At 69.7% G+C, this 56343-nt stretch carries 47 protein-coding genes (1 of these 47 cut by a window edge); 23 read left to right on the top strand and 24 right to left on the bottom strand.

What is annotated here, in order from left to right:
- Positions 1-396: 396 nt before the first annotated feature.
- Complete coding sequence (locus HUA78_RS23965; RefSeq protein ID WP_174459408.1) at positions 397-1434, bottom strand: medium chain dehydrogenase/reductase family protein; 1038 nt, start codon at positions 1432-1434, stop codon at positions 397-399.
- 152 nt (positions 1435-1586) lie between these two features.
- On the opposite strand from HUA78_RS23965, the gene HUA78_RS23960 reads away from it, so the two are divergent.
- Entirely contained in the window at positions 1587-2609 is a 1023-nt protein-coding gene (locus tag HUA78_RS23960) for a lipase (RefSeq protein WP_174477238.1), read from the top strand.
- Between the two features lie 377 nt (positions 2610-2986).
- Here HUA78_RS23960 and HUA78_RS23955 read toward each other — a convergent pair whose 3' ends face one another.
- From HUA78_RS23955 to HUA78_RS23930, 6 genes are all read right to left on the bottom strand, one after another.
- Entirely contained in the window at positions 2987-4168 is a 1182-nt protein-coding gene (locus HUA78_RS23955; RefSeq protein ID WP_174466948.1) for an alpha/beta fold hydrolase, read from the bottom strand.
- Between the two features lie 2 nt (positions 4169-4170).
- A complete protein-coding gene (locus HUA78_RS23950) occupies positions 4171-5829 on the bottom strand; it encodes a hypothetical protein (protein ID WP_174477237.1) in 1659 nt (552 codons plus the stop codon).
- 176 nt (positions 5830-6005) lie between these two features.
- Entirely contained in the window at positions 6006-6605 is a 600-nt protein-coding gene (locus tag HUA78_RS23945; protein WP_174466946.1) for a hypothetical protein, read from the bottom strand.
- Between the two features lie 121 nt (positions 6606-6726).
- Positions 6727-8280 (bottom strand): long-chain fatty acid--CoA ligase, encoded by a 1554-nt coding sequence (locus tag HUA78_RS23940; protein ID WP_174477236.1) that lies wholly within the window; start codon positions 8278-8280, stop codon positions 6727-6729.
- A 15-nt stretch (positions 8281-8295) separates the two neighbouring features.
- Positions 8296-9291: a 3-oxoacyl-ACP synthase III family protein gene (locus tag HUA78_RS23935; RefSeq protein WP_141646403.1), complete on the bottom strand. Its 996-nt coding sequence runs from the start codon at positions 9289-9291 to the stop codon at positions 8296-8298.
- An 11-nt stretch (positions 9292-9302) separates the two neighbouring features.
- Positions 9303-10040, bottom strand: coding sequence for a TetR/AcrR family transcriptional regulator (locus tag HUA78_RS23930; protein WP_174459401.1), 738 nt, complete (start codon positions 10038-10040; stop codon positions 9303-9305).
- A gap of 628 nt (positions 10041-10668) precedes the next feature.
- Between HUA78_RS23930 and HUA78_RS46595 the strand changes: the two genes are divergently transcribed.
- The 7 genes from HUA78_RS46595 to HUA78_RS23895 all read left to right on the top strand — a co-directional run bounded on the left by HUA78_RS46595 (position 10669) and on the right by HUA78_RS23895 (position 15799).
- A complete protein-coding gene (locus HUA78_RS46595) occupies positions 10669-10920 on the top strand; it encodes a hypothetical protein (protein WP_254623864.1) in 252 nt (83 codons plus the stop codon).
- 44 nt (positions 10921-10964) lie between these two features.
- On the top strand, positions 10965-11375 hold the full coding sequence (locus HUA78_RS23920) for a hypothetical protein (RefSeq protein WP_174477235.1): 411 nt from the start codon (positions 10965-10967) through the stop codon (positions 11373-11375).
- 76 nt (positions 11376-11451) lie between these two features.
- On the top strand, positions 11452-12390 hold the full coding sequence (locus HUA78_RS23915) for a TraB/GumN family protein (RefSeq protein WP_174477234.1): 939 nt from the start codon (positions 11452-11454) through the stop codon (positions 12388-12390).
- A gap of 185 nt (positions 12391-12575) precedes the next feature.
- A complete protein-coding gene (locus HUA78_RS23910; RefSeq protein ID WP_174459397.1) occupies positions 12576-12845 on the top strand; it encodes a hypothetical protein in 270 nt (89 codons plus the stop codon).
- Positions 12846-13142: 297 nt separating this feature from the next.
- Positions 13143-13625 (top strand): Lrp/AsnC family transcriptional regulator, encoded by a 483-nt coding sequence (locus HUA78_RS23905; RefSeq protein ID WP_141646410.1) that lies wholly within the window; start codon positions 13143-13145, stop codon positions 13623-13625.
- Entirely contained in the window at positions 13622-14839 is a 1218-nt protein-coding gene (locus HUA78_RS23900) for a PLP-dependent aminotransferase family protein (protein WP_141646411.1), read from the top strand. Before HUA78_RS23905 ends, HUA78_RS23900 begins: the two co-directional genes overlap by 4 nt.
- Positions 14840-15052: 213 nt before the next feature.
- Positions 15053-15799, top strand: coding sequence for an SDR family oxidoreductase (locus HUA78_RS23895; RefSeq protein WP_141646412.1), 747 nt, complete (start codon positions 15053-15055; stop codon positions 15797-15799).
- A 63-nt stretch (positions 15800-15862) separates the two neighbouring features.
- On the opposite strand, the gene HUA78_RS23890 is transcribed toward HUA78_RS23895, so the two are convergent.
- The 4 genes from HUA78_RS23890 to HUA78_RS23875 all read right to left on the bottom strand — a co-directional run bounded on the left by HUA78_RS23890 (position 15863) and on the right by HUA78_RS23875 (position 21185).
- Positions 15863-18217 (bottom strand): transglycosylase SLT domain-containing protein, encoded by a 2355-nt coding sequence (locus HUA78_RS23890; RefSeq protein ID WP_174477233.1) that lies wholly within the window; start codon positions 18215-18217, stop codon positions 15863-15865.
- Between the two features lie 287 nt (positions 18218-18504).
- Positions 18505-18963 carry an SRPBCC domain-containing protein gene (locus HUA78_RS23885; protein WP_174477232.1) on the bottom strand — a complete coding sequence of 153 codons (459 nt, stop codon included), beginning with the start codon at positions 18961-18963 and terminating at the stop codon, positions 18505-18507.
- Positions 18964-19280: 317 nt separating this feature from the next.
- A complete protein-coding gene (locus HUA78_RS23880) occupies positions 19281-19694 on the bottom strand; it encodes a hypothetical protein (RefSeq protein ID WP_174455903.1) in 414 nt (137 codons plus the stop codon).
- Between the two features lie 63 nt (positions 19695-19757).
- Positions 19758-21185, bottom strand: a complete 1428-nt coding sequence (locus tag HUA78_RS23875; protein WP_141646416.1) for a S8 family serine peptidase — start codon at positions 21183-21185, stop codon at positions 19758-19760.
- Between the two features lie 634 nt (positions 21186-21819).
- Here HUA78_RS23875 and HUA78_RS23870 point away from each other — a divergent pair.
- Positions 21820-22614 carry a prolipoprotein diacylglyceryl transferase family protein gene (locus HUA78_RS23870; protein WP_174455904.1) on the top strand — a complete coding sequence of 265 codons (795 nt, stop codon included), beginning with the start codon at positions 21820-21822 and terminating at the stop codon, positions 22612-22614.
- 96 nt (positions 22615-22710) lie between these two features.
- Here the strand turns inward: HUA78_RS23870 and HUA78_RS23865 are convergent, their stop codons facing one another.
- Positions 22711-23670, bottom strand: coding sequence for a sigma-70 family RNA polymerase sigma factor (locus HUA78_RS23865; RefSeq protein ID WP_141646418.1), 960 nt, complete (start codon positions 23668-23670; stop codon positions 22711-22713).
- Positions 23671-23673: 3 nt separating this feature from the next.
- On the bottom strand, positions 23674-24975 hold the full coding sequence (locus tag HUA78_RS23860; RefSeq protein ID WP_174477231.1) for an NAD(P)/FAD-dependent oxidoreductase: 1302 nt from the start codon (positions 24973-24975) through the stop codon (positions 23674-23676).
- Between the two features lie 266 nt (positions 24976-25241).
- Here HUA78_RS23860 and HUA78_RS23855 point away from each other — a divergent pair, with 266 nt between their 5' ends.
- From HUA78_RS23855 to HUA78_RS23845, 3 genes are all read left to right on the top strand, one after another.
- The gene (locus HUA78_RS23855; protein WP_174455907.1) at positions 25242-25487 is read left to right on the top strand and encodes a hypothetical protein; all 246 of its coding nucleotides are present in this window, start codon (positions 25242-25244) and stop codon (positions 25485-25487) included.
- A 76-nt stretch (positions 25488-25563) separates the two neighbouring features.
- Complete coding sequence (locus HUA78_RS23850; protein ID WP_174477230.1) at positions 25564-26043, top strand: peroxiredoxin; 480 nt, start codon at positions 25564-25566, stop codon at positions 26041-26043.
- A 201-nt stretch (positions 26044-26244) separates the two neighbouring features.
- Positions 26245-27180, top strand: a complete 936-nt coding sequence (locus tag HUA78_RS23845) for an alpha/beta fold hydrolase (RefSeq protein WP_174467561.1) — start codon at positions 26245-26247, stop codon at positions 27178-27180.
- 13 nt (positions 27181-27193) lie between these two features.
- On the opposite strand, the gene HUA78_RS23840 is transcribed toward HUA78_RS23845, so the two are convergent.
- The 3 genes from HUA78_RS23840 to HUA78_RS23830 all read right to left on the bottom strand — a co-directional run bounded on the left by HUA78_RS23840 (position 27194) and on the right by HUA78_RS23830 (position 30049).
- Positions 27194-28102, bottom strand: coding sequence for a DMT family transporter (locus tag HUA78_RS23840; RefSeq protein WP_174467562.1), 909 nt, complete (start codon positions 28100-28102; stop codon positions 27194-27196).
- A gap of 81 nt (positions 28103-28183) precedes the next feature.
- Positions 28184-28465, bottom strand: coding sequence for a rhodanese-like domain-containing protein (locus HUA78_RS23835; protein WP_174456228.1), 282 nt, complete (start codon positions 28463-28465; stop codon positions 28184-28186).
- Between the two features lie 81 nt (positions 28466-28546).
- Positions 28547-30049 carry a hypothetical protein gene (locus HUA78_RS23830; protein WP_174477229.1) on the bottom strand — a complete coding sequence of 501 codons (1503 nt, stop codon included), beginning with the start codon at positions 30047-30049 and terminating at the stop codon, positions 28547-28549.
- A gap of 191 nt (positions 30050-30240) precedes the next feature.
- Here HUA78_RS23830 and HUA78_RS23825 point away from each other — a divergent pair, with 191 nt between their 5' ends.
- Positions 30241-30756 (top strand): GreA/GreB family elongation factor, encoded by a 516-nt coding sequence (locus HUA78_RS23825; protein WP_141641679.1) that lies wholly within the window; start codon positions 30241-30243, stop codon positions 30754-30756.
- Positions 30757-30856: 100 nt separating this feature from the next.
- Positions 30857-33379: a sensor histidine kinase gene (locus HUA78_RS23820; RefSeq protein WP_254623863.1), complete on the top strand. Its 2523-nt coding sequence runs from the start codon at positions 30857-30859 to the stop codon at positions 33377-33379.
- An 18-nt stretch (positions 33380-33397) separates the two neighbouring features.
- Here the strand turns inward: HUA78_RS23820 and HUA78_RS23815 are convergent, their stop codons facing one another.
- Positions 33398-35143, bottom strand: a complete 1746-nt coding sequence (locus HUA78_RS23815) for a HAMP domain-containing sensor histidine kinase (RefSeq protein WP_174455912.1) — start codon at positions 35141-35143, stop codon at positions 33398-33400.
- Between the two features lie 226 nt (positions 35144-35369).
- On the opposite strand from HUA78_RS23815, the gene HUA78_RS23810 reads away from it, so the two are divergent.
- Together HUA78_RS23810 and HUA78_RS23805 are read left to right on the top strand one after the other, a co-directional pair.
- Complete coding sequence (locus tag HUA78_RS23810) at positions 35370-38231, top strand: PAS domain S-box protein (protein WP_174455913.1); 2862 nt, start codon at positions 35370-35372, stop codon at positions 38229-38231.
- A 7-nt stretch (positions 38232-38238) separates the two neighbouring features.
- Complete coding sequence (locus tag HUA78_RS23805) at positions 38239-38895, top strand: hypothetical protein (protein WP_174477228.1); 657 nt, start codon at positions 38239-38241, stop codon at positions 38893-38895.
- A 7-nt stretch (positions 38896-38902) separates the two neighbouring features.
- On the opposite strand, the gene HUA78_RS23800 is transcribed toward HUA78_RS23805, so the two are convergent.
- From HUA78_RS23800 to HUA78_RS23790, 3 genes are all read right to left on the bottom strand, one after another.
- Positions 38903-39547: a hypothetical protein gene (locus HUA78_RS23800; protein ID WP_174477227.1), complete on the bottom strand. Its 645-nt coding sequence runs from the start codon at positions 39545-39547 to the stop codon at positions 38903-38905.
- 12 nt (positions 39548-39559) lie between these two features.
- A complete protein-coding gene (locus HUA78_RS23795; RefSeq protein ID WP_174460222.1) occupies positions 39560-41074 on the bottom strand; it encodes a M91 family zinc metallopeptidase in 1515 nt (504 codons plus the stop codon).
- 434 nt (positions 41075-41508) lie between these two features.
- Positions 41509-43020, bottom strand: coding sequence for a M91 family zinc metallopeptidase (locus HUA78_RS23790; protein WP_174467555.1), 1512 nt, complete (start codon positions 43018-43020; stop codon positions 41509-41511).
- Positions 43021-43362: 342 nt separating this feature from the next.
- On the opposite strand from HUA78_RS23790, the gene HUA78_RS23785 reads away from it, so the two are divergent.
- Both HUA78_RS23785 and HUA78_RS23780 read left to right on the top strand, forming a co-directional pair.
- On the top strand, positions 43363-44790 hold the full coding sequence (locus HUA78_RS23785; protein ID WP_174455918.1) for a VWA domain-containing protein: 1428 nt from the start codon (positions 43363-43365) through the stop codon (positions 44788-44790).
- A 19-nt stretch (positions 44791-44809) separates the two neighbouring features.
- Positions 44810-45952, top strand: a complete 1143-nt coding sequence (locus HUA78_RS23780) for a hypothetical protein (RefSeq protein ID WP_174455919.1) — start codon at positions 44810-44812, stop codon at positions 45950-45952.
- A gap of 10 nt (positions 45953-45962) precedes the next feature.
- On the opposite strand, the gene HUA78_RS23775 is transcribed toward HUA78_RS23780, so the two are convergent.
- The gene (locus HUA78_RS23775) at positions 45963-46295 is read right to left on the bottom strand and encodes a hypothetical protein (protein ID WP_246137061.1); all 333 of its coding nucleotides are present in this window, start codon (positions 46293-46295) and stop codon (positions 45963-45965) included.
- A 254-nt stretch (positions 46296-46549) separates the two neighbouring features.
- On the opposite strand from HUA78_RS23775, the gene HUA78_RS23770 reads away from it, so the two are divergent.
- On the top strand, positions 46550-47374 hold the full coding sequence (locus HUA78_RS23770) for a sterol desaturase family protein (RefSeq protein ID WP_141641687.1): 825 nt from the start codon (positions 46550-46552) through the stop codon (positions 47372-47374).
- Positions 47375-47436: 62 nt separating this feature from the next.
- On the opposite strand, the gene HUA78_RS23765 is transcribed toward HUA78_RS23770, so the two are convergent.
- Together HUA78_RS23765 and HUA78_RS23760 are read right to left on the bottom strand one after the other, a co-directional pair.
- Entirely contained in the window at positions 47437-48084 is a 648-nt protein-coding gene (locus HUA78_RS23765; RefSeq protein WP_174460224.1) for a hypothetical protein, read from the bottom strand.
- Positions 48085-48146: 62 nt separating this feature from the next.
- Positions 48147-49070 (bottom strand): hypothetical protein, encoded by a 924-nt coding sequence (locus tag HUA78_RS23760; protein ID WP_174477226.1) that lies wholly within the window; start codon positions 49068-49070, stop codon positions 48147-48149.
- A 402-nt stretch (positions 49071-49472) separates the two neighbouring features.
- Here HUA78_RS23760 and HUA78_RS23755 point away from each other — a divergent pair, with 402 nt between their 5' ends.
- From HUA78_RS23755 to HUA78_RS23740, 4 genes are all read left to right on the top strand, one after another.
- A complete protein-coding gene (locus HUA78_RS23755; RefSeq protein WP_141641690.1) occupies positions 49473-49871 on the top strand; it encodes a BlaI/MecI/CopY family transcriptional regulator in 399 nt (132 codons plus the stop codon).
- Entirely contained in the window at positions 49868-51931 is a 2064-nt protein-coding gene (locus HUA78_RS23750; RefSeq protein WP_174477225.1) for a M56 family metallopeptidase, read from the top strand. Before HUA78_RS23755 ends, HUA78_RS23750 begins: the two co-directional genes overlap by 4 nt.
- A gap of 159 nt (positions 51932-52090) precedes the next feature.
- Positions 52091-53260: a 4-hydroxy-3-methylbut-2-enyl diphosphate reductase gene (locus HUA78_RS23745; protein ID WP_254623862.1), complete on the top strand. Its 1170-nt coding sequence runs from the start codon at positions 52091-52093 to the stop codon at positions 53258-53260.
- 93 nt (positions 53261-53353) lie between these two features.
- Positions 53354-55930, top strand: coding sequence for a DUF5916 domain-containing protein (locus HUA78_RS23740; RefSeq protein ID WP_174477224.1), 2577 nt, complete (start codon positions 53354-53356; stop codon positions 55928-55930).
- A 12-nt stretch (positions 55931-55942) separates the two neighbouring features.
- Here the strand turns inward: HUA78_RS23740 and HUA78_RS23735 are convergent, their stop codons facing one another.
- Positions 55943-56343: the 3' portion of a hypothetical protein gene (locus tag HUA78_RS23735; protein WP_174477223.1), read on the bottom strand. It continues 28 nt past the right edge of the window; the window shows 401 of its 429 coding nt (coding positions 29-429); its start codon lies beyond the right edge, outside the window; its stop codon occupies positions 55943-55945.

The following is a 56343-nucleotide window of genomic DNA, read 5'->3' as shown; positions in this document are numbered from 1 at the left end:
ACTCAGAGCACATACAGCGCGACGACTTCTCGTGCTCGCCACTTTGGGCGTCTGGCTCGAATTCAGAGTTGAAGGTGACGGCCAGGGCGCCCGCCGGCATGAGGACAGGCCACTGCGACCGCTCTTCGGGCCCCCGCACACAATGCGCTTCACGTTCCACCGGGACCTCAGTGGAACCAGATGTTTCTCCCCTCCGAGCCTGATCCACCTTTCCTCGCGGAGCACATCCCACGGGCATCATGGCCAGACAGAAGATGACGACCCGCCACATCCCACTCGCGGAGGTGCCACTGCGAACCGAGGGCGAAGACATGGCGGCACTCTGAGGAGCACCGCTCCAACAATCCTCACGGAAGGCTCACGATTCTCGCACGACACCGTGAGCCCCACCCGCGCTCAGGGCACCAGCACCAGCTTGCCCACCGTCGTCCCGGACTCCAGCGCCTTGTGCGCCTCCGCGACGGAGTCCAACGGGAACTTCGTCACCTGCGGCGACACCAACTTCCCCTCCTCCACCCACGCCAGCAGCTTCGCCATGCTGTCCTCCAGCACGAAGCGCTGCTCGAACAGATACGACAGGTTGAACGCCAGCACGCTCGTGTTGTCATTCGTCAAGGTCAGCGGGTCGAAGCGCGGTGTCCGCATCCAATCCCACGCCAGCTTCGCGTAGTTCGGTCGCCCACCCGTGCGCGGCAACATTGAATGAAACCCGTAGATGACCAGCTTCCCCGGTGACGCCAGATGGCGGTAGCTGTCGCGCAGCGTGGAGGGCCCGTTCGCATCCAGCACCACCTCGTACCCCTTCGGCGACGCCGCCTCCGCCGCCTTCCACAAGTCCTCGCGGCTCTTGTCGATGACCACGTCCGCGCCCAACGCACGCGCCGCCTCCACCTTGTGCGTCCCACCCACCACGCCCACCATCCGGCACCCCGCGATGCGCCCCAACTGCAACAGCGCGCTGCCCACCCCGCCCGCCGCCGAGTGCACCAGCACGTTCGTCCCCGGCCTCGGATGCGCCAGCTCGAACAGCGCGTAGTACGCCGTCAGGAACACCGCCGGAAATCCCGCCGCCTGCTCCATCGTCAGCTTCGACGGCAGCGCGAACACCTGATGCCGAGGCACCGCGACGTGCGTCGCATACCCGCCGAACCGCGTCACCCCGAACACCCGCGCCCCGGGCGCCAGGTCCTCCACACCGGAACCCACCGACTGCACCGTGCCCGCGAATTCGAAGCCGGGGGTAATCGGCCACCCCACATACTCCTTCGCGGAGGCGTACAGGCCCATGCGAATGACGCAGTCCGCATAGTTCACCCCGATGGCCTCCGTGGCCACCACCACCTCCCCCGGCCCAGGTGAAAGCTGATTCAGGTTTTCAAGTCGGAGCTGCCCATATCCACCGGCTTTCGGAATGACGACCTTGCGTGCGCTCATGTCCCCGTGAGTATCACGCGACGCAGCGCGACAACGTGAATGCACGTTCACGTGGCGGGCGACGCGCGCACGAGATGTCTCTACACTGTGTCTCGCGCCCGATGACTTTCATTGGTCCGGGCGCGCATCCCCCACAACAGAAGGAGTCCTCCATGCGATTGCGGCATTCGCTGTTCCTCATGGCCCCGCTGCTCGTCGGCGCCCTCACTGGCTGCGGACCCGAGCACGAGGAATCACTCGCTCCCGAAGCCCCCGCCGCCGAGCAGCTCGGCACCACCGAGTCCGCCGCTGTCTCCACCGAGGGCCTCACCACGCACTTCCGTCAGTGGCTCTCCGCCAACGGCTACGACAGCTACGACTTCCCCCGCGCCGACCTCGTCGGCGGCAGCTTCGGCGGCAAGGCGAGCGGCACCGACACCGTGGTGAACACGCCCGTCATCTTCATCCACGGCAACTCCGACAAGGCCGTGGGCACCGGCACCGCCGGCCAGTCGGGCTGGAACGCCTCCATCGAGTACTTCCTCGCCAACGGCTACAAGCCGAGCGAGCTGTACGCGACGACGTGGGGCCCCGCGGAAATCATGCAGACCGCGGTCCAGTACCACTCGAAGACGAACGTCATGAAGGTGCGCAAGTTCATCGAGGCGGTGAAGGCGTACACCGGCGCGACGAAGGTGGACATCGTCACCCACTCCATGGGCGTGACGCTCGCGCGCAAGGCCATCCTTGGCGGCTCGGCGAATGACTCGGCCAACGGCGGCGCGTACAACGTCGGCGCGGCGCTCACCGGCTCGGTGGACACCTTCGTCGGAATCGCCGGCGCGAACCTGGGCCTCACGTCCTGCTACCAGACGGGCCCGTCGACTCCGACGTGTGGCTCCACCAACGGCCTGTATCCGGGCTATCTCTACTTCGGCCTGGTGATGGGGCGCTCCGCGTACCTGGACAACCTGCGCTCCACGAGCGGCTACGAGGGTGCCTACCGCTACAGCATCTATTCCACGGCCGATGAAATCATCAACTACGGAGGCATCGTCTACGGCGAGTACACCTCCCGCATCCCCGGTCAGAATGGGGAGAAGGTCTACTCGGCCTATCCCTACGGGCACTTCAACTCGAAGGACCTGACCGCGGCGGTGCAGTACAGCATGGTGCGCAACCACACCATTCCGTAAGGCACGCGCCACGGGCTCCCGGCACGCCGACGTCCAGGCGCCGCCGGGAGTCACGGGCCGGTTCGGCATCACACCAGGAAGGACGGAAGCGCCTCGTCCTTCGACAGCACCGTGACAGCGAGCTCCGGCACCTTCGTCACCGAGGGCGCCGGTCGACGGCCCATCCACGCCGTGGGGGAGTGGATGCGGCCGTCCTCGCGTCACGGGCCGGGGCGACGCGCCTCATCCACACCGAGGATGAGGCCGTCCCCATGTCGCGAGCACCGGACGACGACCTCGCATCCACGCCAACACCGTCACGCATCCAGCACGACGCGTCTCCTCGCGAGCACCACCCGCCGCCACATCCCACCGAGGATGCGGCGGCACCGACGCACTCACGGCCTCGGGCCATCCGACGGAGCTGGCGCGTCGTTCTGCGCGGGCGTGGGCGAGGGCTGGTTCCCTGGTGCCCCCGGCACTGGCGCGGGCTCACCCGGCTTCGGTGCCTTGTCCTTCGGCTCCTCCTTCGGGACGAAGGGCTTCGCCGCCTCCGGGTCCTTCAGGAACGCGAGCACCGTCTCGTTGAACGGCGCCGGGCAGTCGAGCTGCACCGTGTGGCCACAGCCCTTCATCGGCGCCAGCGCGGCACCAGGGATTCGGGACGCGCCGTACTCCATGATGTCGCGCGCGTCGCCGCCGTGGAGGAACGGGTTGGGAATCAGCCGGTCATCCGTGCCGTAGACGATGAGCGTGGGCACCGTGACGTGCTGGAGGCCCTCACGCACGAAGTCGTTGTGCGCCAGCCCCCGCACCGTGCGGACGTTGGCGTAGGCGTACGAGTCGAACTCGGGCGACTTCGCCAGCCGCACGCGCTCCTCAACCAGCCAGTCAAGCTGTGGCCCCCAGTGCATGAAGTTGCCCTGGCGCACGCTGCCCCAGATGTTCGCCTCGGGCGCGTACTTGATGAAGTCCGCGCTCATCACCCGCGCGAACCACGCCTTCTCCTTCCAGCTGAACTTCTCGAACCCGGCCGGCGACACCAGCACCAGCGCGCTGAGCGACTCCGGATAGCGGATGGCGTACGACAGCGACGTCTGCCCACCCATCGAGTGTCCCGCGAGGATGGGCTTGTCCACGCCCAGTCCTCGCGTCAGCTCGTGCACCACGTCGGCCATCGCCTCCATGGTGTACGGGAAGGTCGCCGGCTTGTCGGACTTGCCGAAGCCCGGCAGGTCCACCGCGATGACGCGATAGCCCTGCGCCTGGAACACATCCAACTGCGCCCGCCAGAACTTCAGATAGGAGCCAAGGCCGTGCACGAAGACCACCGTCTTCGCGTCCGGCGACGAGGCCGGCAGGTCCACGTAGGCGACGTGCAGCTCGGTGGCCAGCTTGTAGCGGGCCGTGACGTCCGGCAGCGCGGCGCGGTGCACGGGCCAGGGCTGCTTCGTGCCCTCGGTGGAGTAGTCGAGGTCCTGGAAGGACAGCGCGGACTCGCCAGCATACGAGCGCACGCAACCGGCGGAGGACAGCCCCGCCGCGAGGAGCAACGCGGTGAAAGCGCGGGAGGAGCTCATGGTCAGAACGCGTACCAGGTGAAGGTGGTGAAGGCCGCCCACGGGTCGCTCCGCACGGTGGTCGCACCGTCGTAGAAGCTGCCGCGGAAGAGGTAGCCGCCGTGGAGACCCACGGTCATCAGGTAGCGGAGGTGGTAGCGAAGCTCCGCGTTGACCTCCGCGCCGATGAACCGGCCGCGCCGCACATCAGCCACCCAGCGCGCCGGGTCCGCCCCCGCGTTGGCCAGGCCCGTGGCCACCTTGAGGTTGAGCTTGTTGGGGATGATGTCCCACGCCGCCGAGGCGATGCCCGCGCGCAGGCCGTAACCCTGGTTGGAGATGTCCGTCACCGCGCCCGTGTAGTTGTTCACCGTGCTGGTGAAGGGGAACAGGATGAGCATCTTGTGGTTGAACCACACCGCGCCCGGCAGGCCGTACTGGTTGAGCGTGAAGGCGCCCGTGTACTTCTCATCCTCCAGATTGGAGTCACCCGAGGAGAACATGCCCTCCACGGTGATGACGTCGCCGGGGCCACGGCCCCACTGGTACATGACCTCCAGGTTGGCGGACACGCCGGAGATGTCCAGCTCGTCGAGCACCGAGTTTTCCGGGTCGTCGCTCTCGTACTTGCCGCCGTTGTACATGACGAAGCCAGAGGCCCCGAGCCGGCCGTTGCGGAAGTCGATGTTGTGATTGAAGTGCGCACCCGCCCAGAAGACGCTGCCGGTGGGCCGGTTGATGTTGAAGCGCGCGGTGCCGGTGAAGCCGGGCAGGCCCGAGGACGACGGGCCGCTCTTCACCAGACCCTCGAAGGCGTACGCGTCACCCTTGGTGTCGTCGTTCAGGTACCAGAACGACGCGCCCACGTTGGTGTTGGGGCGCACCGGGTAGACGTAGTCCGCCATCGCCAGCCAGATGTACTTCAGGCGCGGGTCGTTCTTCGTGGCGCGGTCCGCCTGCGCGGTGCCCAGCGGCATCAGGCTGACGCGCGCGTTGCCCTTGATTCCGCTGAAGATGGAGAGGCCCGTCGCGTCGCTGCCGAGGAAGGCCAGCTTGTAGCCGGTGCGCGTGAGGTCCGACAGCGGCGTGCGCGTCGGGTCATGGGCGTTGTCGTAGACGGGCTGCGTGCCGACGAGCAGCGTGAGCTGGCTGGGATTGCGCGTCGGGTAGATGGCGACGTTGACGTTCTTCGTCTGGATGTTCACCTGGTCGGCGTTGAAGCCGCCGCCCTCGTTCTGGCCAATGGTGTTGGCCGAGCGACCCCAGAGGAAGTCCACCTCGAACTGCGCGCGGAAGGACGCCAGCCCGTCGACGAAGAAGGGGCTGTACTCGATGACGGGAATCCAGCGCTGCTCGATGAAGTACGCGGAGCGGCCTGACTCGGTGCTCACCGCGCTGCCCACCGGCGAGCCGATGGGCCCCAGCGACACGCCGCGCAGGCCCGCCGGGTCACCGACCTGGTTCGTCATGGAGACGCGGGTGAAGAAGTAGTTGATGAGGGTGAGCTCACGAGGCTCGGCGTCCTCCTCGCGGTCCTTCGCCTCCAGCCACTCGGCGTACAACCCTGGCACCGGAGTGCTCTGCGCGGCGGCCGGCGTCGCCAGTCCCACGAGCCCCAGCGCCGCGAGCACCCTCGCGCCTCGGCGCAGCGTCTCGCGTGCTTCAAACCCACTTCCCGTCATATCCACCTCGGCCCCGCGCGCGGGGCACTCCCGGTGCACCGGGCTCGGATGTCACCACTGTCGCTGGCGCTGCGTACGGCCGTGCTCCTGGGACGGGGCGGCGAGCGCCCGCGTCCAGTCCTTCGTCCAGAGAGAGGGCGGGAGCGCACCCTCCCTCCGGCACGAGGTGCGGCGGCCTACCGGACGGCGTACGTCTGCACGGCGTTGCCCGTGAAGGCGGAGCCGTTGAGCGTCACGGTACCGGCCGCGCCCACCGCGCCGTTGGCGCAGCGGCTGCCCGTCGACTGGTTCTTGAAGAAGATCTCCAGCTTGAGCGTCTTCTGGTCCGCGGTGAAGCCGCCACGGCCTTCCTGAACCAGGCCACCCGGGAAGGTGAACGTCACGTCGAAGCAGCTTCCGTCGGACGCCACGTTCTCGATGAGGACGGTGTTGGAGGTGAAGGAGAGCGGGTTCTTCGGCGCGTCATGGTTGCAGGCGCCATCGGTGATGGTGCCCGGGATGCTGTCGACCTTGAAGTTGCCACCCGCCACCGACATGGTGACGCTCTGGTAACACTGGGACGACGCGCCAAAGTCGACATCTTCGCTGAAGCCATTGGGGTGGCTGGGGATGTTGGCCCCCGTCATCAGCAACGTCTTGCCCTCGAGGAACGCGAGGATGTTGGCGGAGCTGTTCAGCTTGGGCGCCTCGACGGGCGGGTCCTTGTCGTCATCATCTCCGCAGCCTACGAGGCCCAGCGCGCAAACCATGACCGCGGACAGCAGCTTCTTCTTCATGTGAGTGCTCCTCTTCCCTCCGGCGTCACCGCCGGGATGTGACGACAGTCGTCAATGCGAAGGGCCTGACTCCAGGGCCCTCCGTGAATGGCTCAGCGCGGCGCGTCGGACACGGAGGGTGTCATTGGCCCTCCGCATCGGCGGCGATGGCCGCCTCGCGCAGCTCGCGCTTGAGAATCTTTCCCGCCGCGGAGATGGGCAGGCGCTCCACCAATTCCACCCGCTTGGGCACCTTGAAGCGCGCGAGCCTCCCGCGCAGGTGCTCCATCAACACCTCCGTGGAGCAGGCCTCTCCGGGCTTGAGCACCACGAAGGCCCGACCGACCTCGCCCCACTTCGCATCGGGCATGCCGATGACCGAGCACTGCTGCACGGCGGGGTGCTCGTAGAGGACCGACTCCAGCTCCAGCGGGTACACGTTCTCTCCGCCGGAGATGAACATGTCCTTCTTGCGACCCGCGATGGTGAAGAAGCCGTCCGCGTCCTTGCGAGCCAGGTCGCCGGTGTGGAACCAGCCATCCGGGTCGATGGCCTCGCGCGTGGCGGCCTCGTCCTCGAAGTAGCCCGAGCACATGGAGGGGCCCTTGAGGAGGAGCTCACCCACGTCGCCCGTGGGCACCTCGCGGCCGTCGTCGTCCACCAGCTTCGCGGCGATGAAGTAGTTGGGGCGGCCGATGGAGCCCGCCTTCGACACCGCGAACTCGGGCCCCATGCTGAAGATTCCCGGGCCGAACTCCGTCATCCCGAAGCCCTGCTTGAAGGGCACCGCGTGCACGGCCTGCCACGCTTGAATCAGCGGCACGGGCAGCGCCGCGCCGCCGCTGGTCATGAAGCGCACGGAGGAGAAGTCCGTCGTGGCGAAGCGCGGCGAGTCGAGCAGTTGCTGGTACTGCGTGGGCACCGCGAAGAAGAGCGACACCTTCTCGCGCGGGATGAGCGTGAGCAGCTCCTCCGGGTCCCACCTGCGCATGATGACGATGGTGCCGCCCGCGGTGAGCAACGGCACCGAGTACACGAGCAGCCCGCCCGTGTGGAACATGGGCGTGTGCGTCACCGTGACGTCGCCGGGGCGCAGCTCATGCACCAGCGTGTTGAGCGTATTCCACGCCACCATGCGGTAGCTGATGCACGCACCCTTCGAGCGGCCCGTGGTGCCGCCGGTGAAGAGCAGACACAGGGTGTCCTCCTCGGACACCGCGTCGTTCTTCACGGGCTCGGCGGAGCGGTGCGCGAGGACGTCCGTGTACGCGGCGGCGCCCGGCAGCCCTTGCGACTCCAGGGACACGAGGCTGAGCGAGTCGCCGATGCTCTCGCGCACCTGGGCCACGGCGTCGCGGAAGTCGTCGCCGAAGAGGAGCACGCGCGGGCGGATGGCGCGGACCAGGTCCGTCAGCTCGGTGGCGTGCAGGCGCCAGTTGTAGGGGACGAAGATGGCGCCCAGCTTGCCGCAGGCGTAGAGCGCATCCAGGTACTCGACGCCGTTGTGGGCGACGATGCCCACGCGGTCGCCGCGCTTCACGCCGGCCACGTCGCGCAGCCAGCCGCCGAGCGCCTCGGCGCGCGTGTTCAGGGCACGGTAGGTGAAGCGGCCGGCGTCACCCTTGGCCGTGTCCACCACCGCGACGTGCTCGGGCCAGTACAGGGCGCCCCGCCCCATCCAGTCGCCGATGAACATGCGCGCCTCCAAGACTCAGGCCGTCCAGCGGTAGAGAGCGGAGGCCATGGCGAGACCACCGCCGCTGGCACAGAAGGCCACCAGGTCGCCCCGTCGCACCTTGCCCTGGACGACGGCGTCATCGAGCGTCATCGGGATGCAGGCCGAGCCGGTGTAACCCCACTTGTCCATCGTGTAGTGCGCCTTGGCCATGGGCTGGCCGAGCACCTTCATCGTGGCCTCGATGGTGCGCAGGTTGAGCTGGGTGAAGACGAAGAGCTTCACGTCGTCCAGCGTCTGCGACTGCTTCTTGAGGAGCTGGTCCAACAGCATGGGCCAGCGCTCGGTGTTGAACGTGGCGGGGAACTTTCGGACGAACTGGACGGCGGGCTTGCCACCGGTGAGGGGCAGCGTCTCCGCGGTGGCGGGACGGTGGGTGCCGCCGGTGTAGATGCCGAGCGCGTCGTGGTACTCGCCATTGGCCAGGAGCCGCGCGCCCATGAAGCCGGGCTTGTCTCCCGCGCCGAGCACCACCGCGCCCGCGCCGTCCGCGAACAGGGTGCAGGTCTTCTTGTCCTTCCAGTTCACGTAGCGCGTCATGCCGTACGCGCCGACCACGAGGATGCGGTGGTAGCCGTCATCCGCGGCGAGGGTCTTCGAGCCCACGTCCAGCGCCGTCACCCACCCGGCGCACGCGCAGTTGAGGTCGTAGGTGCCGGCGTTGGCGGCGCCCAGCTTGGCCTGCACCACGGAGGAGGTGGCGGGGCTCAGGTAGTCGGGCGTGTCGGTGGCGACGATGATGAGGTCCAGCTCCTCGGGCTTCGTCCCGGAGCGCTCCAGGGCCTGACGGGCGGCGGCGACACAGAGGTCACTGGTGGCCTCCGTGTCAGCCATGACGTGGCGTTCCTTGATGCCCACGTTCTGCTGGAGCCACTCGTCCACTGGCTCGCCGAGGATCTTCTCGACGTCCGCGTTGGTGAGGACCTTCTCGGGGACGTAACGGCCAGTGGCGAGGATCTGCGCGTATCGCATGTGCGGTCTTCTCAGCTCCGGGCGCTCCGCGCCGGGCGGCGCGCGGGACGCAGGGTGTTCTTCTTCTTGGCGGGGGCGGCCTTCGTGGGGCTCGCCTTGGAGGGTGTGGACTTGACGCTGTTGCGCGCGGGAGCGGCCGAGCGGGCATCCAACCCGTGGCGGATGAGGCCCATGGCGGTGTCGAGCACGCGCTCCAGGCCCGGGTCTTCTTCCCAGAGAACCCAGCGCATGCCGAGGAAGTCGGCGATGCCCATCAGGCAGTAGGCGAGCGCCTCCGGGTCCATGCGGCGCACTTCGCCCGCGTCCATGGCGATGGACAGGCCGTTGACGTAGCCCTTGGCGAAGCGGTCGTAGTAGCGGCGGTAGCAGTCGGCGTCGACGAACTCGGCCTGGCGCACGACGCGGTAGAGGTTGGGGTGCTGGCGGACGAACTGGAAGAAGGTGCGCAGGCCCTCGCGCTCCACGTCCATGCGGCTGTCGCACGCGGCGGTGGACTCACCGATGAGGCGGCGCAGGCGGGTGCCCAGGTCGTCGACGACCTCGACGAAGATGGACTGCTTGTCCGGGAAGTAGACGTAGAACGTGCCGAGCGCCACGCCGCCCTTGCGGGTGATGTCCGCGATGGAGGCGCGCTCGTAGCCCTTCTCTCCGAAGACCGACTCGGCGGCCTTCAGCAGCTTCGCACGCGTCCGCTGTCCTCGCGGCGTGACGGGTCCGGAGCGGTCTGGAGAAGTTGAAGGCCGATTCATGTTTCACCTAGCGGTAGCACCCGCTCGACGGGGTTGTCAAAGCGCGGAGAATGGCTCCGCGCGTCATGGACTGTGGGCGACGCAGGGCGTCACCTGGAGACCTCATGTCTCCACTCAGCGGAGCGTACCCCGAATGGCGCGGGGGTCAGCGGGGTGGTCTTCAGCCTGGAACAACACCCGCTCTCCGGCGGCGGCCAGCGAGGTAGCGCGACGCGCAACGTCCTTCCCCAAGGCATAGCCGGGCTTGTAAGCATGGGCGGTCCTTCGCCCCTTCACTACGGAGCAGGTAGAAGCAATGGCCCCATCCCCCGTTTGGCTCGTGCTGCTCGTGAGCGCCCTGAGTGGCGGCTGCGGTGGAAGTGGCGCCTCCAGGTTCTGGCGTGACGCTACGGGACACATTGTCGTCGCGGGCCCCATGCTTGGCCCCCACGACAGCCTGACGGCATTGGCACCCAGGCTCTGCGAAGCGGTCCGGCAGCTCCCCGGAGCCACGGCCGGAAACCGGAGAGAGGGACAGGAGTACTGTGGCCTCATCTATCAGCGCGACGCGGACCCAGCCTTCTTCGCCAGCCAGCCGTCTTCCATCAGCTCGCCCCGACAACTTCCAGGTGGGCGGAAGTCATGCTCCGTGCCGGCCACTGTCAGCGACCCCGAAGCGCGGAGCATCCGCATCTTCGCGGACTACCACAGCCACCCCGCCATCACGACCTTCTCCAATGAAGATCTCCAGGCGGCTCGTCAACGCTTCTACTTCCGCGTCATGTTCAATCCAATCTGCGAAGTCTATCTCTACGACTTTCAGGAGCGACCCGTCTATGAACTCCAGGATGGGGAGTTCAAGGCCACCCGGAAGATCACGGACGACCGGCGCGGCGAATGACAGTTCTCTGCCGGCCCCTCTCTCTCTCGCACGAGGCCCATAAGATGAAGCGTCTCAGTCTCTGCGTGCTCACGCTCACGCTCGGCGGCTGTCACCTCTTTCGCTCACGGCCCCAAGCGCCGCTCGCGCCCCCTGAGGTCGCAAACAGCATCCAGTTCCCATCCTGGAGCAAGGACGGCTCCACCACCGTAGAAGGACACCAGCTCAAGGCGCTCCAAATCGCACTGGAGGACTTCCTTCCTCCGGGAACGTCCCCGCCCAAGGATGCCGATGCCATGACGCGATGCCTTTACACGCTCGACACCTATGACGCCTGGTTGGTGCGCGGAGAGCGGACGACCTTCGTCCACTTCACGCCCAACGAAGCAGAGCGCTGCGGCCTCAAGCCCGAGGTCATGGACCCCGGCGCGAGCTACGCCATCAGTGACGACGGCGTCATCTTGAAGCGGGACTGACCCGAGGCATCACACCTCGACGCGGCAGGTGCCCGAATGGTTCGATGCGTGGACCATCCCGGGGGAAGCCCACACCATGAAGCGCCCGTCGTCCCTGCCGCTGTCGCTGCTCCTCGTCGCCCTGCTCGGCGCGGGCTGTGCCTCCACGCCCGCCGCGAAGAAGTACACCCCGGTCGACACGGGCAACGCCTTCCTGTGGGAAGTGAAGGACCCGCGCGGCGGCACCGCGTACCTCGTCGGCTCCATCCACATGGGCAAGGCCGGCGCCCTCACCCTGCCCTCCTCCATGGAGTCCGCCTTCACCAAGGCCCACGTCCTCGCTGTCGAGGTGGACACCACTCGGACGGACGAGGCCGCCATGCAGAAGCTCGTGCGCGAGCTGGGCACCTTCCCCGAAGGACAGAGCCTCTCCCAACGCCTGGACCCCAGCACCCGCGACCTCTTGAGCCGCGCCGCCACGCGCCTGGGCGTACAACCCCAGGGACTGGAGCGCCTGCGCCCCTGGCTCGCCGGCATCGTCCTCAACAACCTGGAGTTCAAGGCCGCAGGCTACGAGCAGGGCCACGGCGTGGACCGAGCCTTCCTCGACCGCGCCCACGCCGCCCACAAGCAGGTGCTGGAGCTGGAGACCGCCGAAGCTCAGTTCCGCATGCTCTCCGGCACCCCCGACAACCTCCAGGACCTCATGCTCAGAGACCAGCTCCGCCGCGAACAGGGCCCCGGTGAAATCGTCGAGGCGCTCACCTCCGCATGGAAGGCCGGCGACGCGGACGGCATGGCGGGCCTCCTCCTCGAAGGCGCCAAGGACACCACCTACCGCCCTGTCTACGAGCGCGTCTTCTTCGAGCGCAACGTGCAGATGGCCTCACGCCTGGAAGCCCTGCTCACCGAGCCTCGCGTGCACCTGGTCGTCGTGGGCGCCGGCCACGTCGTCGGCCCCGAGGGCATCGTCGCCCTCCTCCAGAAGAAGGGCCACACCGTGCGCCAGCTCCCCCGCGAAACACCCATCGACTGACTTCGTGAAGAGCATCTCAAGTGATTCGGTCATTCGTTTCGAATGACTCTCTTCGGGCCAGTGCACCGCGTCGCTCGGCCCTCCCCGTCCGCGCGGCGCCCCAGCGCCCCTCTGCCCAGTCCTGTCCCCTCCAGATAAGCTAACCCTGCGTTTCGAACATTCCGCGCGAAACCATGGAGGTAGTCATGCGAGCAATCTGGATGGTGGTCCTGGCCTTCAGTCTGTCGGCGTGCGGTGGAATGGAGGCAGGTGACGAGGCGCTCTCGGAAGGCGCCGAGAACAGCGTGCAGACGGAGCAGGTGTCCTCCGAGCTCGCTGGCGTCTGCGAGTCCCTCGTCGGCACCTTCTGTCGCCCTGGCGCGGTCACCCACTGCACCTGGTCCGATGGCGCGGAAGGCGAGTGCGAGTGTCAGCGCACGCCGTTCAACAAGTGGCTCTGCAGCTACAACGGCTGACCGCGGTCCAGGGGCTCCTCCTCAAGGGAAGGGGCCTCGCCGCACGTGTGACGCCCGCCTCCGGGTCCGCCCGTCGAGGCCGCGCTCCACGCATCACCCGCGAGGCGCATGCCCGCACCAGACCCCGCGTGCAGACAACCCCCTGCGCCCCTGACTCCCCGTGAGCAATCTGCCCTCCGAGCGACCTCCCACGTCATTCGGACTTGCGATTTCGCCCCACTTGCTTATTTTGCATGCCAAATTTAATTTAGCTGTCGAAACCTCAAGGCACTTATAAAAATAAGGTCCATCCCGCCCATGCCCTTGGATGAGCTCGACTTCCGCCTGGTGGACCTGCTGCAGCGCGACGGCCGCGCGACGCAGTTGGAGCTCTCCCGAGCGGTGGGGCTGTCCCAGCCAGCGGTGGCCGAGCGCATCCGCAAGCTGGAGGAGCGGGGCGTCATCACCGGCTACGCGGCGCGCGTCGACGCGACGAAGCTGGGCAAGGACATCACCGCCTTCATCGGGGTGAGCATCGAGCATCCGAAGTACTTCGAGGGCTTCGCCAAGAAGGTCCTCGCGCTGCCGGACGTGTTGGAGTGCCACCGCGTCGCCGGGCAGGACTCGTACCTCGTGAAGGTCAAGACGGCGAACACGCGGACGCTCGACTCGCTCCTCGTGGAGACGCTGCGCACCATCGCGGGCGTCACCCGTACCCAGACCACCATCGTCCTGTCTTCCATCAAGGAGGACACGCATGTCCGCGTGCCTCCCGAGCTCGCCAAGGAGAGTGAAAGATGAGCGCCGACGCCATGAGCGCACCCCTTCCCCCGCCACCGGTCTGGCGACTCGCGCAACGCATGTCGCGCATCAAGACGTCCGCGGTGCGCGAAATCCTCAAGGTGGCCGAGCGCCCGGACATCCTCTCCTTCGCCGGCGGTCTGCCCGCCCCGGAGCTCTTCCCCCTGGAGGCCATCGCCGAGGCGCACGCCCAGGTCATGGCCCAGGAAGGCCGCGCCGCGCTCCAGTACAGCACCACGGAGGGCTACGCCCCGCTGCGCGAGTGGATCTGCACGCACCTGGCTCGCGCGGGCCGCGTGTGCGACGCGGACCAGATTCTCATCACCAACGGCTCGCAGCAGGGCATCGACCTGGTGGCCAAGGTGCTCCTGGACCCGGGTGACCTGGTCATCGTGGAGAACCCCAGCTACCTCGCGGCGCTGCAGACGTTCGGCGGCTACGAGGCGAAGTTCGCCACCGTCGAGAGCGACGACGACGGCATGCGCATCGACGACCTGGAGCGCGTGCTGGCCACGCACAAGCCCAAGATGCTGTACGTCGTCGCCAACTTCCAGAACCCCAAGGGCACCACGCTGGCGCTGGAGCGCCGCAAGGCCCTGGTGCGGCTGGCGCAGCAGCACCGCTTCCTCATCCTCGAGGACGACCCGTACGGCGAGCTGCGCTTCCGGGGCGAGCACCTGCCGTCGCTGGCCGCCTTCGACGACCAGGGCGTCGTCGTGTCGCTGGGCACCTTCTCCAAGACGCTGGCCCCGGGCCTGCGCATCGGCTGGGTGGCCGGCCCGCGCGACTTCGTGCGCAGCCTCACCATCGCCAAGCAGTCCACGGACCTGCACACCGCCACCGTCGCCCAGCGCGCCGTGGTGAAGCTGTTGCAGAACTTCGACTACTACAAGCACCTGGACTCGCTGCGCCCGGTCTACGGCGAGCGCGCCAACACCATGCTGGACGCGCTCAAGGCCCACATGCCCGAGGGCATGAGCTGGACGCACCCCGACGGCGGCATGTTCCTGTGGGCGAAGCTGCCCCCCGGCATCAGCGGCGACACCCTGCTGCCCCGAGCCGTCGAACAGAAGGTCGCCTTCGTTCCGGGCAGCCCCTTCTTCGCCATGAACCCGCGCTCGGAGTTCATCCGCCTCAACTACTCCAACCGGCCGCCCGACCTGATTGTCGAGGGCATGCGCCGGCTGGGCGCCGTCATCTCCGGCGCCCTGTAGCCCCGCGCTGACACACCAAGGCCGTGCCGCGCCGCGTCGGAGCTCCCGACGCGGCGTTTTCATTTCCGCCCAAGTTGAATGCCGATTCAGGTTTCAACTCCTTCGACACTGGCCAGGGAGGGCCGGGTTGCGTAGCCTGCGCGGCGGGTTTCAACGGCGGCACGGCGCCCACGGGTTCCCCAGCCGCTCCCAACACACCGGAGAGACAGACACATGCAGCTCAAGGACCTGAAGGTGGTGGTGACGGGCGGTGCCCAGGGCATGGGCGCGCACTTCGCGCAGCGGCTGGTGGAGGCGGGCGCGCAGGTGGCCGTGGGCGACGTCAACGAGGAGAAGCTGGCGGCGCTGCCCGCGGGCATCCACCGCCGCAAGCTGGATGTGTCCTCGGAGGACGACATCGTCTCCTTCGTGAGCTGGGCGCACGGCGCGATGGGCGGGCTCAACGGCCTCATCAACAACGCGGGCATCCTGCGCGACGCGCTGCTGGTGAAGAAGGACCGGACCACGGGCCAGGTGAAGAAGCTGTCCACCGCCGACTGGAACACCGTCATCGGCGTCAACCTCACGGGCGCCACGCTGATGGTGCGCGAGGTGGTGGCGAAGATGGTGGAGACGGACCAGGGCAACGGCGTCGTCGTCAACATGTCGTCCATCGCCCGGCACGGCAACCGCGGTCAGTCCAACTACGTGTCCGCCAAGGCGGCGCTCGCGGCGAACACGGTGACGTGGTCGCGCGAGTTCGGCCCCTTCGGCATCCGCGTGGGCGCGGTGGCACCGGGCATGATTGAGACGCCGATGACGCAGGGCATGAACCAGAAGGCCCGCGACGCGCTGGTCGCCTCGATTCCCGTGGGCCGCATCGGCCTGCCCGAGGACATCTGGCTGGCCGTGAAGTTCATCCTTGAGTGCGACTACTTCAACGGCCGCACCATCGACGTGGACGGCGGCCTCAACTTCTAGGCCGCTCCGGGCCGTGTCCCCACCGAGCGTGGGGATGCGGCTCTCACGGGTCGCCCTCGGCCGCTACCTTCGGCTGACGTCGCCCACGCGAGTCTGGTGCAGCAGCACGGGCTCGCCCTTGTAGAGCAACTTGTAGGCGCCGTAGCTGCCGAGCACGTGCTTCACGTACTCGCGCGTCTCGTCGAAGGCGATGTGCTCCACCCATTCGTCCAGCTCGGCTTGTGGCAGCGCATGACGCCAGCGGTCCACCGCGCCGGGCCCCGCGTTGTAGGCGGCCACCGCGTACGCCATGTTCCCGCCGAAGCGGTTGAGCAACTGCCCCAGATAGGCCGAGCCCAGCCGGACGTTCTGCGAGGGCTGGAGCAGCGCCGCCTCTCCCACCTCGCCCAGCTTCAGCGAGCTGGCCACCTGTCGCGCCGTCGCGGGCATGAGCTGCGCGAGACCCAGCGCCCCCGTGGCCGAGCGTGCCTGCGGACGGAAGCGGCTCTCCTCGCGGATGAGGCCCTGCATCAGGTCCGGGTCCACCTTGGAGGCGCGCGCATAGCGCTGGATGACATTCCGGAACGCCAGCGGCCACGTCGCCTCCCACACGGGACGCGACGCCGCGCTCAAGGGGCCCTGCACCTCCTGACGCAGTGACTCGCGCGCCACCTGCCGCGCGGCCCGCTTGCGTCCCGTGCGCAGCACCGTCTGGTAGAGCAGGCGCGCGGGAGCCTCGGCCAGCCCCCGCGAGTTCACCGCGAGCAACTCCTCCGCCGCCCCTGGCTGCCCCAGACGAATCAGCTCCACGCCCGCCGCGAAGCGCGCGTCATGGCGCAGCGGCCCGGGCGGCAACGGCCACACCTCGTCCGGCGGCGGCACGTCACCACCGGCCCCGGGAGGCGGAGCCAGGCGTGTCAGTCGCTCCGGCGCCAGCAACGCCAGCCGCGAGCGCGCCAGCATCCCGTACCAGGTCGCGGGTCGCTCGGTGGCCAGTTGCTCGTATTCGTCGAGTGCCGTCGCGTTCGTCAGGGGCACGGGCTCCCGCACACGCGCGCGCCAGTAGCGGGAGCGCCACAGCGCCTCGTCCGTGCGCGACGCCGCGGGCAGCTTCTCGACGGCCTCCAGGGCGGCCAGCGCCTCGGCGGGAGCCTCGCGCCGGGAGTGCAGCCAGAAGGCCCGGAAGAGCGCCTCCGACGCGAAGTTGCCTCCCGGGTAGCGCTGCGCCGTCTCCTCGTAACGCGCCAAGGCGTTGTCGAGCTGGCCCGTACGTTGGAGGAGCCACGCCTCGAAGAACAGGGCGTCATCGGCATAGCCGTGCTCGGGATAGTCACGCGCGAGCGTCGCATAGGTGTTGATGGCGGCCTTGGGGTCCACCACCGACTGCGAGTAGCCCAGCACGTAGAGTGCCTGGGGCCGCTGCTCGGCGGACATGCACTTCTCCGCCACGGGCGAGAGGAGCTGGATGGCGCGGCGGTGCTGCCGGTCCTTGCGCAACGCGCGCCCGTAGGCGAGGTGCGCGCGACAGGACAGCTCGTCGGGCAGGTCCACCGAGGACATCACGCCCCACAGCATGTCCATCGCGGCGGCGTGGCGGTGCAGCTCCACCAGCGCCTCACCCCGGCGCACCTTCCACTTGGTGGGCAACGGCAGGCCCTGCAGCCGCTGCCGGGCACGCTGCGCCTCGCGCGACAGGGGATTGGTGGCCCACACCTCCAGGAGCGCGCGGTGCTCGACGTTGTAGAGGCCCTGGACACGCGCCAAATCGCAGATGGCCAGCAGCGCCTTCATCCGCAGCGCATCCGGCCCACGCGCCTGCCGGCTGTCGATGAGTTCTTGAAGCGCCTGCAGCGCGCCGGGGATGTCCTTCCGACGCTGCAGGACGCGCGACAGACTGAAGCGCGCCTCCGCGTAGAGCGGCGAGCCCGAGCTCACCTCGCGGTACTGCGACGCCGCCAGCTCCAGCCGACGCAGCTTCTCATTCGCCTGCGCCGCCCACAGCAGGCAGTGGTCCTTCAGTGGGACGTAGTCGACGGCCAGCGCGGCGAACTCATCCGCGGCGGTGGCGTAGTCCCGAGCGAACATCGAGCTCTGCGCGCGCAGGAAGCGGACCGGCAGCGTGGGCTCTTCGTCCTCGAGCAGCGCACGCGCGCGCGCATGACGACCCCGGCGCAGCTCGGCCCGCGCCTTGGCGAGCACGCCTTCCGCGAAGTAGGGCGCGAGCTGCTCGGGCCCGAAGGACACCACCGACAGCTCCGCGCCCGACGGCTGCTCCGCCGGCGTGTCGAGCAACTGCTCCAACTGCTCCTCCGACAGCACCTCACCCGGCCCGTCATCCTCGGGCGACTGCGCCCGAGCGGAACCCGCGCCGCCCACCAGGCCCGCGCAGGCCACGCACATCGCCATGGCACCTACGCGCAGCCGACGTCGTCCATCCATGCATGCCCTCTTCCGCGAATCGGGCCACTGAGGATTTGCACGCCGGGCGGACTTGGGACCGGGTGACACGCGCGTCGAGCGCGCACGCGTCGTCCAGGCGATACACGCGCGCGCTGTGTCCACGCGTCACTGCACGAAACACGACGGAGCACGGCGCCACGCGTGGGCGTGGCCGCGCGGGAGTGGGGCGAAAGACCACCCGCGGAGCCTCGCGCACCGGCGGACCCACCGGAGCCGCTCACGTCACCTCTTGATGAGCGCGCCGCCTGGGACGCGGATGAACGCGCTCAGGCCGACGTGGACACGGCAGGGTTCGCCAGCTCCGCCTTCACCCGCTCCGCCAGCGCGCGGTTCAGCGCCTCATAGGATGACTGGAGCGTCTTCAGCATGCGCCCCGCCACCCACGTCACCACGCCGCTGAAGTCCTCACCGTGGACCAGCCGCGTCCCCGTGCCCTCGGCGGACAACAGGAAGAAGTGTCGCCCATGCATCACGCCCGGAATGCCGCCCGTCCATTCGAGCGCCCCGGGCCGCTCCACGCGCGTCATCGTCGCCGTGAAGCCATACACCTGCCCCAGTCCCCCAGGCGGGCGGACCTTCATCTTCACGTGCGCCCCGCGCTCCACCCGCCCTCGCGCCTCCACCATCAACGGGTTCCACGTGGGATAGCGGGCGAAGTCTCCCAGCACCGCCCACACCGCCTCGGGCGGCGCATCGATGAAGGCCTCGGTCCTCAGTCGAAACATCTTTCTCCCCGCTCCCCTCGCCACTGGCGACTGGAAGCCACCCCCAGCCCGTCCGGTGTCCTCTTTCGACCGCCCCACGACGCCCACATGCCCCGCGGGGCGATTGCGGGATGACATGAGAATCGCGACTTTCTACGTTAATCAGGAAGAAGCGGAGAGCCCGTGCGTTTCCCGGAAAGGAGACGGCGTCCCCTCCCCTTCTCCCACGCGAGCAGCCCACGGGCATCGCGCATGGTGGGACAAGCCACCGCGGGCCGCCCTCCGCAGCATCGGATGGGGAGCCCAGACCAGGGGTGCACGGCGAGGGGCACCCACCGCTAGTAGAGGTCGACGGGCATCATCGCGCCCGCCTCGAACTCCGGAGCACGCCGCAGCTGGTCCAGCACGCGCGGCGCGCAGCGCAGGTGGAGCATGGGCAACGAGCCCGGCTCGCTCACCGAACGCACGGAGCCCAGGAGGTGGTGCGCCTCGAGCCAGCGCATGAAGCTCTCGTGGAAGCGAGCGCTCTCCGCCAGCCCGGCCCGTTGGACCTCCGCCCGTGACAAGGGCGGAGGACGGACAGGGGCGTGCCCTCGAGGCGCCTTGGGCTCCTCGCGAGGCATCACCGTGATGTCTATCCACTCCGGCTGCGTCCTCGCCCCGGCCAGGCCGGGCAGCGGACGGACCGCCGAGGACACGCGGGGCATGCCCGCAGCGAAGCCGTCCCCCGGCTCGCCAATCTTTCTGCTCATGGCCTCATCCTCCCCCGGGCCCGGCGCTCCACTGGCGCCGACCCCGGCTTCAACCCACCGCCGTCACCTGAATACAGCCAGGCCCTTGCCTGTCCGGTGTCCGCTTGAGCGAGGAAGTTTGACCGCATTGGCCAAAATCAAATCCCGCACCTCGAGCGCCGTCAAGTCAGGGGCACGACACCGATAGAGCGCCGCGATACCCGCTACATAAGGCGCCGCCATGCTCGTGCCACTCATTCGCTCGTAGAACGCCTGATTGTTGCAGCGCCTTTCAGTGCTGGAATACACGTTCACTCCGTAACCCATGATGTCGGGCACGACGCGGCGCTCCACGACACCGCTGGCGGAGAAATGAGCCACGTTGCGCTCGAAGTCGACTGCACCAACGGCCAGGGACTCGTCAAAGGCGGCTGGATAACCAACCGTGTCGGGTCCACTGTTGCCTGCCGCGACAACAGGCAGGACGTTGCTGTCGAGCAGTCGACGAATCATCGTCTGGAGCGCGCGCTGGTTGAGCTTGTAGTCCGCCTCGGAGATGCCCGGCGGCGGCTTGAGCGGGAAGCCCAGCGAGAGATTGACGACGGCGGGACGGGTGACGTTCTGCGGGCTGCTGAACTGGTGCAGCAGCCACTCCATGCCGGCGGCCACGCGGCCCAGGCTGGTGCGGATGGTCTCCGATTCGATGACGGACGCGACGTAGAGGTCGACCTCCGGAGCAACGCCGTGGTGCGTGCCCGCGGCGATGCCGCACACGTGCGTGCCGTGGCCATCCGGGTCGAAGCCGCGGATGTCGCGTGCCGGATTGTGCGGCGAGTTGGGGAACAGCGACACGTAGCGGAACTGGATGACCTTGGCGGCGTGCTCGGGGTGGTCGGCGTCCACGCCGGTGTCGAGCACGCCGAGCAACACTCCGGCGCCGCGGATGCCCTGGGCGTGGGCCAGGGGCACACCGCTCTCCTCGGGCCACTCGCGTTCGGCCAGCGAGCTCATGCCCCGGTTGCGCGGACCGGACTGTCCCGCCGACACGGGGCCGGGGAAGGACAGGGGCACGACGTCGGGGATGAACTCGAAGTCCGCGGACAGCTCGCCGCGCGCTTCGGCCTCCGTGGCCTCCGAGTAGAAGTGGGCCATGGTGGCGCCGATGAGCGGCATGAAGCGGAAGCTGCCCGCCTCGCTGCCGGTCTGCTCCGTCACGGGCGAGCCCGGCAGCGGCGTCGTCGAGGCGTCGGCGCCGCGCGTGGTGGGGCGCTTGATTTTGGACCCCTTCGCCACGCGCTTGCGCTCTTCCTGGCCGCTGACGGCCGGACGCGGGCCGGGCAGCGTGGCCGAGCGCAGGCCCAGCGACGACAGGGTGTCCGGTGCGCGGTTGGCGACCGCGAAGCGAAGTGCCGTGGTGCGCGGCAGCACGCGCTCGCCTTGCTGCGTACCGCGAGGCCCGACGCGGGCCTGCGTTTCGATGGACTCCTTGGGAACCAACAGGTAGGACTTCATGGGTTGTCTACTCCTTGAACGACCGTGCAACGCTGGCGGCGTGAGGCAAGGGCCACCGGCACCCAAGCTGCGTCCGCCGCGCCCGGAGCCTCGCGAGCCCGGCGGATGTGGATGGCGCGCGCTGAGCGGCGCCGAACAGCCGGGTCCTCCACCCCGGCGCATGAGACCTCCTCGCTGCGTGGGGCAGCCCTCCGGCCCCCGACTCCCCAGGACTTCAAGGACGCCACCGCGTCCTCGCGTGCGAGCCCGCGCACACCCCGGCCCGTCGCCGTCACTGGCGCCCGACCTGCGGTGGCTGTGGTTCGCCCTTCCATGGCTTCGCGCTCTCCTCCAGGAATCCCTGAACCCATTGTGAGATTGGACAGGACGGGCCTGACAATTAAACCAGGGATTCCATGCTGTAGACGCACGAGCCCCCCTGAATCGGTCCTAACGGGACTTTCCGGAGCGTCGGGAAGTATGAAGGAGGCCCCCCTGACTGCTCGGAGCGTCACACGAGCGGTGTCCGCCAGCCGACCTGGGGTGTCGGAGGAGGCGGGGAGGGAGGGGGAAGTTCGCGCCCCCACAATTGTTCGCCTACGTCCCCCACGACGGATTAAGTGGGTGGGACGGTACGCCCCCTGGAGCCATCGACGTGATTCCCTACTGGCATGCCCCTTCGCTGAAGCTGGGGCCCCTCACCATCGAGCCCTTCGGCATCTTCGTCGCCGTGGGCATCCTGCTGGCCGCGCGGTTGCTCGGTCGCCAGGCGCAGCGCCAAGGGTTGGACCCGACGCCGCTCGCCGACTACGCCCCCTGGGGCGTGGGCGTGGGCGTGCTGGTGGGCCACTGGGTGCACCTGTTCTTCTACCACCCGGAGGAGCTGGCCAAGGGGCCGCTCCAGATTCTGAAGGTGTGGGACGGGCTGTCGTCCTTTGGCGGCCTGGTGGGCGGCATCATCGCGGCCATCTTCTTCTTCCGGCACCGGAAGCTGCGCTTCAACGACTACGCGGACGCGTTCGCCCTGGGCGTGGCGCCGGGCTGGGCGGTGGCGCGGCTGGGCTGCTTCGCGGTGCATGACCACCCGGGCGTGCGCACCGACTTCTTCCTCGCGGTGGCGTTCCCCAACGGGGCCCGGCACGACCTGGGCATGTATGACGCCATTGCCCTCTTCCTCATCTCCGGCCTGCTGTACGCGCTGCGCGACGTGGAGAAGATGAAGGGGCGGCTGCTGCCGCTGCTCTCGCTGCTGTACGCCGCGTGCCGGTTCAGCTTCGACTTCCTGCGCGCCACGGACATGAACTACGTGGACGCGCGCTACTTCGGCCTGACGCCCGCGCAGTATGGCTGCTTCGCGCTGGTGGCCTATGGCGTGTGGGGGCTGTTGCGCCGCCGCGAGTCGCGCGCGCCTTCAGCGCCACCCGGGAACACGCTGGGCGCGGCGCGGTAGGCAGGCCGTCGTTCCCCGAGGCCCTCGCGGTGATTCGCGAGGGCCTTCTGCTGTCCGGGCCGCGTGACGTCGCCGCGCCCGGGTGCTCCGCTCGACTCACGCGGGCGTGGGCATGCGCACGCCGGAGAGCTTGCGCTGGGTGAGCACCGAGTGGATGTGCGCGATGCGGCCGTCCGCGCCCAGCTCCACTCGCACCACCGCGCGCGTGGCGAGCAGCGGGTCCTTTCCGGGCGGGTACACCAGCACCAGCGCGGGCAGGCCATTGAGCCACTGGAGCTCCACCGCGAGAGGAGTTCCGCGCTGCTCCATCAGCCGCGTCAGGAACGTCAGCACGCGCTTGGGGCCCACCAGGGGCACGTGGGCCGCGCGCACCTCGCCCCGCCCATCCGTCAGGGTCAGCACGTCGTGGGCGAGCAGGGCCTCGGCCGCCGCCACGTCTCCGGCCAATAGCGCGCCGAGGAAGCCCTCGAGCGCCGCGCGGGTGCGTTGTTGGAGGTCCTTCGTCGGCAGGCAGCGCGCGCCGTCGTAGGCCGCCATGGCCGCTCGGGCGCGGTGATGCACGACCTTCACGTTGGCTTCGGTCATGCCCAGCGCCTCGGCCACCTCGTGCACGGTGGAGTCGAACACGTCGCGCAGGAGCAGCACGGCGCGCTGCTTGGGGGTCAGGGCCTCCAGCGACAGCAGGAACGCGAAGGAGACACTCTCCAGCAGTTCGTAGCGGCCCTCCGTCGAGCCGCCGCCCGGCAGCCGCGCCTCCACCGCGGGCGGCACCTCTTCGTCACCAGTCTCCAGCGGCGAGGGCAGCCAGGGGCCGATGTAGCCCTCGCGTCGGCGGCGGCGCAGGGCGTCTCGCGAGAGGTTCACCGCCACGCGCGTCAGCCAGGGGCGCAGCTCCTCGTGACGCTCCGGAGGGGAGGTCAGCGCGCGGGCGAAGGTCTCCTGCACCAGTTCGTCCGCGTCCGCGGCCACGCCGGTCATGCGGTAGCACAGCCCCCAGAGGTAGCGCTCGTGCTCCCGTGCCGCCCGCGCCAACGCGCCGTGCTCCTGGTCCGCCATGTCTCAGGCTCCCACCGCGAGGCGCGGCTCCTCGTGGCGATGGCGCAGCAGGGCTCGCTCCACCGACTCCGCGCTGGCGAAGGACGCGTCCACCAGCATGCCCTCGTCGCCCACCCAGTCTCCCACGCGGTAGAGGCCGCGCACGTGAGGCACCTCCGACGGCGGGCGGCCCGCGAGTCCTCCCGACTTCGCCGTGGGAATCCGGTGGCTCACCACCAGCGAGGGTCGGAAGCGCCGGGCGACGAGGTGCGCGCGCCAGCCGGGTTGCAGCACGTCCATCACCGCCTCCAGCTCGGCTTCAGTCGCCTCGGTGTCGGGCGTCGCGAGGTACTTCATGACGTGCACCATGGCGCCTCCCTCCGGCCCCAGCTTCGCGACGGCCGAGTGCACGGAGACGTACCATGGACCATCGATGCCGAGCGCGAACAGCGCCTCCGGCCTGGGCAGGCGCGACAGGCCGAGCTCCAGCGTGGCGGCCTTCACCGGCGTCGACTCGGCGGCCTCTCGCGCGAGCACCGTGTCCTCGGGCAGGAGCCTGGACACGTCGCCCGGGCTGCCGGCCAGCACCACCGCGTCCGCGGCGCGCACCGTGCCGTCGCCCATTCGCAGGCCCTGGACCTGGCCCGACTCGATGACGACACCGTCGACTCGCGCGGAGAGTTCCAGCGTGACTCCGGCGTCGCGGGCGACGGCCTCCACCGACGACACGAGCGCGGCCCAGCCGTCGTCGAGGTAGAGCACGTTCGCCTCGAGCGCGAGCTGGAGCTGCGTCACAGCGACCTGTGCGCTCATCGCGTCCAGGTCTCCGCAGTAGGTGGCCACGCGAGCCAGCGTGGCGATGACGGCGCGCACGTCATCGCGAGACAGGCGCGTGTTCAACCACTCGCGCAGGGACACATGCGCCAGGGTGTCCGGGTCGATTCGGGGGAGGCTCGCGAGGAGCCGGGCCATCTCCAGCTTGCCGGGCAGGCTCAGCACGTCCGTGGTCATCAGCGACACGGGGCCACGCGGCAGGGTGTGCAGCCGGCCCGCGCGCAGGGCGTAGGCCGCGCCCGACTGGCCAGGGATTCCGCCCTGGGGCTTCACCCCGAGGCGCCCGAGCACCCGCATGGCGGCTCCCGCGCGGTAGAGGGCGTGCGGCCCCAGGTTGAAGCGGAAGCCCTCCACGTCCGACGTCTGCGCGCGTCCTCCCAGGTGCTTGGAGCGTTCGTACAGCGTCACCGCGCAGCCGCCGCGCGCCAGCAGGGCCGCCGCCGCCAGCCCACCCAGCCCGCCGCCCACCACCGCCACCTTCTTCGCTTCCATGTCCGCCCTCCGTCGAGTCATGCCCGGGAAAATCCCGAGCACTCGACGACTCCACGAAAATGGGGGGCGAAAGGTTACAGGAGGCTCACCACCAGGACGCGGCGCGTCGTGCCGGGCAACGCACCGTACGGGCAGCCTGGATGCGCAAATTCCGCGAGCCAGGTGTCATCCCCTCGCGAGCCCTTTTTCCCCGCGAATTCATCGCGAGTCGCCTGCACGGAAATCCCGGTTATGGTGCGGGCACTCAGGGCCGGTTGGAGTCACGCATGCGCCACGTCACCATCGCCGTCGTCGCGGGTCTGCTTCTCACGGGCTGCAGCAACTATTGGTGGGTTGCCCCACTGCTCCCCATCGACCGCTTCGACCACCCGAGCACCCGGTCCAACACCCAGCCCGTCTACAGGGAGCCGTCCCCCGCCCCCTCCAGCGAGCCCGTGTACGGACCTGCCCCTTCCTCGGATGCACCGGACGCTGAAAAAGAAGAGTCCAAGGACGCCGACGAAGCCTCCTGAAACCTCCCGGAAGGGTCGCACGTACCAGGGTTCGTCACATGGCGCGCACGCTCGCGCCACCCCAGGACGTGCCCCCATGCCGCAGCTCGCCGCCCCGACTCAGCCGCTCCGCGCTCCGTCATTCTTCCTGCTGGACCCCGCCCACGACGTCGAGCGCCCCCTGCTCCGTCACGGCCGCCCCACCCTCATCACCTTCCTGCGCGGCACCTGGTGCTCATCCTGCCAGGCCTTCCTGGAGCGCCTCTCCCCACTGCACACCACCCTGCAGGCGCGCGGCGTGGACCTCGTCGGCGTCGTCTGCCAGGGCCGCCACTGGGTGAAGAGTTGGCTCGCCCTCAACGCCCTCCCCTTCCCCCTCCTCGTCGACGAACAACGCACCGTCGCCAAGGCCTATGACGTCTACAAGGCGCTCGGCCTCGATGGCATCCACATCGCCCGGCCCGCCACCTTCCTCGTCGATGCCCAGGGCCACATCGTCTGGCGCTACCTCGGCGACGACCGCGCGGACCGCCCCGCCGACGCGAGCCTCCTCGACGCCCTCCAACTCCTGCGCTGAGACATGTCTGATACTTGATTTCGCTCGGACGGAAACCTTCCGCCCTGGCTGATGACAAACACAGCTTCCGGGTCTGGTTCACCTCGTCCCTGAGTGGATACGACCCCAGACGTCATGCCAGAGGAGGCAATGTCAGAGGTAGTCGTAGAATGATGGACGTCACGGCGGATTTCCCGCCGGCTCTGAACAAGGCACGCACCCATGAAGATGCTCCTCGCCGCCCTGCTCACGCTGCCCCTTCTCGCCTGTGGCCCCGCCTCCGAGCCCGCGCCTTCCGAGCCCCCTTCGCAAGTCGAAGCCCAGTCAGAGCAGTCCAGCGAGCTGTCCTCCTCCGCGCCCCGCGAGCGCTCCATCCGCCTTCGCACCGGCGTCACGCTGCGCTACGTGGAGCAGGGCTCGCGCCACGGCCCCGCCGTCGTCTTCCTTCATGGCTACACGGACTCGCACCACACCTGGGACTTGAACCTGTCCCTCTTCTCCCGTGACTTCCACATCTACGCGCTGGACCAGCGCGGACACGGGGACTCCTCGCGCCCGGTGTGCTGCTACACGCAGCAGTTCTTCGCCGCGGACGTGGCGGCCTTCCTCGACGCCGTCGGCGAGCGACGCGCCATCATCGTCGGCCACTCCATGGGCAGCTTCATCGCCCAGCAGGTGGCGCTGGACTTCCCGCGCCGCGTGGACGCCCTGGTGCTGGTCGGCTCGGCGCCCACCGTCGCCGGCAACGAGGTGGCGCTGTTCCTCAAGTCCGTCGTCGATGAGCAGGTGGGCACCGTGGACCCGGACTTCGTCCGCGAGTTCCAGTCGAGCACCTTCGTACGCCCCGTCCCCGCCTCGTACCTGGACACGCTCATCTCGGAGAGCCTGAAGGTCCCCGCGCGCGTGTGGCAGGACACGCTGGACGGCATGCTCGCGGAGGACCACTCAGCGCGCCTGCGCTCCATCCGCGTGCCCGTGCTCGTGGTGGGCGGCGACCAGGACGGCTTCTTCCCCGTCGCGCAGCAGCAGGCGCTCGTCAACGCGCTGCCCGATGCGCGATTCATCCTCTACTCGAACACTGGCCACGCACCCCACGCGGAGCTTCCCCAGACGTTCGTGCGCGACGTGAGCCAGTTCCTGCGGCGCGTATCCCGGTAACGCTCGGCGCCGGCTACGCGGGCCCCTCGGCCGTCGCGTCCTCGGGGGGCTTCAGGTTCGCCCCCGGCGTGTCCGAGCGGGCCAGCAGCACGGCGGCGGTGAGGATGAGCGCGCCGCCAAACACCTGACGCAGACTGAGCCGCTCATCGAGGAAGAGCGCGCTCAGCACCACCGCCGTCAGCGGCTCCATGTTGGACACCAGTGAGGTGTTCACCGGGCCGATGCGCGCCATGCCGAGGAAGAAGAGGAAGACGGCGGCCACGGTGGAGATGAGCGACAGCCCCACCACCGCGCCCCAGCCCAGACCCGTGGTGGGAAAGGACGGCCCCTTCACCAGCATGGCCAGGCCGAAGACGAGGCCCGCGGACGAGAGGATGACGGTGCTGGAGACCAGCGGCCCCGCCTTGCCCGCCACCCGCGCGCTGGTGACGACGTACACCGCGTAGAGCAGCGCGGACAGCAGGCCCAGGAAGACGCCCGTCGGCGTCACCGCGCCCTGCCGCAGGTCCGCTGTCAGCCCCGTGCCACACAAGGCCAGCACCACCGCCACCCACTTGAGCCGGCCCAGGCGCTCGCGGAACACCAGGACTTGAAGAAGCGCCACCAGCGCGGGGAACGAATACAGCAACAGGGCCACCAGCCCCGCGGGAGCGAACTGGAGCGCGGCGAAGTACACGCCCGCCTCGCTCACGTAGCCCACCGCGCCCAGCAGGATGAGCCCCACCAGCAGGCGGCCCTTCGGCAACGGCTGGCGCACGGCCACCATGACGGCGGCCAGCACCGCTCCGGCCAGGGTGAAGCGCAGGAAGAGGAGCGTGAAGACGTCCGCGCCCGCCGCATAGGCGAGGCGGCCGAAGAGTCCGAGCGCGCCGAAGCACGCTCCGGACAGGGCCACGATGAGGAAGCCAGCGGTGCGATTCATGACGGGAGCGGCGGCACGCTGCTCCAAGCCGCGCCCCATGTCACGCGCCACGCGTCCGGCCCCTCCAGCCCGGACAGGGGGTTACCAGTTGTTCACGGACCGCAGGTCGAACACGTCCGGGAAACCATTGGCGCGCAAAATTTGTGAGGCCACCGCGCTGCGACCACCGGCGGCGCAATACACCACCACGGGGGTGCCGGGCGGGCCCACCTCGGCGACGCGCTGGGCGAGCTCCTGCACGGGGATGTTGCGCGCGGCGTCGGGGTGGCCCTGCTGAAACTCCTGGGGGGTGCGCACGTCCAGCAGCACCGCGCCATCCGCGACGAGCTGCCGGGCCTTCTGGGACAGTTCCTGGGGCGTCATGCGCGGCAGCATGCCTGATTCAGGCAACAGTGGCTCGCGCTTCACACGAGCCCGTGTTGCCTTCACGGCGAAACGCGCCACTCACTCCTCCGCCCCTCCCGCGTGGAGGTCCACCGTCTCCGAGAAGTCCTCCTCCGACTGAACAACGAGCGTCTGAAGACTGGGGAAGCGCGGCTTCACCAGGGCGACGAGCCCGTCCAGCCTGTCGCGGGCGTCATCCTCCCGCGTGTACTCGAGGGTGAGCTCCGTCACGCTGTCCGAGCGCACGTCCTCCAGCTTCATCCCTCCGTCCATCTCCAACGTGAGGCTCCTCAGCCGGGGAAGGAACTCCACCAGCAGGCTCATGGCGAACTGCCGGGCGCCGAGCCTCAGCGTCTCCGTGGTGTCGACATGCACACGCCGGCGCCGCCAGGTGAAGGCGGGCATGAGGACGATGCGGGAGTGCGCGTAGCCATTCCACTCCGGCTCGAAGCCGTGCTTGCGCAGGGTCTCCACGACGACGCGGCCCACCTCCTCCGCCTGCGCGGACACCTTCGCGTCCTCTTCCTCCGACAGCTCGCCTTCCCTGTCGTCGTCCTCCACGTCGTTCACCAGGCCGTAGGCCAGGTGCAGCGGATGCCCCTCCAGCGCGGAGTCCGTGTCCTGCTCGTGGAAGAACACCGTGCCCCGAATCTTCTCCCCCTTCGCCCGGCGCTCATCCGCCACGCCCCGGGACACCTCCCACCCGCCGCTCATCGTAGTGGAGGCCGACATCTCCGCGACGAAGCCCTCGCGCCGCAGCTCCTGGAAGGCCGCCTCCAACCGGTCAGAGTCAATGACCTCCGGCCACGTCTTCTCCTCCTCCGCCCGAGCCCGGATGAACGCGAGGAATTGCTCCATCACCCTCCGCTGGACCCGGACATCCACCACGTCGTCCCAGTCAGAGCTGCCCGTGTAGTCGAAGACCCTGTCCAGCGGGTGATGGCCGTATTCGAAGACCCGAATCACGCCTTCCACCACGCCGGGCACCAGCGCCACCTCATCCTCGGGCAGCACCACCTCGGGCACGAAGCCCAGAGCCCCCAGTCGCTTCGCCAGCGCCTCCGCCTGCGACTCCAACCCCAAGCGCCGCGCCAGCCCCGGCATCGGCACGTCACCGCGTGTCGTGGCGAGCGCCTCGAAGCGGAAGCTCCAGTCCTCCTCGTCGAACGTCTCGATTCCCACCGCGAGGTGCCCGTCATCAAGCCACTCCGTCGCCGCGTCCTGCCCCGCGGGCTCGAGCAGCTCCTGGCCGAGCGCGAGCGCCTCCAGCTCCAGCACGTCGTCGGCCGGGTTCGGCCCGGTGTCCAGGGCCCCCAGCCGCCGCGCCAGCTCGGTCGCCCGCTCGAACAGCCCGCGCTGCCGGGCCCACAGCGGAAACCTCACCTCGCCCCGCGTCGACGCGAGGAAACGCGTGATGACGAGTCCCACTCTCTCATCAATCAAGTCGATGCCCACGAACGCGGTGCGGGAGGTCGGATACGTCGCGACATTCACGTTCGCCACACCGGCCATCACCGCGTCGGAGATGGCGCGCACCCGCGCCCTCGGTTCTTCCTCGTTCACACCGGGCTCCTACTTGTTGAGAGCATCGCGAAGACGCGGGCCACGTACCGGCAGGAGAACGGGAGGCCCCAGGGGATGTCGCATCGCGCCGGCCTTCACGCACATGCCCGCATCCACGGCCCGCACTCCATCGCAGGCGAGAGGCCAAAAACTGGAGGTGTCACGGAGGGGCGCTACAGTTCTGTGCCATCATGTCACTCGACAAGCAGGCATTGATGCTCCAGCTCGCCGAGCGCCTCCAGCAGAGCGACAGGCTGGCCCACCGGGCCGAGGCCGAGGCCCGCGAGGCGGCCCGCAGTCTGGCCACCGAGTCGGAGAAGCGAGAGGACGGCCGCGCCGCGTTGGAGTTCGGCAGCCTGGCCACGGGACAGGCGAATCGCGCCCGTCGCGTGCAGGAGGAGCTCAAGGCGCTCTCCAACTTCGGCCAGGGGCCGGTGCCGCGCTTCCCGCGTCAGGGGCCCGTGGGCCTGGGCGCGCTGGTGGATGTGAGCACCGAGGACGAAGAGGGCTTCGCCGAGCGCACCTTCTTCGTGCTGCCCGTGGGCGCGGGCACGGAGCTCACCGGCCCCGGCGGCGACGGCTTCCTGTCCGTCATCACCCCCGCCTCCCCCGTGGGCCGCGCGCTCATGGGCCGCAAGGCGGGCGACACCATCGAAGTCACCCTGGCGGGCGAGGTGCGCGAGTGGACGGTGCTCGAGGTCGCCTGAGCCCGGGTGTCCCACCCCTGTCGTCCGGGGTGTCCTGCCCCCGACGAAACGTCAGCGAGCACTAGAACCCATGGGCCCTGACACGCGTGAATCCAGGAAGATGTTCCCACTTCCCGCACCGCGTTCACTCCAGGCGCCCTCCAACTCGACGCTGCTGCCACTCACGTGGCCCGCCGCCCTCATCGGCCTGCTGTTCGGCGTGCTGATGACGTATGTGCCGTACGAGTTCCGCGTGGCCGCGTTCCGGCCGCTCTACCCATACGTTCGCCTGCTGGGACTCACCTACCTCACCGGCAGCATCTGCTTGATGGGCGCGCTCCTGTATCCGCGCGCCCCGCGCTGGCTGGACGTGGGAGGACGCGTGCTGCTCGGCGCGGCCATCGGCCTGTACTGGTGGGTGCTGAATGTCATGCCCGGCAGCCTCACGGGCATCGTGCTGTATCCGCTGTTCTTCATCGGGCTGCTGCTGGAGGCGTGGCCGTCCATGCGTCAGCGGCCCACCCTGCGCATGCTGGCGGCCCTCACCGGCACCGCCTTCGGCGTGGCGCTGCTCACCGCGCCCGAGCGCTTCCCCTTGTCCGTCTACGCGCACCTGTCCCCGTTGCGTCCGGTGGTGGGGCTGCTGTTCACCGTGGGCGGCGTGGGGCTGCTCGTGCCCACGCGCTGGCTGCACCCACGCATGCCCGCGCTGCTGATGGGCGCGCTGGCGGTGCCCTACGGGCTTCTGGCCTATGCGCTGGCCCGGGGCTCCGCGTGGCTGGGCGCGAGCGTGTACACCGTGCTGGCCCTCGCGTGCGTGGCCCAGGCGATGAACTGGCGACCGCGCGCGCCGCGCACCGTGGGCTGGAAGCTCCTGCGAGGGCTGGCCTTCGCCGGACTGGTGCCGCTGCTCGCGCTGGGCGGGCTCGCCGCGTACATGGCACAGCGGGCCATCGAGAAGCAGGTGCGCGACGACACGCGCTACGCCGCCGCGGGCGAGGCGGACTTCCTGCGGCGCTACCTGGACGACTCGCGCGAGTCGCTGCACCTGCTGCTGGAGTCCCCGGGCTTCCGCGCGGCGCTCGCCAGCGGAGAGCGGGAGCGGTTGGAGCCGTACCTGGCGAACCTCGCCGCGCGCGAGCGCACCTTCCACGCCGCGTTGACCATGGACGAGAACGCCCAGGTGCTGGCCACGTCCGAGGGGCCGGAGGGCTGGGGCTTCAACATCCAGGGGTACTTCCCCGAGCCCCCCGCGCCCGGCGAGCTGCCCCTGTCGCTGCCCTTCATCCGTCCGCACAACCATCCGCTGGTGGCGGTGGCCCTGCCGTTCGAGCTGGAGGGCTCCCGGCGCGGAGTGCTGGTGGGCCTCTTGTCCCTGGAGCGACTGAGCGAGGCCGCCACGCCCGCGTCCCAGCGCTTCCGCGTGCAGGTGTTGGACCGGCGCGGCCAGAAGGTGCTTCGAGACACCGCCGAGGGCGCGCAGCTCTTGGGCGAAGCCCACCTGCCGGAGGCGCTGCGCGAGGAACTGGAGCGTCCAGGTGGGGGCGTGCTGGAGGCCTTCGACGCGGCGGACCGGCGCGTGCTCGCGGCCGAGGCCCCGGTGGAGGGCTCGCCCTGGAGCGTCGTCGTGACGCAGGAGCTGGGCGTCGCGTACGCGGCGATTACGCGCATGAGCGCGGCGGTGGTGGGCCTGGTGCTGATGGGCGTGCTGATGGCCCTGGGCCTCTCCCAGCTGGTCGCGCGCGACGTCATCCGCCGACTCGACACGCTGCGCGAAGCCACGGCCGCCCTGGCCGCGGGTGACCTGGCCCGACGCGTGGAGGTGGAGGAGGACGACGAGCTGGGGGAGCTGGCGCGCGGCTTCAACGAGATGGCGGACCGCACGGGCGCGGCGCAGCAGGAGCTGAAGGAAGCGGTGCGCACGCGCGAGGAGTTCCTCAGCGTGGCCAGCCACGAGCTGCGCACGCCGCTGACGCCCCTCAAGGGCTTCGCCGCGCTCACGCTCCAGCGCCTGGAGAAGAGCGGCGACTTCCCGGAGCGCGAGCGGCTGCTCAAGGCGCTGCGCTCCATGGCCCGGCAGACGGAGCGGCTGGCGCGACTGGTGGATGACCTGCTCGACACCGCGCGCATCCAGGGCGGACGCTTCGAGCTGGAACGCCAGCGCGTGGACCTGACGCCGGTGCTGCGCGAGGTGATGGAGCGCTTCGAGCTGCGCGGCGAGGGCGGCATCACCTTCGAGCTGCGCGTGCCCGAACATCCCGTGGAGGGCGACTGGGACGCGCCCCGGCTGGACCAGGTCATCACCAACCTGGTGAGCAACGCCGTGCGCTACTCGCCCCAGGGCGGCGCGGTGTGCGTGACGCTGGAGGAGGCGGCGGACCACGTCCTCATCCACGTGAAGGACCAGGGCATCGGCATTCCCCCGGAGAGCCTGGCGGGCCTGTTCCGCCCATTCGCTCGCGCGTCCAACGCCACCGCGCGGCACTACGGCGGCCTGGGCCTGGGCCTCTTCATCTGCCGCGAAATCGTGGACCGCCACGGCGGCACCATCTGGGCGGAGAGCCCGGGGCCACAGCAGGGCAGCGCCTTCCACGTGCGCCTGCCTCGCCTCGTCGAGCCCCAGGTCACCGACGTGGCGGCCTGAGCATCCACGGCCCTCGCCTCAAGGCTTGGGTTCGGGCGCGCCCGGCACCGACAGCCACTCCTCCGGGATGTCACCGCGCGGCAGCTCCAGCACGAAGGTGGAGCCGCGCCCCAGCTCGCTGGTGGCCTTCACCGTGCCGCCGAAGGCCTCGACAATCTGCCGGGTGATGTAGAGCCCCAGGCCCAGGCCGCCGTAGTGCCTGTCGCTCACCGCGCGCTCGAAACGCTCGAAGATGCGCGGCAGGTCTCGCGCGGAGATGCCGATGCCCCCGTCCTCCACGATGAGGCGCGCGGTGCGCCCGTCCGCCTCCACGCGCAGGAGCACGGGCTGGCCCGCGCCGTACTTCAGCGCGTTGGAGAGCAGGTTGGTCACCACCTGCTCCAGCCGCAGCCGGTCCCACCGGCCCAGCACCGGCACCGGCGCGTGCATCTCCAGCGAGCAGTGCAGTTGGGCCGCGGAGGGCGCGAAGCGGTAGAGGATTTCCGCCGCCACGCTCGCCAGGTCCATCTCCTCCAGCTCCAGCTTCAAGCGGCCGGCGGTGATGCGCGACACGTCCAGCAGGTTGTCCACCAGGCTCGTCAGCTTGCGCACCTGGCGCTGCACCACGTCCAGCGTCTCGGAGACGCGCTCCGCGGACACGGGCTTGCCATTCGCCGCCAGCAGGTCCACCTGCTTCTGGAGCAGTTGCACCTTGAGGTGCAGCGGCGTCAGCGGCGTCTTCAGCTCGTGACTCGCGATGCCCAGGAACTCGTCGCGCAGGCGCACCGCCTCGCGCGCCTCACGCAAGAGCCGCGCGTTGTCCAGCGACAGCGCCGTGCGCCGCGAGAGTTCCTCCGCCAGTCGCTCGTCCTCGTCGCCGAAGGCCGGCGCCCCGTCCGTGCGGAACAGCGCCAGCGCGCCGATGATGCGCCCGCGCGCCACCAGCGGCACGCCCAGGTAGCTGCTCAGCCCCAGCGAGAGCAGGAGCCGCGCGTGCTCCACGTCCCGCGTGAGGGCCACCTGATGCTCCTCTGTCAGCTCCGCCGTCCGCTCCGTCCGGCCCGTGAGGAACAAGGAGGGCAGGCCCCGAGGGTCCAGCGTGTCCGGCGGATACCGGCACAACATCTCCACGAGCAGCACGTGCCGTTCCGGCTCCGCGTGCACCGCGGCCACGGCGCGCACCGATTCGCCCGACGAGCCCAGGAAGAGCATGCCCGCGTCCGCCAGCGAGGGCACCAGCAGCCGCAGCAGCGGCTCCATCTGCGCCTCGGTCTCCAGCTCGGCGCCCAGCAGCGCGCCCGCCTCGGCCAGAAGCCTCGCGGCCCGCGTCGCGTCCAGGCGGGGCAGCAGCTCCTCCCGCGCACGCAGGAGGACCCCCGACGGAGCCTCCTCCGTGCCCCCGGCGGGCGATATCGGGAACACGCTGCCTCGGAGCACCACCACCGTGCCATCCGGCCGGCGCAGTCCCCAGCGCTCCTCGCGAACCCCTTCTCCCGCGAGCGCACGCGTCAGCGGAGAAACTTCCAGTGGCACGGACGCGTTCTCCGGGCGCACCCAGTCGCACCCAGGCAGGCAGCCTTGTTCCAGGCGCTCGGGGGCGGGGATGCGGAACTGGTGCGCCGCCTCGGCGTTGAAGGCCAGGACATGGCCCGCGGCATCCATCAGCAGGAGCGCTTCGCCCGTCTGCTCGACGAGCAGACGAAGGGCCGCGTCGCTCAGCCGGGCTTCCGCCCGTTCCACGAGCACCTGACGAATCTTCGAAAGCTGGGCGCGGCCAGAGGACATGAGTTCAGGGGATTTCTGCTCGTGGCATGGTGGCATCCCGACCCGCCCGAAGGAAGACAGCTCCCCGCCCTCGCTCAACACCTGAGAGGGCGCGGTCTGAATCCCAACCTTCCTGGGGTCAGGTCAGCCCCCTTGCCTGTACTGCAGGAAATCCTGAATCGTTGGATAGTTGTACATCGCCCGGACTCCTCGTTCGTGCGACGCGTCCACTTCCTCGAGCCTCAACATGCAGACGCCGCCCGCCAGGCCTGATTGGACTCCCCACGAGCGCCGGTACCGGCTCGTCATCGACAGCCTGAAGGAGGTCGTCTTCCAGACGGACGCGCAGGGTGCGTGGACGTTCCTCAACCCGGCGTGGACGGAAATCACGGGCCACACGGTGGAGGACTCGCTGGGCAAGCCCTTCTCGGAGTTCGTCTACGAGGAGGACCAGCGGCGCAGCCTGGAGGGCTTGCGGCGGCTGGTGACGAAGGAGCTGGAGTACGTGCGCACGGAGGTGCGCTACGTGAATCGCGGCGGCGGCTTCCGGTGGGTGGAGGTCTACGGGCGACTGATGGTGGGCGAGGACGGCGCGGTGCTGGGCACGTCCGGGACGCTCAACGACATCACCGAGCGCAAGGCGTCCGACGGCGCGCTGGCGCGGCGTGAGCGCTACCTCACGGCGCTGGTGGAGATGCAGCAGCGGCTGCTGGCGGTGCGTGACGGCGGAGATTTGTACGGGCCGGTGCTGGAGCCCCTGGGCCAGTCGTCGGGCGCCAGTCGCGTGTACGTCTTCGAGCTGCACCCGGGCCCCGCGGGAGAGCGCTGGTGCAGTCAACGCGCGGAGTGGTGCGCGCCCGGCGTGCGCGCGGAGATAGACAACCCGGAGCTCCAGAACCTGCCGATGGAGCCGAACCTGGAGCGGTGGGCGAAGACGCTGTCGCGCGGGGACGTCATCGAGGGGCTGGTCGAGACCTTTCCCCCCGTGGAGCGCGAGCTGTTGGAGCCGCAGGGCATCCTCTCCATCCTGGTGCTGCCGCTGCGCGTGCAGGGCGTGCTGACGGGCTTCGTGGGCTTCGACAACTGCGCGGAGGCGCGGCGCTGGGACCGGTTGGAGGTGGACCTCCTGTCCGCGGCGGCGGGCGCCATCTCCGTGGCGCTGGAGCGCAAGGAGTCCGAGCGCGCGTTGCGCGAGCGAGAGCGGCGCTTCCGGCAGCTCGCGGAGAACGCGTCGGACGTGCTGTACCTGTACCGCTGCGAGGCGCCCAGGGGCTTCGTCTACGTCAGCCGCGTGGCGCACGCGAAGCTGGGCTACGGGCCGGTGGCGCACTATGGCGACGCGGACCTGTGGTACCGGCGCGTGCATCCGGAGGACCGGGACGCGCTGGAGCGCCTGCTGGAGGCCCCGCGCGCCTCGGCCGGTGCGCCGGTGACGGTGCGCTACCTGCATCCGGATGGGCGCACGCTGTGGCTGGAGCACGTCGTCGTCCCGGTGACGGACCCGATGGGGCGCATGGTGGCGGTGGAGGGCCTGGCGCGCGACATCACCGAGCGACGTCAGGCCGAGGAAGCGCTGCGCCTGTCCGAGGCCAGCTTCCGCGCGCTGCTGGAGGGCGTGCCGGACGCGGCGGCGATTGAGCGGGACGGGCACATCGTCTACGCGAACGCGGCGCTGGTGGGCACGCTGGGCTTCGAGCGCGCGGAGCAACTGGTGGGCCGCCAGTTGTCTGAGTTCGTGAAGGACATGCGCGGCACGGAGGCGGTGAGGGCGGGCGCGCTCACCGGTGAGCGGCGGCTGGTGCGGCGCGACGGACGCACGCGTGTGGCGGAGGTCGTGTCACTGCCCCTGCGCTTCGACGGCCAGCCCGCGGTGGTGTCCATCGCGCGCGACGTGACGGAGCAGCGGCAGCTCCAGGCGAGGCTGACGCTGGCGGACCGGCTGGCGTCGGTGGGCACGCTGGCCGCGGGCATCGCGCACGAAATCAACAACCCGTTGGCCTTCGTGCTGTCCAACCTGAGCTTCATGTCGGACGAGTTCCGCCGCAACCTGCCGCCGGGCGACGGTGCGACGGCGCTCCAGGCCCGGCTGCGGGGCGAGCCTGATTTGGGCGAATGGGTGGAGGTGCTGCACGAGGCCTGCGAGGGCGCGGAGCGGGTGCGGCAGATTGTCCGTCAGCTCAAGACGTTCTCCCGGCCCGACGAGGAGAACGTGTCGCCGCTGGACGTGCACGGGGTGCTGGAGTCGGTGGCGATGATGGCGGCGAACGAGATTCGCCACCGCGCGCAGCTGCGGCGCGAGTACGGCGACATTCCCTCGGTGATGGCGAACGAGGGGAAGCTGAGCCAGGTGTTCCTGAACCTCGTGGTGAACGCGGCGCAGGCGATTCCGGAGGGTTCCGCGCACCGGCATGAAATCCGGCTGGCGACGCGGCGTGACGGACGCTCGCGGGTGGTGGTGGAGGTACAGGACACGGGCGTGGGGATTCCGCGCGAGGTCATCGACCGCATCTTCGACCCGTTCTTCACCACGAAGCCGGTGGGCGTGGGCACGGGCCTGGGCCTGTCCATCTGTCACAGCATCATCCACGGGCTGGGCGGTGACATCACCGTGGAGAGCGAGCCGGGCAAGGGCACCATCTTCCGCGTCAGCCTGCCCACCATGGAGCAGGACACGCGCGCGGTGGCGGCGGCGCTCGACGTGACGCCCCGGCCCCTGGTCCAGCCCCGTGGACGTGTGCTGGTGGTGGACGACGAGCCCGCGGTGGGACGCGTGTTGCAGCGCATCCTCCGGGGCCACGAGGTGGAGGTCGCCTGCAGCGGACGCCAGGCGCTGGAGCTGCTGGAGCAGGGCATGGAGCCGGACGCGGTGCTGTGTGACGTGATGATGCCGGACCTGACCGGCCGCGACGTCTACGAGTCCGTGCGGCGCGAGCACGCGGGCCTGGAGGGACGCTTCGTCTTCGTGTCGGGCGGGGCCTTCACCACCGGCGCCCGGGAGTTCCTCGCCAGCATCCCGAACCTCCTGCTGGAGAAGCCCTTCGACGAGGGCCGCGTGCGGCGCGTGGTGGAAGACCTGGTCCGGCTGCGACGTCCCACCGCGGAGGCGTGAGGTTCCCATGTGGAATGACGTGGAGCTGAGGGACCTTCCGGCGTGCGCGGCGCGGCTGCTGGACGAGGTGCGCCGGGCGGACGGGTTCGCCTTCGTTCGCGAACAGGCGGCAGAAGCCGAGGCCGTGGACGAAGGGCTCGTCACCGAGATGACGGCGGGGCTGGTGAAGAGCTTCGGGATGTACCGCCAGCCTCGCTACCTGCGTCCGGAGGCGTATGCCTGGGAGGAGCGGGACGGCGTGCGCACGGCGCGCATCCGGCCGCTGTCCGCCCTGCTCCTCTACTGGGCGGGCGGGGACGTGAGCCCCTACGTGCCGCAGGTGGTGTGGGGCACGGGACTCGTCGGCCACCACTACGAGGAGACGGCGTCGGAGAACGTGCTGGAGTTCGGCGCGACGAACTTCGACTCCTCTGGCGGCTTCGACCTGGGCTCGCCCGGACAGACGCTGGTGGAGCTGGCCGAGGACGAATCGCTGAACGAGCTGGAAGTGTTCGTCCCGCTCAAGAAGCTGCTGCTGGTGCGCACGCTCCAGTGCGCACACACGGCCGTGCGCAAGGCCGTGAAGTCAGAGGCCTTCCGCGAGCTGCCTCGCGAGGAGTCGTTCCGATTCTTCGCCACGCCAGGACACGACGAGCCGTCCTTCGTGCTGCCACACGAGCCCTGAGCGCGTCCTACTTCACGCCGTCCAGCGGCAGCGGCCCGCTGTCCAGGACTTGCTGGCGGGTCACCACCTGGCCGTACTCGGCTGTCCGGTACGCGGTGCCTCCGGACTCCGTCGCCCCGTGCAGGCGCACGTCGTCCGCGGCGGGGAGGTAGCCCACGCGCAGACGCAGCTCGCGCACGGCGGACAGCTCGCGCGTCACCTCGGGGCCCGTGGCATAGGGCATCGACGTGCGCAGCGGCAGGGGCACAAGCAGGCGGCGGGACGCGGTGGCTCCGGGCTCCACGCGGCTCAGGGCGGGGACCTCGGGGGCCTCCACGTCCATGTTCTCCGGCACGGGCACGAGCTGACGCAGCAGCACCGCGCCGTCACCGGAGAGGTCCACATAGGCGCGCTCGGGCGCGAGGCCCACGTAGCCCGTGGGGCCCCACTCCGGCAGCCCGTCCACCAGCAGCACCGCGTGGGAAGAGGCGTTGCGCACCGCGTACGCGACGGCGAGCCCCTCGGGCCCGCTCGTCACCGACTCCACCTTCAGCTCCACTTCCGCCTGGGCCACGCGTCCTCCCGGATGCGCGGGCTGATTCGAAGCCCGCGTGCAGCCCACGATTATCGCCAGCGCCATGCAGCAGGCGCCAGCTTGGAGCAGGGCTCTCATGAGAGAGGGCTGTTAGTAGCGCGGCCGGGTCGGCAGGTTCAGGTCGTCGCGGAGAACATTCTCGCCGGGGCGTCCGCCCTGCACCACGTCCGGCGTGGCCGGGTTCTGGTCCAGGTCGATGGGCAGGCCCACCGCGGACGTCTCGCGGTTGTTGGTGCCGTTCTTCTCGCCGACCGCCAGCGTGCCGTTGGCGTAGTCGGACGCGTGCACCAGCTCGTGGAACAGCGCCACCACCGGCGGGCGGTTCATCCACTCCTCGCTCCCCAGGGAGATGCGCGAGGTGTTGTAGTTCACCGTGCCGTCGGTGCCCTTGCCCGGCGTGCCGTCCGCGTTGAACCAGGCGTCATCCTTGTTCTTGGCGGACGCCGAGTTGCCACCCGTCGTCTCCTTGATGGTCGTCGAGTGGCCGCTGTCGTCCAGCGTGCGCAGCAGGTCCTGACCCGACGGCAGCGAGCGCATCGCGTCCAGGTCCGACTGCACGCGCGCCTGGAACTCCGGGCTGCCCTCCACCGTCACCGAGCGGCCGCGCTTCTCCGCGTCCGTCATGTCGACGATGGTCCGCTCGCCCTCGGCCGCGTCAGCGGTCTCTTCGCCCTCCTCGACGTAGAGCTTGTCCGTCCCGCCGTTGCCATTGACGGTGTCCTTGCCCGCGCCACCCGCCACCGCGTCGTTGCCCTCGCCACCCGTCAGCGAGTCATCGCCCCGGCCACCGATGACCTGGTCGTCGCCCGCGCCGCCCGTCGCGGTGTCATTCCCCGCGCCAGCGTCGATGTAGTCGCGGCCCTCGCCGCCGTTCAGCAGGTCATTGCCGTCCAGGCCGTAGAGCACGTCGCGACCCGCGCCACCGTTCACCAGGTCGTCGCCCGCGCCGGCCTCGATGTAGTCGTCGCCGTCGTCACCGGAGACGGAGTCGTTGCCCTCGCCCGCGATGAGGGAGTCGTTGCCCGCGCCGCCGATGAGCGTGTCGTTACCCTTGCCGCCCGTCAGCTTGTCGTTGCCCGCGCCGCCGTCCACGGTGAGGTCCTGCGTGACGCTCGCATCCAGCGTGATGCTGTCGTTTCCATCGCCGCCCTGGATGATGGCGCCCTTGGCCTGCTCCGCCGTCAGCGTCACCGAGTCCTTGCCCGACGTGACGGTCAGCGAACCATCCGTGCCCTGCGACACCGTCGCGGTGTTGTTCCCCGTTCCCAGGTCCACCACCGTCTGGCCACTGGCGTTGGTGCTCACCTGGGGACCGGAGGCCGCCGCCGCGTCCTTGATCTTGTTGGCGACGTTGGCCACGGCCTTGCCGACCGCGGAGCCGGGGGTGCTCGGGGGGGCGCCTTCGAAGTCGCTGCCCTGCGCGGACGCCGCCGGGCGGGACGCCGTGCGCGGGGCCGCGTCGAAGCCGTCCTGCATCCGCTGCGCGACGGCCGTCTTCACCGCGTCGGGACGCTGGGCCTGGGCGGGCTGCTTCACCGGCTCCGGCTTCGGCTCGGGCTTGACGTACGTGGTGGGGCGCGAACCGGGCTTTCCAATCGTGGTCATGACGACTTCTCCCTGAGAACGAGGCACCCGGTACAGTCCCAGCGGCCAATGCCGGGGCGGACGAACGCCGACCTTCCCGATTATCGGGGCTCCTAGGTGGGAGTTGCGTCGCTTCTCGAAAGCCGGGAGCGGATCATCCGCTCAGGGACGGGACCACGGGCAGCACCTGCTGGCGGGTCCTCTCTGACCAGCTTCGGCTGACTGGTACGACGGTGCAGTGCTCCGTGCAGCCGCACGCCGGGCACAGCTCCACTGTGACGGAGCGGCCCGTGCGGCTCGGAGGCGGCGAAGCAGCCGGCAACGCGCGGATGTGACGAAGCGTCCGGCAACGCGCGGATGTGACGGAGCGGCCCGTGCGGCTCGGATGCGGCGACGCAGCCGGCAACGCTCCGCTGTGGCGGAGCGGCCGGCGGCACTCACCTGCTACGCAGCGGCTAGTAGTGCGGCCGGGTGGGCAGGTTCAGGTCGTCGCGGAGGACGTTCTCACCGGGGCGGCCACCCTGCACCACGTCCGGCGTGGCCGGGTTCTGGTCCAGGTCGACGGGCAGACCCACCGCGGACGTCTCCAGGTTGCGCGTGCCGTCCTTCGAACCGTTCGCCAGCGTGCCGTTGTTCATGTCGGACGCGTGCACCAGCTCGTGGAACAGGCCGACAATCGGAGGACGGTTCATCCACTCGTCAGCGCCCAGGGAGATGCGCGAGGTGTTGTAGTTCACCGTCGCGTCCGTGCCCTTGCCCGGCGTGCCGTCCTTGTTGAAGAAGCCGTCGTTGAAGGCCGTGCCGGACGCCGTGTTGCCACCCGACGTCTCCGAGATGGTCGTCGTCTTTCCGCTGTCATCCAGCGAGCGCAGCAGGTCCTGACCCGACGGCAGCGAGCGCATCGCGTCCAGGTCCGACTGCACGCGCGCCTGGAACTCCGGAGTGCCCTTCACCGACACGGAGCTGCCCCGTTTGTCCGCGTCCGTCATGTCGACGATGGTCCGCGTGTCTCCGGCCGAGTCGGCGCTCTCCTCGCCCTCCTCGACGTAGAGCTTGTCCGTCCCGCCGTTGCCGTTGACCGTGTCCTTGCCCGCGCCACCGGCCACCGCGTCGTTGCCCTCGCCACCGCTCAGCGAGTCATCGCCCCGGCCGCCGATGACCTGGTCGTCACCCGCGCCACCCGTGGCGGTGTCGTCACCCGCGCCAGCGTCGATGTAGTCGCGGCCCTCGCCGCCGTTCACCAGGTCATTGCCGTCCAGGCCGTAGAGCACGTCGCGACCCGCGCCACCGTTCACCAGGTCGTCGCCCGCGCCACCCTCGACGTAGTCGTCGCCGTCGTCACCCGACACGGTGTCGGTGCCCGCGCCACCCAGCACCGCGTCGTTGCCCGCGCCGCCGATGAGCGTGTCGTTGCCCGCGCCGCCCGTCAGCTTGTCGTTGCCGGCGCCGCCGTCCACCGTGACGTCCTGCGTGACGCTCGCGTCCAGGGTGATGCTGTCGTTTCCGTCGCCGCCCTGGATGATGGCGCCCTTGGCCTGCTCCGCCGTCAGCGTCACCGAGTCCTTGCCCGACGTGACGGTCAGCGACCCATCCTTGCCCTGCGACACCGTCGCGGTGTTGTTCCCCGTTCCCAGGTCCACCACCGTCTGGCCACTGGCGTTGGTGCTCACCTGGGGACCCGCGGCAGCCGCCGCGTCCTTGATCTTCTCGCCGACCTTGGCCACGGCCTTGCCCACGGCCGACCCCGGACCCACCGGCGCACCCTCGCCACGAATCTCCGAGAGCACCGGACGGGACGCCGAACCCGTGCGCGGGGCCGCCTCGAAGCCGTCCTGCATCCGCTGCGCGACGGCCGTCTTCACCGCGTCGGGACGCTGGGCCTGGGCGGGCTGCTTCACCGGCTCCGGCTTCGGCTCGGGCTTCACGGACGTGGTGGGACGCGAACCGGACTTGCCAATCGTGGTCATGACGACTTCTCCCTGAGAACGAGGCACCCGGTACAGTCCCAGCGGCCAATGCCGGGGCGGACGAACGCCGACCTCCCCGATTATCGGGGTCCCCAGGTCGGAGTTGCTTCGTTTCTTGATTCCTGGGAGCGAATCGGTGGATCCGCGTGGCCAAGGCCGGCGCAAGCCCCCCGCGCAAGGACAGACGTCTGGGTTTACTTCCACCCTCCAGCGCCCGCCACCGCAACGCCTGACATCGCTCCATCGGTCATCGGGGGGACCCTCCTCCCGGTGACCGATGCGGCCCGGGAGCGGACGGGAGACTGTGCCGTCCACGTCAGCCCTCACACCCCGAGGAACCGCATGAACCGCACCCTGCTGCTGCTGTCCGCCGCTGGATTGCTCGCCCTGGGCGCGCTCTCGCTGGGCAGGCCTCCACCGCCTCCTCCGCCGCCCGTCACCGATACCAGCCACACCGTGGCCCAGCCGGATGAGCAGCCGGCCACCGCCGTGCTGCCGCTCATCGTCGCCCAGCCCTCCGATGGCGCCCTCACCCTCTCCGGAAAGCTGTCCGGCGCCTATGTCCAGCCGGGCGCCAGCGAGGCCTTCGCGTGGATGGAAATCAAGGCCCGCCCCGTGGAGAGCGGACGCCGCGTCCCGGTGAACATGGCCCTGGTGGTGGACCGCTCCGGCTCCATGGAGGGGCAGAAGCTCACGGACGCCAAGCGCGCCGCCGCCGAGCTGGTGAGCCGCCTCACCCCCGAGGACCGTCTGGCGTTGATCCACTACGGCACCGACACGAAGGTCATCGCCAGCCGGCTCGTCACGGACGCCTTCCGCGAGGAGCTGCTCGCCGCCATCAGCGCCATCCGCGCGGATGGCTCCACCAACATCAGCGGCGGACTCTCCGATGCGGCCACCGCGCTGCGCGGCCACCTCGCCCAGTACCGCGTCAGCCGCGCCATCCTGCTGAGTGACGGCCAGCCGACGACGGGCTTCGTGACGGAGCCAGAGCTCTTCAACCTCACGCGCAGCCTGCGCGACGAGGGCATCACCGTCAGCGCGCTCGGCGTGGGCGAGGACTTCCAGGCCAGCCTCATGCGTGGCATGGCCGAGCAGGGCGGCGGGTTCTCCGGCTTCATCGACAACTCCGCCCGACTGGCGGAGGTCTTCTCCCGAGAGCTGGACCAGGCCACCAGCACCGTCGCCCGCCGCGTGGAGCTGCGGCTGACCCTGCCCCCGGGCGTTCGCGACGTGGAGGTCATGGGCCTGCCCACCACCCGCGAGGGCAACGTCGTGAAGGTGCCGCTGTACGACCTGGCCAGCGCGCAGTCCGTGCGTGTCGTCGTGAAGCTGACGCTGCGAGCGACGGCCTCCACCGAGCCCGTGCGGCTGCTCGACGCCACCGTGCGCTACCTGGACGTGGCCCGCGACGCGACGGCGGAGGCGACGCTGCCCCTGACCGCCCAGGTCACCGAGGACGCCGCCCTGGTGCGCGCCCACCTGGACCGGGACGTGCGCGTGCACGCGGTGCGAGCGTTGGGTACCCAGCAGATGCGCGCCGCCGTGGAGGAGATGAAGCGGGGCAACCGGAAGGCCGCCGTCGGTCTGCTGGGCAACGCCAAGAAGCTTTTTGGCTCGTCCCCCTCCGCGCTGTCGGGGGAGCTTGCGGAGCTGGACCAGACAGAGGCAGCCTATGGGCGGGCGTCGAATGACGGTGACGTTCGCCGCGAGTCGCTGAACCTCTACAAGAAGACGATGAAGAACTTCGGCGAGAACAACGCCTATTAGTCAGGACGGTGCAGCCCCCATGGCCCTCTCCCTGCAGTTCCTCCACCGCGAGGAGTTTGAATCCCGCACCTTTCGCGCGCTGGGGGGAGGAGCCTGCATGGGCATCTTCGCGGCGCTCGCGCTGCGCGTCTGGGAGCCCTTCACGCCCATCGTCCGGCTGACGCTGGAGCCGGGCTACTTCGCGGTGGTGGCCGCCGCGCTCGCCGCCGCGAGGCCCCTGAAAGGCTACGGGCTGGGCCTGCGCGCGGCGCTCACCGTCCTGCCCGTCTTCCCCTTCCTCTTCTCCGCGCCCCACCCGTTGCCCCAGAGCCTGGCGGCCTGCATCGCCGCGGCGCTGGTGACGTGGCTCGGCAACGGCCGTGACGCCGCGGGAAGCTCCACCGCCGTCGCCGCGAGCGCCGCCGCCGCCGGCATCCTCGCCCCGGTGGGCCTGTACGTGCAGCAGGTGCTGGATGCCCGCTTCCTGGGCGACATGAACCTGGTGTCCCTGGTGGTCGGCTTCGCCTGCGTGGCCCTCTTCTGGAGCATCGGCACGCTGCCCTCGCACCTGGTGCTGCACACCGACACGGTGGAGGCCCGGGGCCTGGCGCTCGGCGACACGCTCAAGGGCGAGGCGCGGGAGCTGGCCGCGCGCGCGCTCGGGCTGTACCAGCAGTGCAAGACGGCGGTGCTGCGCATGCCCGCGAGCACCGGGCGGCAGGAGCTGGTGGGCGTGCTGGAGAAGATGGCGTCGGAGAGCTTCTCGCTCGCGGAGGCCCACGCGGCGCTCACCGCGCAGTTGGACTCCGTCGTCGCCCATGACGTGGACGCGCAGGTGAAGGAGCTGCGAGCACGCGCCGCCGCCATCCAGGACACCATCGCCCGGCGCCAGCTGGAGCTCGCCGCGTCCTCACTGGGCGAGGAGCTCAACCACCTGGATGCCCTGAGCCGCAAGCGCGAGCGGCTGTTCGCCCAGCTCCACGCGCAGGTGGCGCTGCTGGAGCGCGCCCGCGTGTCCTTCATCGGCGTGCAGGGCCATGAGCTGGGCTCCAAGGGCGAGCAGGCCGCGCAGCTCGCGCGACGACTCAAGGGCCTGGGTGACGACTCCACCCAGCCGCCCGCCCCCGAGGACGCGCAGGACACGCCGCGTCCCACCTCCGAGGCCACGCGCCTGCGGAGCTGACACCGCGCCCCTAGTTCTTCTTGGCCTTGCTCCGCGTCTTGCGCACGGCGACGCGGGCCGGCTGCTTGCGCTGGGTCTTCGCCCGGAAGCTGCCGGGGGGCGCGTGCAGCTCGTCGGCGATTCTCCGCTCGATGGCTTCTCGCGTGTCTCGCGCGACGATGAGCGCCGCCTCGATTTCCTCGCGCACCCGCGCCGCCTGCTCCTCCGCCGCGGCTCGGTACTCCGAGGTGGTCCGACGTAGGGCCAGTGTCCCTCGGTCCGCTGGCTCCACGCTCCGCGCCACCGCTGCCTGCCCCCGGGCCCTGCTCCCTCGCGACTTGTCTTCCCCTGCCTTTTCCGCCATGGGAGCCTCCACGCGCTGATCCCTTCCGTCGAAAGTGGGCCGTGGTCTCCTGTCGGGGAAGTCCGCCGCTCAACTCGGCCCCCATCCAGGCGGGAGGGCAGGCACCCAGCCGGCGGACCGGCAAGCAGCGGTGCTTCTCTTGCATCGCAGAAAAACGTAAAAGCAGGCCGGATGATTGTGGCGCAAGGGTGCCGGGCCCCTGCTACTCACAGCGACGCCGCATGGGCGGGCAGCGTCCAATTGCGAGGGATACCGTGGCGGTCAGCGAACCCTTTTCATTTCTGAAGCACCGGAAGCACAACCTGGACCGGATGACGCTGGGCGACCTCGTCTACTCGTTCTTCACGTACTACGCGGTCCTGGCCTACATCACCGTGGGCATCGTCAGCCTCGTGTACGCGGTGAAGTGGTTCGACAACCCGGTGCGCATGCTGCTGGCCATGCTGGCCGCGAGCGTGGTGTTCCCGTTCGGCTGGTACCTGGTCCACAAGAACATCCTGCACAGCCGCTTCCTCTACAAGACGCCCTTCACCGCGGCGACGTGGAAGCGCATCCACTTCGACCACCACCAGGACCCCAATGACTTGCGCGTGCTCTTCGGCGCGCTGGCCAACGTGCTGCCGACGGTGGGCGGAGTCATCGCGCCCATCGGCTATCTCATCGGCGGGAAGTCAGGAGCGGCGGCGGCGCTGGGCTGGGCGATGGTGGTTACGTGTTTCTATGAGTTCTGCCACTGCATCCAGCACCTGAACTACACGCCGAAGCTGGGCTTCCTGAAGGAAATCAAGCGCCTGCACCTGTCTCACCACTACCACAACGAGCAGGGCAACTACGGCATCACCAACTACTTCTGGGACCGCCTCTTCGGGACCTTCTATTCGAAGGCCGGTGAGAAGCCCAAGAGCCCCACCGTCTTCAACCTGGGCTACACCGCCGAGGAGGCCAAGCGCTACCCGTGGGTGGACAAGCTCTCCAACGGCACGCGCGGTGATGACCACCCGCGCCGCTTCTGGCAGGGCAAGGAAGGCCAGGGCACGCAGCCGGAAGACGCTTCGGCGCGAGTGGGCGGCGAGCCGTAGACGAAGGGAAGCGGCGAGCCTCCTGAAGAGGCTCGCCGGAAGAGCTCACCCGCCCGACGCGGCTAGTACTTCACCGAGCCGTTGGGCAGCATCAGCGTCGAGTTGGACTTCTGCAGCGCCACCATGGAGCGCGCCATGTCCAGCACGAGCACCGCGCGGCCACGCACGGACAAGTCCCTCACGCGAGCCTCGAACGTCACCGGCGCCACCCGCGCGTCCAGCTCCGACGCCTGAGCGCCATTCCGGGCGAAGTCACCCAGCGCGTTGAAGTGCACGGTGATTTTGACCTTGTCGACGCCCGGCGGCACCGTGAAGCGCGCGGCCAGCGGCGAGTGGCCCGGCGTCGCCAGCTCCAGCATGTTCGACATCACCTGCACCGGCACGGGCTTGCCCTCGGCGGTGGTGATGAGCACGTCGGAGACGGGCACCTTCAGCGAGGTGTAGTCCGTCAGGCCCTCGCCCCTCACCCGCAGCTCGAAGCTCTGCGTGGAGGGAGTGCCGGGGCCCTGCCCGCCGCCGGGGGTGGGGCCGGGGTTTTCACCGCCGGGAACAGGGCCCGGGTCCTGACCACCCGGAGCGGGGTCTTCACCACCAGGCACGGGCGTCTCCACACCCGGGTCGTCGCCCGGGAACGGGACGGAGTCATCACCGCTGCAGGCGGCGAGCACGAGGGCCGAGGCCCCCAGCGTGGACAGCAGGAACTTCTTCATGACGTGTCTCCTCGAAAGCTTTTGAGTGAATCGATGTCTGGAAGGTGTGTGTGGGACGGGGCTCAGGGCAGGCAGATGAGGCCCGTGGGAATGGTGAAGTCGACGGCGAGCGCCTGGGCGGCCGCGGGCGTCGCGGGGCCCGGGTCGAAGCCGCCGGGGAACGCACCGGCGTCACAGGAGTTGTTGTACGCGTCCAACTGCGTGTTGAGGGTTTCGAGCGTGGTGCAGTCGACGGAGCCCAGCGCGGTCAGCACGAGCGCCAGCAGGTTGGGCGGGACGGTGAGGCCGCCGAACAGGCGCTGGTTGCAGGTGGCCACCAGCATCTGACGGGCGACCAGGAAGCGGATGCGGTCCAGTTGGCTGCGCGGCAGGCCGGTGATGGGATACTTCGCCGGGTCACCCCACAGGAGGCCCTCCGCGCCCGGCAGCGTGGCGACGATGCCGATGCTGCCCAGGGGAATGGGGCCGCCAGCCAGGCACTGCTGCACCGCGGAGATGTGGCTCTTGTAGAAGCCCAGCGTCCGCGTCGCGGTGCACACTTCCGGCGGCGGCTGCACGCAGGTGATGCGCGCGGTGCACAGCGAGGAGCCCAGGTCGAACCCGGAGGTGAACACGTTGTCGATGTGGTCGTCCACCAGCCCATCGAGCAGCGCCAGCGTCCGGCAGTCGTCGTAGCTGTTGAGCGTCAGCGCGAAGTTCGACGTCACCGACTGGCCCACCGGAATCACCACCGGCGGCGGCGGGATGAAGGAGAAGCCCTCCAACACCAGCAGCGGGTCCGCCGCCGTCAACAAGATGGACGGCAACGTCGGGTGGATGTTGTTGACCTGGAAGCTGAAGTTCGCCGTGAAGGGATACGTCGTGACCTGCACCGAGGACTGCCCGTTCACCAGCTTCGAACACGTCAAATCATGCGCTTCCGCCACACCCGCCAGCCCCACCACGGCGGCACACGCCGCACCCATCCAACCGCTCAACGCCTTCATTTTCTTGCCCCGTCCTGCTTCGTCTTCTCGAGCCGGGATGACTCGTGTCGGGGGGACCTTTTTCACCGGATGTGCCACGCGAGGGACGTGTCAGGTCGCCTCCACGCCGACGAACCCACCTCCCTGGAGGCCGAGCAGGCGCGACGCGAGGGCCCCTTGCGTGGAACTCGCGTTCCCCTCGGTGGGAACGACGCTTCCGACTCGAAAAGGCGATGACTTCTCCTCCTGGGAAAATCCCGGGAGCAGGCAGGCACGGAAGTGAGGCCTCTCGTTCCCAGGCTGAGGACTGGCCCGCACTTCCCGAGCGAATCCGACGTCACGGGGAGCATCTACGAAGACCTTCGTTGACATCTACGAACCCATTCGTATGATGAGTTCGTGGATGCTGGATGCGAGGAAGCCATGAGCGAGTCGAAGCTGCCGCGCCCCACGGATGGCGAGCTGGCCATCCTGAGGGTGCTGTGGGAGCGCGGTGACAGCACGGTGCGAGAGGTGCACGAGGCGCTTCACCGGCGAGAGCCGGCGGAGGCCACGGGCTACACGACGGTGCTGAAGCTGATGCAAATCATGACGGACAAGGGCCTGGTGGCGCGCGACGAGTCCCAGCGCGCGCACGTGTACCGGGCCCATGCGACGGAGCAGCGCACGCAGCGGCAGTTGGTGACGGACCTGGTGGAGCGCGCCTTCGGCGGCTCTCCGGCCCGGCTGGCCATGCAGGCGTTGTCCTCGCGCAAGACGAGCCCGGAGGAGCTGGCCCAGTTGCGCCAGTTGCTCGATTCCATGGAAGGAGCGGACGAATGAGCAGCCTGGTGATGGAGTCGATGGGATGGGCGCTGGTGCACTCGCTCTGGCAGGGCACGCTGGTGGCGCTGGGATTGGCGGTCGCGCTGATGACGGTGGGCCGGCGCGCGGCCAACGCGCGGTATGCGCTGGCGTGTGGCGCGCTGGTGCTGACCGTGGTGCTGCCAGTGGCCACGGGGTGGCGGCACGCGACGCAAGCGCGCGCCACGCGGGCGGCCGAGCACGCCGTGTCCACGCGGGACCTCCGCCAGGAGGCGCTCGTCGCTGCGCGGACCCGGGCCATGGCGCGGTGGGACCGCTCCGCTCGCACCGGGGTCTCAGAGCGCGAGCCCGCGCGGGCCGCGACTTCCGACTGGACCCGCATGGAGCCCGCGAGCCTGCTGACGCTGGTGGTGGAGCGGGTGCGCGCGTCCCTGGCGGACCTGTTGCGCTGGGTGGTGCTCGCGTGGGTGGCGGGCGTGGGCCTGAGCTCCGGACGGCTGACGGCGGAGTGGGTGCAGCTGCGCCGGCTCGCGCGCCGTGCCCTGCCCGCGCCCCACGAGTGGCAGGAGCGGCTCGACACGCTGTCGCGTCGCCTGGGCCTTTCGCGCGCGGTGCGGCTGCTCCAGACGACCGAGGTGGACGTGCCCTCGACGGTGGGCTGGCTGTCTCCGGTGGTGCTGCTGCCGGTGTCCGCGCTCTCCGGACTGCCCACGCGCCAGTTGGAGATGGTGCTGGCGCATGAGCTGGCCCACATCCGCCGGCATGACTTCGCGGTGAACCTGGCACAGGTGGTGGTGGAGACGCTCTTCTTCTACCACCCGGCCGTGCGGTGGATGTCCAACGTCATCCGCGTGGAGCGCGAGCACTGCTGCGACGACGTGGCGGTGAGCGCCAGCGGCAACTCCGTCTCCTACGCTCGGGCCCTCACGGCGCTGGAGTCCCTGCGGGTGCTGCCCTCGTCGGAGCCGAGCCACGCGATGTCCGCGCTGGGCGGCTCGCTGCCCGAGCGCGTGCGTCGCCTGGTCTCTCCGCCCGCGCCGCGCTGCTCCTCCCGCTGGGTCGCGGGGGCGTCGGTGCTGACGCTCGTGAGCAGCCTCGCGGTGGCCGCGCCCCTGACGTCGCTGGTGCTGGGCCAGGCCCCCACCTCCGACGTGTCCAGGCCGGGCGTCGCGAACGCCGCCGTCCCCGCGCCGCCCGAGGCTCCCGAGCCTCCCGCGCCGCCGAGCCCGCGGGCCCTCCCCCGCCTCCCCACGGCGCCGAGGCCGCCCGGCGACGTCAAGGTGCCCCCCCCCATGAAGCTGGCCGCGGCGCCCAACGTGAAGGTGTCCACGCGCCAGGACGACGAGGACTCGGACCTCGACGAGCGCACGAAGGTGGGCGCCGGTCAGTCGCTCTCCGTCGACCAGTTGGTGGCGCTGAAGACGGCGGGCGTGACGCCGGAGCGGGTGCGGGAGCTGGAGTCGATGGGCTACGAGCCCACCGTCGCCAACCTCGTCGAGATGGGCCACATGGGCGTCACCTCCGAGTACATGAAGCAGATGACCGCGAGCTTCGGCCGCAAGCTGGAAGCCAACGCGCTGGTGGAGCTGCGCGCCCTGGGTATCACTCCGGAGTACGTGGCGGCGCTCAGGGACGCGGGCTTCGACACGAAGAACCCGGACGACGTGGTGGAGGCGCGCGCGGTGGGAGTGGACCCGGAGTACGTGCGCGGACTGAAGGCCGCGGGCTACTCCGGCATGTCGCTGGAGGACATCTCCGAGCTGCGCGCGGTGGGCGTGGACCCGGCGTACATCGCCGCGCTGGGCAAGGCCGGCCTGCCCAAGCTCTCCGTGAGTGACCTCCACGAGCTGCGCGCCCTGGGTGTCACGCCGGAGTGGATGGAGCAGATGCGCTCGGCCGGCGTGGAGACGAAGGACCCGGAGGAGCTCACCGAGCTGCGCGCCCTGGGCATCACCCCGGACTTCCTGCGCGAGCTGAACGCCGCGGGCCTGAAGAACCTCTCACCCGATGAGCTGGTGCGCCTGCGCGCCGGCGGCGTGGACGCCGACTTCATCCGGCGCCTGCGCGACTCCAAGTAACACCGTCACACCGAAACACCTGTCACCGAGTGGCCGGGGAGCAGCGCTCGCTCCCCGGCCCCGTGACACCTCTCCCCTCTCACGCCCTTCCCCACGGACGCGCCCACACGGGCTCGCGCCGGACGGCAGGGCTCCGTCCAGAACCGAAGGAGCCTCACCATGATGCGTCGCGTGTCGTCGCTGTTGACCTGCTGTGCCCTGTTGCTGGTGGCCACCACCGCCTCCGCCGCGAAGGAGCTGCGAGGCACCTGGACGTCCTCCTCCCGGGAGAAGTCCGCCGAGAACTTCCACATCAGCCTCATCCACCCCGACGACGAGGACGGCGGCAACGGGCAGATGGGCTTCTCCGAGCCCCGCGCGGCCTTCCAGGGCCTGCCCACGGCGGACGGCCCGGCCACCTTCACGCTCTCCCGCGAGGCCGGCGTCTTCACCTTCACCGGCACCTTCCAGGCCGGAGACGGCGCGGGCCACTACCGCTTCGCGCCGAGCGACACCTACGCGAAGTCCATGGCCGCGCTCGGCTACCCGAAGCTCACCGAAACCCAGCAGTTCCAGCTCGCGGCGACGAACGTCACCACCCAGCGGGTGAAGGAGCTGGGGGCGCTCGGCTACAAGGACATCCCGCTGGAGCAGCTGCTCACGGTGGGCATCTTCAACGTGTCACCCGAGTACATCCGCGAGCTGGCGAAGCTGGGGTACGAGAAGCTGACGCTGGAGCAGCTGGTGCAGGGCCGCATCCACGGCGTCACGTCCCAGCGCGTGAAGGACCTGGGCTCCGCGGGCTTCCCCAAGCTGTCCTGGGAGGACCTGCTCGCCATGTCCATCCACGGCGTCACCGCGGAGTACATCCGCGACGTGCGCGCCATGGGCTACGGCGGCCTGGACGCCGAGAAAATCGTCGCCTTCCGCATCCACGGCATCACCACCGAGTTCGCCCGGGAGATGCGCGGCCTGGGCTTCAAGGACCTGGACGCCGACGAGCTGGTCGCCATGCGCATCCACGGCGTCTCCACGCCCTTCGTGAAGGAGATGCGCGAGCTGGGCTTCAAGGACCTGGACTCGGACGACTTCGTCGCCATGCGCATCCACGGCGTCACCATGCCCTTCGTGAAGGAGATGCGAGAGCTGGGCTTCAAGGAAATCACGCAGGAAGAACTGGTCTCCTTCCGCATCCACGGCGTGACGTCCGACTTCGTGAAGAAGCTGCGCGACGCGGGCTACAAGAACATCACCCCGGACGAGCTGGTGCGCCTGCGCATCCATGGAATCGACGAGACGTTCATGCGTTCCATGTCTCGCGGCGGCAAGGGCGGCGCGGGCGGCAAGTAGCACTCCAGGGTCATTCAGGAAACTCCGTCTACTCACGTTCTTTACCGAGGGAGCCCGGTGTCCCCGCTTCGCGGGACACGAGGGGAATGGGTCATGTCATCCGGTATCAGAGGGGCCGTCGCGCTCGGAGTGTCGCTGTGGAGTCTGGCGACGAGCGCGGCGGTGGAGGGGCCGGGGAAGGAGCAGTTTCTCCAGGCGGCGCGGGCCACGGGCTCGATTCAGGTGGACGGGAAGCTGAACGAGGACGACTGGGCGCGCGCGCCGGTGTTCGACGGCTTCGTGGAGCGCTATCCGGCGGCGGGCCGGACGCCGTCGGAGAAGACGGAGCTGCGCATCCTCTACGACGGAGACATGCTGTACGTGGGCGTGGTGGCGCGCGACTCGGAGCCTTCGCGCATCGACCGGCGGTTGGGGCGGCGGGACAGCGCGCCGTACTCGGACACGATTCACGTCCTCATCGACCCGACGCATGACCACCGCACGGCGTACAGCTTCTCCGTCACCGCCGGCGGCGTGCAGAGCGACGGGCTCTACTACGACGACCGCTACTACACGGAGGACTGGAGCGGCATCTGGGCGGGCGCCTCGGACGGCGTGGAGGACGGCTGGGTGGCGGAGTTCGCCATTCCCCTCTCGCTGCTGCGCTTCCCGGAGGCGCCGGTGCAGACGTGGGGCTTCTCGGTGCGGCGGGACATCGCGCGCAAGAACGAGGAGCTGGAGTCGGTGGACAACCCGCGCAACCACAACGCCAACGTGTCGCGGCTGGGACACCTGACGGGCCTGGAGAACCTCCAGCCGCGCGGGCGGTGGGAGCTGATGCCGTACCTGGCGGCGCGGGGCCTGGCGCGGCCCCAGTTCTCGGACGCGTCACGGCCCGCGCCGCGTCTGCTCAGCCCGTCCATGGACGTGGGCCTGGACGTGCGCGCCGCGCTCACCAGCCAACTGGCGCTGGCGGCGACGTTCAATCCGGACTTCGGCGAGGTGGAGGCGGATGAGCTGCTGCTCAACCTGAGCACCTTCGAGGCGTACTTCCCGGAGCGGCGCCCCTTTTTCACGCAGGGCATGGAGCTGTTCCAGCCGGTGGGCATGGACGTGGGTGGCGCGCCGCTGGCGCTTTTCTATTCGCGGCGCATCGGCCTGGATACGCCGCTGCTCGGCGCGGCGAAGGTGACGGGCTCGGTGGGCGGCGTGCAGGTGGGCGTGCTGGACGCGCTCGTCACCGGCCCCTGGCAGGCGCGCGACGAGGCGAGCCCGGACCGGAACCTGCGCTTCGACTGGCGCAGGCCGCTGCACCTGGGCGCGGGGCTGGAGCTGCCGGACGAGCCCTCCGCGACGACGCACTACCTGGTGGCGGTGGCACGAGGGAAGGTGGGCGCGGGCTCGCGCGTGGGCGGCGCGGTGGCCATGGCCAACCCGCTGTCGGGCACCTGCACCGCCGAGGACGCGGCCCTGGAAGACTCACAGCAACCGGCGTCGTGTCGGGGACGCGGCGGGCTCGCGGGCGCGCTCGACTTCGACCTGAAGACGGCGGACAGCACCTGGGGCGTGTACGGGATGATGGTGGCCTCACGCGTGGATGGCGGCCCGCCGGAGCGGGTGCTCGCGGATGGCACCCGGTTGCAAACCGGGGACTCGGGCGTGGGCGGCTACCTGCGCGCGGGACGCTTCGGTGGCGAGGGCCTGCGTCCGGAGGTCGGCGTGGATGTCGCCACGCCGAAGCTGTCGCTGGTGGCCACGGGGTTCCAGCGCTCGCAGAACGAGGTGGCCCCCCGAGCCTCGCTGCGCTACGCGCGGCCCAATGGCCTGGGCCCGTTCAAGGCGCTGTTCGCCAATGCCCACGCCGGTGGAAAGTGGACGGCGGATGACCGGAGCGAGCACCGGGTCACCTGGTTCAACCTCTACGCGAGCGCCACCCTGCCCAGCTTCGACACGCTGAGCGTGGAGACGGGCCTGGACCTCAACGGCTACGACGTGCGGGAGCTGGCGAACACAGGCATCCCGCTGGAGCGACCGGACCGGATGTTCGTGAGCCTCAGCGGCGAGACGAACCCCAACCGCAAGGTGTCGGTGGAGGGGTACGTCGCGCTCGGCCACCGCTTCCAGGGCGGACCGAGCGCTCCGGCCTGGGACTGGGGCGGGGAGGTCACCTTGTCCGCGAGGCCGCACCCGTCGCTCCAGACGGAGCTCTCCGTGGGCAACGACAAGACGGACCATGGGCCGCGCTACGTGGAGACGCTGGACGATGGCCGCTTCCTGCTGGGCTCGCTGGACTCGCGCTTCCTGTCGCTCACGCTGAGACAGCAGTGGGTGCTGACGCCCCGGCTCACCTTGCAGGGTTACGCGCAGCTCTTCACCGCGCACGGCACCTACGGCCCCTTCTTCACGGCGACGTCCGACGCGCGGCGGTCGCGCATCCGGCTCGACTCGCTGACCGCCGTCGCGCACGACGACGACAGCAGCTTCTACGACACCGCGCTGAACGTGAATGTCGTCGCGCGGTGGGAGTACCAACTGGGCTCCACGCTCTTCCTCATCTACTCACGCTCGCAGCAGGGGCTGCCGGAGCCCGAAGGTGAGCGGCCCTCCGCGACGCTGCGTCCGCGACAGTTGCTGGCGGGTCCGGCCAACGACGCGGTGATGCTCAAATGGAGCTACTACTGGGGCGTGTGAGGTGACGGGGCCTCACGGCAGGGCGCACAGGCGCGAGACGGCGGAGCGCGCCTCGTTCACCACGCCCTCATGCGTGGCCAGCGAGAGGCCGGGCCCCACGTGCCCGTCATCCGACTCGGCGGGCTCCAGCGCCGGCCGCGCACGCGCACGGGCATGGTGCGCATAGGCGCGCGCGAGGACATCCAGGTCCGCGCCGTAGCGCCGCACGGCCTCGCGCAGCTCGGTGTCACGAACCTCCAGGGACTTCACCCGCGAGGACAGCTCCTCGAGCTGGCTCGCGTTCAAGGCCAGCGAGTGGGAGTCATGCTGCCTGTCTCGGAAGCCATCCGTCACGCGCAGCTCCTCCAGCACCAGGGCCTGCACGGAGGCACAGGTCTCCTTCTTGCGCGTCTGGCACGCGGACAGGCCCACGA

The sequence above is a fragment of the Myxococcus sp. CA033 genome (assembly GCF_013336625.1).
Lineage (GTDB): Bacteria > Myxococcota > Myxococcia > Myxococcales > Myxococcaceae > Myxococcus > Myxococcus llanfairpwllgwyngyllgogerychwyrndrobwllllantysiliogogogochensis.
Note: the sequence above shows the minus strand (reverse complement) of the source record. Positions and strands in the feature narration are given on the sequence as shown.

What these genes read in the sequence shown, in the direction of transcription:
- HUA78_RS23965 (WP_174459408.1), bottom strand. Translation starts at nt 1,434, where the DNA reads ATGAGCGCACGCAAGGTCGTCATTCCGAAAGCCGGTGGATATGGGCAG.
- HUA78_RS23960 (WP_174477238.1), top strand. Translation starts at nt 1,587, where the DNA reads ATGCGATTGCGGCATTCGCTGTTCCTCATGGCCCCGCTGCTCGTCGGC.
- HUA78_RS23955 (WP_174466948.1), bottom strand. Translation starts at nt 4,168, where the DNA reads ATGAGCTCCTCCCGCGCTTTCACCGCGTTGCTCCTCGCGGCGGGGCTG.
- HUA78_RS23950 (WP_174477237.1), bottom strand. Translation starts at nt 5,829, where the DNA reads ATGACGGGAAGTGGGTTTGAAGCACGCGAGACGCTGCGCCGAGGCGCG.
- HUA78_RS23945 (WP_174466946.1), bottom strand. Translation starts at nt 6,605, where the DNA reads ATGAAGAAGAAGCTGCTGTCCGCGGTCATGGTTTGCGCGCTGGGCCTC.
- HUA78_RS23940 (WP_174477236.1), bottom strand. Translation starts at nt 8,280, where the DNA reads ATGTTCATCGGCGACTGGATGGGGCGGGGCGCCCTGTACTGGCCCGAG.
- HUA78_RS23935 (WP_141646403.1), bottom strand. Translation starts at nt 9,291, where the DNA reads ATGCGATACGCGCAGATCCTCGCCACTGGCCGTTACGTCCCCGAGAAG.
- HUA78_RS23930 (WP_174459401.1), bottom strand. Translation starts at nt 10,040, where the DNA reads ATGAATCGGCCTTCAACTTCTCCAGACCGCTCCGGACCCGTCACGCCG.
- HUA78_RS23920 (WP_174477235.1), top strand. Translation starts at nt 10,965, where the DNA reads ATGAAGCGTCTCAGTCTCTGCGTGCTCACGCTCACGCTCGGCGGCTGT.
- HUA78_RS23915 (WP_174477234.1), top strand. Translation starts at nt 11,452, where the DNA reads ATGAAGCGCCCGTCGTCCCTGCCGCTGTCGCTGCTCCTCGTCGCCCTG.
- HUA78_RS23910 (WP_174459397.1), top strand. Translation starts at nt 12,576, where the DNA reads ATGCGAGCAATCTGGATGGTGGTCCTGGCCTTCAGTCTGTCGGCGTGC.
- HUA78_RS23905 (WP_141646410.1), top strand. Translation starts at nt 13,143, where the DNA reads ATGCCCTTGGATGAGCTCGACTTCCGCCTGGTGGACCTGCTGCAGCGC.
- HUA78_RS23900 (WP_141646411.1), top strand. Translation starts at nt 13,622, where the DNA reads ATGAGCGCCGACGCCATGAGCGCACCCCTTCCCCCGCCACCGGTCTGG.
- HUA78_RS23895 (WP_141646412.1), top strand. Translation starts at nt 15,053, where the DNA reads ATGCAGCTCAAGGACCTGAAGGTGGTGGTGACGGGCGGTGCCCAGGGC.
- HUA78_RS23890 (WP_174477233.1), bottom strand. Translation starts at nt 18,217, where the DNA reads ATGGATGGACGACGTCGGCTGCGCGTAGGTGCCATGGCGATGTGCGTG.
- HUA78_RS23885 (WP_174477232.1), bottom strand. Translation starts at nt 18,963, where the DNA reads ATGTTTCGACTGAGGACCGAGGCCTTCATCGATGCGCCGCCCGAGGCG.
- HUA78_RS23880 (WP_174455903.1), bottom strand. Translation starts at nt 19,694, where the DNA reads ATGAGCAGAAAGATTGGCGAGCCGGGGGACGGCTTCGCTGCGGGCATG.
- HUA78_RS23875 (WP_141646416.1), bottom strand. Translation starts at nt 21,185, where the DNA reads ATGAAGTCCTACCTGTTGGTTCCCAAGGAGTCCATCGAAACGCAGGCC.
- HUA78_RS23865 (WP_141646418.1), bottom strand. Translation starts at nt 23,670, where the DNA reads ATGGCGGACCAGGAGCACGGCGCGTTGGCGCGGGCGGCACGGGAGCAC.
- HUA78_RS23860 (WP_174477231.1), bottom strand. Translation starts at nt 24,975, where the DNA reads ATGGAAGCGAAGAAGGTGGCGGTGGTGGGCGGCGGGCTGGGTGGGCTG.
- HUA78_RS23855 (WP_174455907.1), top strand. Translation starts at nt 25,242, where the DNA reads ATGCGCCACGTCACCATCGCCGTCGTCGCGGGTCTGCTTCTCACGGGC.
- HUA78_RS23850 (WP_174477230.1), top strand. Translation starts at nt 25,564, where the DNA reads ATGCCGCAGCTCGCCGCCCCGACTCAGCCGCTCCGCGCTCCGTCATTC.
- HUA78_RS23845 (WP_174467561.1), top strand. Translation starts at nt 26,245, where the DNA reads ATGAAGATGCTCCTCGCCGCCCTGCTCACGCTGCCCCTTCTCGCCTGT.
- HUA78_RS23840 (WP_174467562.1), bottom strand. Translation starts at nt 28,102, where the DNA reads ATGAATCGCACCGCTGGCTTCCTCATCGTGGCCCTGTCCGGAGCGTGC.
- HUA78_RS23835 (WP_174456228.1), bottom strand. Translation starts at nt 28,465, where the DNA reads ATGACGCCCCAGGAACTGTCCCAGAAGGCCCGGCAGCTCGTCGCGGAT.
- HUA78_RS23825 (WP_141641679.1), top strand. Translation starts at nt 30,241, where the DNA reads ATGTCACTCGACAAGCAGGCATTGATGCTCCAGCTCGCCGAGCGCCTC.
- HUA78_RS23820 (WP_254623863.1), top strand. Translation starts at nt 30,857, where the DNA reads ATGTTCCCACTTCCCGCACCGCGTTCACTCCAGGCGCCCTCCAACTCG.
- HUA78_RS23815 (WP_174455912.1), bottom strand. Translation starts at nt 35,143, where the DNA reads ATGTCCTCTGGCCGCGCCCAGCTTTCGAAGATTCGTCAGGTGCTCGTG.
- HUA78_RS23810 (WP_174455913.1), top strand. Translation starts at nt 35,370, where the DNA reads ATGCAGACGCCGCCCGCCAGGCCTGATTGGACTCCCCACGAGCGCCGG.
- HUA78_RS23805 (WP_174477228.1), top strand. Translation starts at nt 38,239, where the DNA reads ATGTGGAATGACGTGGAGCTGAGGGACCTTCCGGCGTGCGCGGCGCGG.
- HUA78_RS23800 (WP_174477227.1), bottom strand. Translation starts at nt 39,547, where the DNA reads ATGAGAGCCCTGCTCCAAGCTGGCGCCTGCTGCATGGCGCTGGCGATA.
- HUA78_RS23795 (WP_174460222.1), bottom strand. Translation starts at nt 41,074, where the DNA reads ATGACCACGATTGGAAAGCCCGGTTCGCGCCCCACCACGTACGTCAAG.
- HUA78_RS23790 (WP_174467555.1), bottom strand. Translation starts at nt 43,020, where the DNA reads ATGACCACGATTGGCAAGTCCGGTTCGCGTCCCACCACGTCCGTGAAG.
- HUA78_RS23785 (WP_174455918.1), top strand. Translation starts at nt 43,363, where the DNA reads ATGAACCGCACCCTGCTGCTGCTGTCCGCCGCTGGATTGCTCGCCCTG.
- HUA78_RS23780 (WP_174455919.1), top strand. Translation starts at nt 44,810, where the DNA reads ATGGCCCTCTCCCTGCAGTTCCTCCACCGCGAGGAGTTTGAATCCCGC.
- HUA78_RS23775 (WP_246137061.1), bottom strand. Translation starts at nt 46,295, where the DNA reads ATGGCGGAAAAGGCAGGGGAAGACAAGTCGCGAGGGAGCAGGGCCCGG.
- HUA78_RS23765 (WP_174460224.1), bottom strand. Translation starts at nt 48,084, where the DNA reads ATGAAGAAGTTCCTGCTGTCCACGCTGGGGGCCTCGGCCCTCGTGCTC.
- HUA78_RS23760 (WP_174477226.1), bottom strand. Translation starts at nt 49,070, where the DNA reads ATGAAGGCGTTGAGCGGTTGGATGGGTGCGGCGTGTGCCGCCGTGGTG.
- HUA78_RS23755 (WP_141641690.1), top strand. Translation starts at nt 49,473, where the DNA reads ATGAGCGAGTCGAAGCTGCCGCGCCCCACGGATGGCGAGCTGGCCATC.
- HUA78_RS23750 (WP_174477225.1), top strand. Translation starts at nt 49,868, where the DNA reads ATGAGCAGCCTGGTGATGGAGTCGATGGGATGGGCGCTGGTGCACTCG.
- HUA78_RS23745 (WP_254623862.1), top strand. Translation starts at nt 52,091, where the DNA reads ATGATGCGTCGCGTGTCGTCGCTGTTGACCTGCTGTGCCCTGTTGCTG.
- HUA78_RS23740 (WP_174477224.1), top strand. Translation starts at nt 53,354, where the DNA reads ATGTCATCCGGTATCAGAGGGGCCGTCGCGCTCGGAGTGTCGCTGTGG.